Raw genomic sequence first — 57,671 nt, forward strand, 5'->3', positions numbered from 1 at the left:
TTGGATCAATGTCATCTCCAATGACAGATTCGGCTTCCACGTGTCGGCCGAGGGCTCGGGCTTCACCTGGAGCGCCAATTCGCGCGACTATCAGCTGACCTCCTGGTCGAACGATGCCGTGGTCAACCGTTCGGGCGAGGCATTCTATCTCACCGATCTCGACAGCGGTGCTGTCATGACGCCGTTTGCAGCGCTTTCCCGCCGCCCGGACATCCGCTTCGAAGCCCGCCACGGGCTCGGTTATTCCGTCTTCTCCAGCGTTCAACACGAGATTGCGCTCGAGCTGACGCTGACGATCGACCGCGAAAAACCGGTGAAACTGCAGCGCCTGCGCCTGCGCAATACCGGTTCGGCCAGCCGTAAGCTGCGTCTCTACGGTTACGTCGAATGGGTCCTCGGCAGCAATCCGGCCCGCACGGTGCCTTTCATCCTGTCGAGCCACGACGAGGAGACGGGAGCGCTGTTTGCCACCAATCCCTACAGCATCGATTTTTCCAACCGCACCGCCTTCTTCGCGGCGAGCGAGACGCTTTCGAGCTTCTCGGCAAGCCGGCGAGAATTCATCGGCAAGGCGGGAACGATCCAGACGCCGCAGGCCGTCACCTCCGCCGCTGCCCTTTCCGGTACGACAGATCTCGACGGTGATCCGGCCGCGGCTCTTGCGATCGACATCGAGCTCGGCGCCGGCGAGGAGCGTGACTTCACCTTCTTCCTCGGCGATACGCCGACGGAAGAAGAAGCGCGCGCCGTCATCGCCTATATCCGCAAGGCGTCGTTCGACGATGCCGTCGAAGCGAACCGCGCCTTCTGGCGAGACTTCACCGGTAGGCTGCAGATATCGACGCCGGATCGCGGGATGAACAATCTCGTCAATACCTGGCTGCCCTATCAGAGCCTCGGCTGCCGCATCATGGCCCGCACCGCCTTCTACCAGGCAAGCGGCGCCTTCGGCTTCCGCGACCAGCTGCAGGACACGCTGGCCTTCGTGCTGCACGAACCCTCGCTTGCCCGCCGGCAGATCCTGAATGCCGCTTCGCGGCAATTCCGCGAAGGCGATGTACAGCATTGGTGGCTGCCGGGAACGGGTGCCGGCGTGCGTACGCTGATCTCCGACGACGTCGTCTGGCTCAGCTATGCAATCCATCACTATTGCAGTGTCACCGGCGATAAAGACGTGCTCGACGAGGAGATCGCCTTCCTGGAAGGGCCGGCCCTGCTCGAAGGCCAGCACGACTCGTTCTACAAGCCGGAAATTTCCGAGGACAAGGCGAGCGTCTACGAACACGCGGCGCTGGCGCTCGATCTCGCCATCGCCCGCAAGGGGACAAACGGCCTGCCGCTGTTCCTTGGCGGCGACTGGAACGACGGCATGAACCGCGTCGGCATCGGCGGGCGCGGCACCAGCGTCTGGCTCGGCTGGTTCCTGGCGGGTGCATTGCGCTCCTTCATTCCCTATGCCGAAGAGCGCGGCGACACGGCCCGTGCGGAGCGCTGGTCGGCGCATCTTGCCGAGCTGAAGAAGGCCCTCGAAACTGAGGCCTGGGATGGCGGCTACTATCGCCGCGGCACGTTCGACGACGGTACGCTGCTTGGCTCCCTCGAAAGCCCCGAATGCCGGATCGATTCGATCGCGCAGTCCTGGAGCGTTCTGTCCGGCGAAGGCGACCCGGCCCGCGCCGTCAAGGCGATGGATGCCGTGCTCGATCAGCTGGTCGATGAGGATGCCCGCATCATCCGGCTGTTCACGCCGCCTTTCGCCGATTCCGCCAAGGATCCCGGCTATATCAAGGCCTATCCGCCGGGTGTGCGGGAAAACGGCGGGCAATATACTCATGCCGCGACCTGGGTGGTGATGGCGCTGGCGGAGCTGAAGCGGGGCGACGATGCTTTCCGCTGCTTCCAGATCCTCAACCCGATCACCCATGCGTTCGACAAGGCTTCAGCGGAGCAATACCGCGTCGAACCCTATGTCGTAGCGGCCGACGTCTACGGACATGAGCCCTATACGTCGCGCGGCGGCTGGACCTGGTATACCGGGTCAGCCGGCTGGCTCTACCGCGCCGCCGTCGAGGGCATCCTCGGCATCCGGCTGAAGGACGGCCGGCTCTATGTACGCCCGTCGCTCCCGTCGGAATGGGACGGTTTTGCGGCAGAGGTGGAGCAAGGCGGCGGCAAATACCGCATTTCGGTCTCAAAAGCGTCCAATGATAGCGGCTACACTCTGTCGATCAACGGCTGCGAAGTCACCGATCCCGAAGAGGGATATCCGCTCGGATAACAGCGTTCTCCACGCTGAAAAACACGGCGATTCGCGATGGCCAAAAGGGAACCCTTTTGGCCATCGTCGCGTTTGCAAATCGGATAATAAGGAGAGACCCATGGCAAGCACGCCGACCGAAGCCATCGCCACGGGGCGCAGTTCCCTATCCGCAGCTGCGCCAGTGCGTGACACGAGGCTCGACGTCTTGCGCGGCGTGGCCCTCATCATGATCTTCATCAATCATGTTCCCGGCCAGATCTTCGAATATGTAACGACGAAGAATTTCGGTTTCTCCGATGCCGCCGAAGCCTTCGTGCTGATCTCGGGCATTGCCGTCGGCCTTGCCTATGGATCCCGATTCCAGCCGGGCAACCGGCTCACGGTGGCGATCAAGGCGGTAAAGCGCGCCTTCACCCTTTATCTCGCCCATATGATCACCACTTTCATGACGCTCGCGCTCTTCATCTGCGGTGCCTGGCTGTTCCATCGGCCGGGATTGCTGGTAGAAATCAATATCCTGGCGGTTCTGATGAACCTGAAGGAAGGCATTCCGGCACTGCTCCTGCTCGGCCACCAGATCGGCTACAACAATATCCTGCCGATGTACGGCGCGCTAATGCTGATGGTGCCGATCATCCTGCTGTTGAATGCGCGCAGCCCTTGGCTGGCGCTCGGCGTCTCGGCCGCGGTCTGGCTGGTTGCGGGCATCTACCAGGTGGCGCCGCACAACATGCTGATTGAAGACTACTGGTTCCTCAATCCGCTCTCCTGGCAGTTCCTGTTTTCGATCGGCATCGTGTCGATGCTGTATATCAAGCGCGGCGGCACGATCCCGCGGCATCCGCTGCTGCTTGCGGCCGCTGCCGGTTACGTCATGCTATCCTTCATCTGGGTGACCGGCCATCTCTGGATCTGGGGCAATTCGCTTGCGGCACTCGGCCTGCCGACGGTCATCACCGGTTTCGACAAGACCTTCCTGTCGCTGCCGCGGCTGCTGCATGTGCTGGCGCTGACCTATCTGGTCATCAGCATCCCGGCGCTCTCACGCATCCTGCGCCGTCCTGCGGACCATCCGCTGACGATCCTCGGCCGTCATTCGCTGAACATCTTCGTCGCCGGCACCATCCTCGCCATGATCGGCCAGGTGGTGCTCTACATCACCAACAAAGATCAGCTGGCCGGTCCACTCTTCGTGATTGCAGGGATCGCGATACAATTCGCCTATGCCTATTATCTCGAGCGCAAACGCCAGCAGGGCAAGGTCAAGGGGAAACTTGTCGCCGATACCGCCACCATCCCCGTTCCCGTCCGCATTGGCGGGACGGCAAATGCCTTTCGCCGGAACGATCGAAAATAGGGCTTGGATTTTCCCGACATGAAGGAGCCGGTGGCGGATAGCCGCCGGCTCAATTTTTATGAACGAGGATGTTCACCAGCTCGCCGAAGGGATCGCGCACATAAAAGCGCCTGACGCCCCAAGGCTCGTCGGCCGGCCCGTACTCGATCGGGAAACCTGAGGCTGACATCGCCTCGAAAGCGGCATCGAGGTCGTCGACCTCGATGGAGAGGGCGGGCACCTCCGTTCCGGAACCGCCTTCGCTGGCGATGCTGAGCTGAACGTTCAGCGAGCGTGCGGCGCCGAACGTCGTGATCCAGCCGTGATCCATGATGACGTCAAGACCGAGGATATCCTGATAGAAGCGTTTGGCCGGAGTGATATCCGCTGCCCGGATATTGGCGACGATGCGCAGGACCTTCATGGGTTCGCTCCCGAGGTCTCCATGATGGGAAAGGATAGCGGGGATCAGCGCGGCGATCAATCATGTGGACAGTGTGGAGACACCGTATCTTACGGCGATCCTCCTTTGCTCCGCGCGGCATGTCCCCGCAAGGAGGGTGATCGGCAGGAGGCTTGCTCTGACGCAAAGCACCAAACGCCAGGAAGGCTTGACCCGGCCAAATGCTATCGCGGTGGGCAGCCCGCGCGGCATCCCCATCTCCCTCCTTGTTTAAAGTCCGGAGATATAGCTGATGTTCGGAGACATGCCTGGCACTTCTGTGATGATTTCTCGCGCGGTCAGCATCGTTTGGCGGAGAGATGCCAGGCAGGTGCGATACCGTCGCTCGGTTTTCGCCAACGGTTTGAGGGTATGATCCACCTCGGCCTCATCTTCGCGATCGTTGCGCGCAAGGAATTACGATCATACGCTTTATGGCCCAGATGGTATGACCTGTCGGGTTATTGCGAAAAGCGGGTAGCTTGCGTGATGTTGCCGACCTGGCCGGCCGCATGATCAAGCGCAGGGGAGCGCATCGGCTAGCATATGGACCTTGTCGTCAGTCCACCTCTGGAACGCCCCAGCGCCTAATCCTTTGCCCCCTTTCCGCTCGCCGCCGGTGCGCACTATGGCGCTGTCGATCATTGAGTACCGATTGTCCGGTCAGCAGTGATGGCATCAACGGCCCGCTCCCCTACTGCGCGTGCTGGACCGGCGTGGACCGCCTTCCACTCACCTACCATAGCGCTCTGGCAGCTCCTGCGAGTTTGCGCCCGAGCGCAGGATCCACAAACATCCAATCACAAAGGCCCCGTGCTGCAGTACCCTATGAATCAGTGATCAACCTTGGGAATCTTGAATATCGATCTGTCCTCGGTCTGAGAGCAAACAAAAAGGCCGGAAGAGCGTCACCCTTCCGGCCTTTATCTTGAAACCCGAACCGATCAGGCAGCTTCGGTGGTGTGGGCCTTGCGGACCTCTTCGTCCGTCAGGATGCCGCTGGCGCGCAGCAGGGCGGCGAAGCGGCCGTTGCTGTGGCTGAGTTCGTCGAAGCTACCCTGTTCGACGACGCGGCCGTCATCCAGGAAGAGCACCATATCGGCTTCGCGGACCGTCGACAGGCGGTGGGCGATGATGAAGGTGGTGCGGTTCTGGCGCAGATTGTCGATCGCGGCCTTGACACGGGCTTCGGTTTCGACGTCGAGCGCCGAGGTCGCCTCGTCGAGCACCAGGATCGGCGCGTCCTTGAGGATGGCGCGTGCGATCGCGATGCGCTGGCGCTCGCCACCGGAGAGCTTGTTGCCGCGTTCACCGACATGCGTATCGTAGCGATCCTCGCGGGTCTCGATGAAATCGGCAGCGGCGGCGGCTTCGGCCGCACGGCGCATTTCCTCTTCACTGGCGCCCTCGCGGCCAAGGCGGATATTGTCGCTGATCGAACGGTTCAGCAGGCCCGCATCCTGGAAGACGGTGGCGATGTGGCGACGCAGCGACTTGCGGGTCACCTTGGTGATATCGGTGCCGTCGACGAGGATCTTGCCGCCCTGGGCATCGTAGACACGCTGCAGCAAGTTGACGAGCGTCGTTTTGCCGGCGCCGGTCGGGCCGACGATCGCGACCGTCTGGCCTGCCTTCACCGAGAAGGAGACGTTGTGCAGGCCCTGCGAGCTGTTGCCGAAGCCGAAGGACACGTCGCGGAACTCGATCGCACCCTTGACGTCCTTGATCTCGCCGTTGCCGGCAGGCTCTTCACGTTCACGCACCGAGTCTTCCAGCGCATAGAATTCCTCGAGCTTGGAACGGGCCTCGAAAATCTGCGTAGCGAACTGGCGCATCAGGTCGAGACGGCCGATCAACAGGTTGGCAAAGCCGATGAAGGCGATGACGTCGCCGACGCGCAGCTGGCCGGCCTGGACGAGCATGGTGCCGATGATCAGGACCACCATCATCGCGATAGTCGACGCCATGCGGTTCAGTGCGCTGGCGATCGCCCACCAGTCGAGGACCGGATACTGAGCTTCGAGCAGACGGTCGGCGAAGGATTTCAGCGCCCTGGTTTCGGCCTCGATGCGGTTATAGCTGTGCAGGACCGAAACGTTGCTGATCGAGTCGCTGACATGCGAGAAGACGGTGTGATAATGGTTCTCGACCGAAGCCTGGCCGTCCTTGGTGCGGCCCATGACGACGCGGCCGATCAGCCAGTAGGCGATGGCGAGCACCATGAGCACGGCGGAAAGGCGCAGGTCCATCGACATTGCGGTCGGTATCAGAAGAGCAAGCGCAATGACCGTCGACAGGTGGTTGCGCATGAATTCCAGCCAGAGGCCGAACAGCGTCTCGCAGGCGCGCAGCAATGTATGCAGCGCGTTGGAGGTGCCACGCTGATGGTGCCAGCCAAGCGGCATGGAAATGATGCGGCCGAAGGCTTCCGTCAACAGCGTCGCCCGCCGGCCATGGGCCAGCCGGTCGGCCTCGCGGGCCACCAGAACGAAGGCAATGGTGTTGAAGACGGCGAAAGTCGCCCACATGAAGAGGATGGGCTTGACCTCACCCTTGCCCGAAATCGCATCGATGATGCGACCGAACAGGATCGGCTCCGCGATGGTGATCGTCGCAAGAACAATGTTTGCGACAACGACCAGGGATACGCGCAGCTTGTAGGCGCCAAGATAGCGCAGAGCCCTTGCATAGACCTTGAATAGCGTCACGTCGAACCTCTTGTGCATCTGCGAAAAACGGGATGATGCGATGCTACAAAAGGCTACCTGAACGGGCGATTAACGGAGTATTCAGGCTTCAACCGATGTGGTGATTAATACGATCATACTATTGCAGGATGCGACGAGATGGGCATGGCGCCGAAATTGCCGTTCAGCTATATCTCGCAACAATTTGCGCTTGCATTTTATTAAATGTTTAGCGCAGCATTAAATTACAGACTGCATTTATTGAAGACCGTTTCGCGGCCAGTTTGACCAGCCGCCGACGGCCTCATGCGGGCGTCAGGTCCGGGCAAGGGGCATTTTTGTGAATATTAATTCGTTAATTCAATTACTTGTAATTCTGGAAGAATGCTCAAATCCTGAAGCCGTCGTCACCGAGCTGGAGCAGATCCTCCGCGGTTGCGGCTTCGAATATTACGGCCTGCTGCGCCATGTGCCGCAGAACCCGGTGCAGCAGAATCCGGACCCCTGGGCTGCGGCGCTTGCTGGCCGCTGGCCGGAACAATGGCCGCAGATATATACCGCGAAAAAATATGCACTGATCGATCCGATGGTGCGCTATCTGGCTCATGCGCAGCGGCCTTTCCGCTGGCGGGAAGCGATGGCGGCCTTCCACAAGGACGCACACCAGCGCCGCATGGAGCAGATGATGGTCGATGCCTTCGGGCATGGGCTGGAGGATGGCTACATCTTTCCGATCCACGGGCGCAACGGGATTCTCGCCAGCCTCAGTCTCGCCGGCAAGCCGATCGAACTGTCGCCGGTGGAGATCGCATTGTTGGAGGCGGTGGCGCGCAAGGCCTTCTGGCGGTTGCTCGATCTGAAGGGCGAGGCGCAGGCAATGGAAACCGTGCTGCTGGCCGACACGCCGCTGACGAGGCGCGAGATGGAAATCCTGCATTATCTCGCCGAAGGCATGACTTCGATGGAGATCAGCAAGATGCTGAAGATCTCAAACCACACCGTCGACTGGTATATGAACGGCCTGCAGGACAAGCTGAAGGCGAAAAACAGGCAGCAGGCAGTGGCACTTGCCTTCCGTCATGGCCTGATAAGTTAGAGCAATCGCTCTGTTATTTTATTTTTGCGCAACTCCGGACGGAAAACCGTTTCGGAGTTTTCCTGGAGTTGCTTCAGAATGTCGAAAAATTGCATTTCGCAGTCGCAAGATAAATTGAACTTCTTGTGACAAGAAGTTAAGAATTTCCTTCGCGGGTGCAGCATTCCCGCGTCTGAACGTCTGAGGAGACCGTTTTGCCCATTTCCAAGATTCTCGTTGCCAATCGCTCTGAAATTGCCATCCGCGTGTTCCGTGCAGCCAACGAACTTGGAATAAAAACGGTGGCGATCTGGGCGGAAGAGGACAAGCTGGCGCTGCACCGCTTCAAGGCGGACGAGAGTTACCAGGTCGGCCGCGGCCCGCATCTTTCCAAGGACATGGGCCCGATCGAGAGCTATCTGTCGATCGAGGAGGTGATCCGCGTTGCGAAACTCTCCGGCGCCGATGCCATCCATCCCGGCTACGGCCTGCTGTCTGAAAGCCCCGAATTCGTCGATGCCTGTAATAAGGCCGGCATTATCTTCATCGGCCCGAAGGCCGATACGATGCGCCAGCTCGGCAATAAGGTCGCAGCGCGCAACCTGGCGATCTCGGTCGGCGTTCCCGTAGTGCCGGCCACCGGGCCGCTGCCGGAGGACATGGCCGAAGTGGCGAAGATGGCGGAAGGGATCGGCTACCCCGTCATGCTGAAGGCTTCCTGGGGCGGTGGTGGGCGCGGCATGCGCGCGATCCGCGATCCAAAGGATCTTGCCCGCGAGGTGACGGAAGCCAAGCGCGAGGCGATGGCGGCCTTCGGCAAGGACGAGGTCTATCTGGAAAAGCTCGTCGAGCGCGCCCGCCATGTCGAAAGCCAGGTTCTCGGCGATACGCACGGCAATGTCGTGCATCTCTTCGAGCGCGACTGCTCGATCCAGCGCCGCAACCAGAAGGTCGTCGAGCGCGCGCCGGCGCCCTATCTCTCTGAGGCGCAGCGCCAGGAACTCGCCGCCTATTCGCTGAAGATCGCGGCGGCGACCAGTTATATCGGCGCCGGCACCGTCGAATATCTGATGGATGCCGATACCGGGAAATTCTATTTCATCGAAGTCAATCCGCGCATTCAGGTCGAGCATACGGTGACCGAAGTCGTCACCGGCATCGATATCGTCAAGGCGCAGATCCACATCCTCGACGGCTTTGCGATCGGTACACCGGAATCAGGCGTGCCACGCCAGGAGGATATCCGCCTCAACGGCCATGCGCTGCAGTGCCGAATCACCACGGAAGATCCGGAGCATAATTTCATTCCGGATTACGGCCGCATCACCGCCTATCGCTCGGCGTCCGGTTTCGGCATCCGCCTCGATGGCGGCACCTCCTATTCGGGCGCGATCATCACCCGCTTTTATGATCCGCTTCTCGTCAAGGTCACGGCGTGGGCGCCCAATCCTTCCGAAGCGATTTCCCGCATGGACCGGGCGCTGCGCGAATTCCGTATTCGCGGCGTGGCAACCAACCTGACCTTCCTCGAAGCAATCATCGGCCATCCGAAGTTCAGGGATAACAGCTACACGACACGCTTCATCGATACGACGCCGGAACTCTTCCAGCAGGTCAAGCGCCAGGATCGTGCCACGAAGCTCCTGACCTACCTCGCCGACGTCACCGTCAATGGCCATCCCGAGGCCAAGGACAGGCCGAAGCCGCTGGAAAATGCGGCCGAGCCAGTGGTTCCCTACGCCAACGGCAATACGGTCAAGGATGGTACGAAGCAGCTCCTCGACACGCTCGGCCCGAAGAAATTCGGCGAATGGATGCGCAATGAGAAGCGCGTGCTTTTGACTGATACGACGATGCGCGACGGCCACCAGTCGCTGCTCGCCACCCGCATGCGCACCTATGACATCGCCCGCATTGCCGGCACCTATGCGCATGCGCTGCCGAACCTGCTGTCCCTTGAATGCTGGGGCGGTGCCACCTTCGACGTCTCCATGCGTTTCCTCACCGAGGACCCGTGGGAGCGGCTGGCGCTGATCCGCGAGGGCGCGCCGAACCTTCTGCTGCAGATGCTGCTGCGCGGCGCCAACGGCGTCGGCTACACCAATTATCCCGACAATGTCGTCAAATATTTCGTCCGCCAGGCGGCCAGGGGCGGCATCGATCTCTTCCGCGTCTTCGATTGCCTGAACTGGGTCGAGAACATGCGTGTCTCGATGGATGCCATTGCCGAGGAGAACAAGCTCTGCGAGGCGGCGATCTGCTATACCGGCGATATCCTGAATTCGGCCCGTCCGAAATACGATCTGAAATACTACACCGATCTTGCGGTCGAACTCGAGAAGGCCGGCGCGCATATCATCGCGCTCAAGGATATGGCGGGCCTGCTCAAGCCGGCGGCGGCGAAGGTTCTGTTCAAGGCGCTGCGCGAGGCGACCAGCCTGCCGATCCATTTCCACACGCATGATACATCGGGTATTGCGGCCGCGACCGTTCTTGCCGCTGTCGATGCCGGCGTCGATGCCGTCGATGCCGCCATGGATGCGCTTTCCGGCAATACCTCGCAGCCCTGTCTCGGCTCGATCGTCGAGGCGCTGCGCGGTACGGAGCGTGATCCGGGCCTCGATCCGGAATGGATCCGCCGCATCTCCTTCTATTGGGAAGCTGCGCGGAACCAGTATGCCGCCTTCGAAAGCGATCTGAGGGGCCCGGCGTCCGAAGTCTATCTGCATGAAATGCCGGGTGGCCAGTTCACCAACCTCAAGGAACAGGCCCGCTCGCTCGGCCTCGAGACCCGCTGGCATCAGGTGGCGCAGGCCTATGCTGACGCCAACCAAATGTTCGGCGATATCGTCAAGGTGACGCCGTCTTCCAAGGTCGTCGGCGACATGGCGCTGATGATGGTATCGCAGGACCTGACGGTTGCCGACGTCGTCAGCCCCGACAAGGAAGTCTCCTTCCCGGAATCAGTGGTCTCGATGCTGAAGGGCGATCTCGGCCAGCCGCCGTCAGGATGGCCCGAAGCGCTGCAGAAGAAGGCGCTGAAGGGCGACAAACCTTATACGGTGCGTCCAGGATCGCTGCTCAAGGAGGCGGATCTCGATGCCGAGCGTAAAAACATCGAGACGAAACTCGAGCGCGAGGTCAGCGACTTCGAATTCGCCTCCTACCTGATGTATCCGAAGGTCTTCACCGACTTCGCACTCGCATCCGATACCTACGGTCCGGTCTCGGTGCTGCCGACACCCGCCTATTTCTACGGTCTCAAGGACGGGGAGGAACTGTTTGCCGATATCGAGCGCGGCAAGACGCTCGTCATCGTCAACCAGGCAATGAGCGCGACCGACAGCCAGGGCATGGTGACCATCTTCTTCGAGCTCAACGGCCAGCCGCGCCGCATCAAGGTGCCGGACAGGGCTCATGGGGCGACAGGTGCAGCCGTCCGCCGCAAGGCGGAGCCGGGCAATGCCGGTCATGTCGGTGCGCCGATGCCGGGTGTCATCAGCCGCGTCTTCGTCTCGCCCGGGCAGACCATCAACGCGGGTGACGTGCTGGTCTCGATCGAGGCGATGAAGATGGAAACGGCGCTGCATGCGGAAAAGGACGGCACGATTTCCGAGGTGCTGGTTCGGGCCGGCGACCAGATCGACGCCAAGGACCTGCTCGTCGTCTACGCAGGCTGAAGAGCTGTCATCCTTCGCAAAGCGCCTATCAGCCGACTTTGCGAGCGGGCTCCATTCACTCGATTGTGTACGATCGGCCTGTCAAAAAGCTGATTTTCCGAAGCCTTCGCGCCTTGCCCGGCGCGGAGGCTTTCTCATAAACTTGCGCTCTCCGCCCCAAAACCAATCAGGAAATGATATCCATGAGCAAGTTGAAGATTGCCGTCATCGTCGGCAGCACGCGTATTGGCCGTTTTGCCGAGCATCCGGCCAAGTGGATTGCCGCTATCGCCGCAGAGCGCCAGGACATCGAGGTCGAGGTTCTCGACCTGCTCGACTACCCCATGCATTTTTTCGGTGAGCAGCGTGCCACGACCGCTGAAAGTGAGACGGCAGAGCGCTGGAAAAAGAAGCTGCGTGAATTCGACGGCTTCATCCTCACCGTTGCCGAGTACAATCACGCTCCGACAGCCGTTCTGAAGAACGCCATCGACCTCGGCGAATTCATCCATAAGCCGGTTGGTTTCGTCGGTTACGGCGGTGTCGGCGGCGCACGTGCGGTCGAACATCTCCGGCTGATCTTCGTGGAAATGGGGGCGGCTTCGGTGAAAACCGGCGTGCATATCGCGCTTGGCGAATATCTCGGCGTCCTCAAGGAAGGCAAGAGCCTCAGCGATTACGCGCATCTCAACGAAGCGGCGAAGAACCAGCTCGACCAGATCACCTGGTGGGGCAACGCGCTGAAGGCGGCGCGCTCGGTCGTCACGGCCTCCTGATTGGAGTTCCAGCTATGCCGGGATGTTCGCATCCCGGCATTAGATCCGGATGATTTTAGGCCAGGTCGGCCTAAAATCATCCGGATCTAAATCAAAGAAATAGAGCATGATGTCGTCCGAAAACCGCTCACACTTTTCGGCATCATGCTCTAGCTCAGATATCGTAAGTATGGGCGGCGTTGATCGTTGAGATGAAGCGCTTGGTGCGTTCGCGTTCCGGCGCGCTGAAGATTGCTCTGGCGCTACCCGTTTCCACCACGCTCCCGGCTTCCAGGAAAACGACGTCGTTGGCGATCTTCGAAGCGAGCCGGAGATCGTGGGTCGCCATCACCATCGTCGTGCCTTCGCTGGCAAGCTGACCCAGCACATCCACCACTTCGGCCGAAAGCTCGGGATCGAGGGCGGATGTCGGCTCGTCACACAAAAGCACACGCGGCGACGGCGCCAGAGCGCGGGCGATCGCCACGCGCTGCTGCTGACCGCCCGATAGTGTCGAAGGCCAGGCGTCGGCCTTGTGGGTCATGCCGACCTTGGTCAGCAGCTCCATCGCGCGTTCACGGGCCTTTTCCCTCGGCCATCTCAGCACCGTCACCAGGCCTTCCATGACATTCTCGATCGCGGTCTGATGCGGAAAGAGCTGGAAGTTCTGGAAGACCATGCCGGTCTGGCGGCGGATCTTCTGGATCGCCGGCCAGCTTGTTCGTTTTCCCGGTGCAAAGGCCAGCGTTTCCTCTCCGAGGCGGATGGAGCCGGCGGTCGGAATTTCGAGCAGGTTGATGCAGCGCAGCAGCGTGCTCTTGCCGCCGCCGGACGGTCCGACCAGCGCGGTGACGCTGCCTTCAGGAATACGGATGCTGATATCCTTGAGGATGACGGCGTCGCCGAAGCGCTTTTCGATGTTGGAAAGCTCGATCATGCATTTGCCTCCAGCATGCCGCCGTACCGGGCGAAACGACGTTCCAGCCGCACCTGCAGCTGCGAGAGGACGGAGCTCAGGACGAGATAGACCAGCGCCGCTTCGATATAGAGGATCAACGGCTCATAGGTGGTGGCGACGATGCGCTGTGCCGCCTGGAAGAGCTCGGGCACGGTGATGGCGGCGGCAAGCGAGGTATCCTTGACCAGCGAGATGAAGGTGTTCGAGAGCGGCGGCACGGCGACGCGGGCCGCCTGCGGCAGGATGGTGCGGCTCATCGCCTGGCGCCAGCTCATGCCGATCGAATAGGCGGCTTCCCACTGGCCCTTCGGCACCGAGGAAATGACGGCGCGGATGATCTCGGAGCTATAGGCGCCGATATTCAGGGTGAAGCCGATGAGGGCGGCCGGAAAGGCGTCGAGCAGGATGCCGATGCTCGGCAGGCCATAGAAGATGACGAAGAGCTGGACGAGCAGCGGCGTGCCGCGGATGACCCAAACATAAAAGCGGGCAATGGCTGCAACTGGCTCCGGGCAGAAGAGACGTCCGATTGCGGTGGCCAAGCCCAAGATCAGGCCGAACGCGAAGGAAAGCAGGGTCAAGGGGATGGTGAAGATCAGCCCTGCCCAGAGGAGCGAGGGAAGCGATTCCGCCATCAGTTGGAGCCAGTGCGGCAAGGGCGTTTCCTCAAGAAAAGACGCGTCCGGCGAGGTTTCGCCGAACGCTTTTCCATGCAGCTATAAATGATATGACGGCAGTGGGAAACCGCTGGTGTCAGGGCTTACTTCGAAACGTCCTGGCCGAAATATTTGTCGGCGATCTTCTTGTAAGTGCCGTCGGCCTTGATGTCGGCAAGCGCCTTGTTGATTTCGGCCAGAAGCTCCGGTTCGTTCTTGCGGATGATGACGCCGGAATAGTCGGCGTTTTCCTGCTCGGCGACGATCTTCACCGGCGCGTCCGGCTTGTGCTTCTTAAAATCGAGGAAGGAGAGGCTGTCGTTGATCGTGGCGTCGGCGCGCTTGGTCAGCACCAGCTGGATCGACTGATCGAAACCGTCGGTGCCGACCAGTTCGGCACCGGCTTCGGTCGCGAGCTTGCCGAAGTTGCTGGTCAGCGACTGGGCGGCCTTCTTGCCCTTCAGATCGGCGAAGGACTTGATGCTGTCGTCGCCGTCGCGGGCGATCAACACGGCCTTGGAGGCGATATAGGGCTCGGAGAAATCGTATTTCTGCTTGCGGGTTTCGGTGATGCCGACCTGGTTGATGACGGTATCGTAGCGCTTGGCGTCGAGGCCGGCGATCAGGCCATCCCACTTGCCTTCGACGAACTCGGCCTTGACGCCGAGCTTGGCGGCGATCGCTTCGCCGATCTCGACGTCGAAGCCGACGAGCTTGCCGCTTTCGTCATGATAGGTGAAGGGCGCATAGGTGCCTTCGGTACCTATCTTGAAGACGCCAGCCGATTTGATGGCGGCGAGGTTTTCACCGGCATGCGCAGGTAGGAGGGCCGCAGCCTGAATGAGGGCAGCGGCGGCGACGGTTTTCAGCCAGTTCATTGTTGTATCCATCCTTGGGAGGTTGTCATCGGATGAGGGATAGTTCGCAGAAAATTAGGGCGCGGGAAGCGTAAAAAACTGCGAATAAAAGCAGCAACTGCAAATATTTTTCTCAAGCGGCCGTTTGAACCATGAATCCTGCAGAAACAGGCATCAGGCCGTGATGCGGTGGCGCAGCTTTTCGCTGACGATGATGATCAATCCGGCGCCGAGAATCATGGCCGCGCCAACGACCACATTGGGCGTGGGGATATCGGCCCAGATCAGATAACCCAGGAGGAAGGCCCAGATGAGAGAGCTGTATTCGAATGGCGCAAGCACGGAGACGGGCGCCTGGCGCATACCTTCAAAAAGGGCGAACTGCGCGCAGCCGGCAACGATGCCGGTGGCGATGAGAAGCGCGAGCTGCGCCATATCGGGTGTCCGCCAAGTGTAGAGAACGGCAACGCCGGTCATGGCAAGGAAAAAGACGTTGGAAACGGCGAGCTGGATAATCGTCTTCTCATGCAGCGAGGTCTTGCGCAGCAGCACCATGGCGCAGGCCCAGAGCACAGCCGCCTGCAGCGCCAGGTAGACCGGCCAGGAAATGGTGAGGCCGATCGGATTGCAGGCAATGAGGACGCCGACGAAGCCGACCCCGACGGCCAGCCAACGCGCCGGCGTGACTTTTTCCTTCAGGATGAACCAGGCAAGCAAGGTGCCGACGACAGGTGCGGCGTAATAAAGCGTGGTTACTTCGGCAAGTTGCAGGCGGCTTGCGGCGGAATAATAGGAAAGCCAGGCGCAGAGCAGAAGCACGCTGCGCGCAATCATCGGCTTGATGATCGGCGACCTCAGCGTCTGTTGGAGGAGCTTGCCGCGACCATAGGCGAGACAACCGACGAGGATCGTGAGACTGCGGAAAAACAGAATCTGCCAGACGGGAATGGTTGAAGCCAGGACCTTGATGATCGCGTCATGGAAGGTGAACGCCATATAGGCGAGGGTCGTGAGCAGGATGCCCAGGCTGACGGAGTTTTTCACGGGGAGAACGCACCAGATGGCGGATATGCAGGCAGGATCGGGAACGATCAATCGATATTCCCGCCTCTCGGACCGGTCAATAGGGCATATTTTGCTATGGCGGTGGAGCTTTGTTTCCGAACGTCAGAAAACGTGTGACCGTGCATATTGCCTGCATGATCATAAGCGGTTATGCACGTTTTCGGTTTTATGAGATCTCGATCCGGTAGAAACATGCAGGATTTTCTGTTGCGAGAGCGCCAGGGGGTGATTTCCGAGAGGCTGCGGCTGAATGGCCGCGTGCTGGCGGCGGAACTCGCGCTGGAATTCGGTGTCTCCGAGGATACGGTGCGGCGCGACCTGCGCGAGATGGCCGCGGCCGGGCTCTGCGAGCGGGTCTATGGCGGCGCCTTGCCGGTTTCGCCGGCGCATGGAAGCCTGACGCAGCGCATCGGTTTTGCCGCCGATCGGAAACAGGCGCTGGCGCGCGCCGCGGCAACGCAGATTGCTGCCGGTGCGTGTGTTTTCTTCGATGCCGGCAGCACCAATCTGGCAATCGCCAACGCACTGCCGGCCGAACTCGAGCTGACGGCCGCGACCAATGCGCCGGCGATCGCCGCTGCGCTGATCGACAAGCCTGCCGTCAACGTCATCCTCATCGGCGGAATGGTGGACCGGCAGACGGGCGGGGCGCTCGGCGCCAAGGCTCTCCGGGACATGGAGCAAATTTCGCCCGATCTCTGCATTCTCGGCGCCTGCGGCGTCGATCTCGAGGCCGGCATCACGGTGTTCGGCTTCGAGGATGCGGAGTTCAAGCGGTTTGCGACGTCCAGGAGCAGAAAAGTGCTGGTGGCGGTCACCTCGGAGAAATTCGGCACTGCGGCCCCCCATAGCATCCTGCCGGTTGCCCGTTGCGAATGCCTGGTCGTCGAGCATGATGCCGATCCGGCCGTTCTCGCCCGTTACCGCGAGCGCGGATGCTGGACCGTGATCGCCGAGAAAACGAACTGAGGCTGCGGCCACAGACTTTAGGGAAATCGGGCGCTTGCAAGCCCGGCAATGAGGAAAGACCGAAAATGGACAGTCGTGTGAGTGCGCCGCCGGGAGCTCGGAGCGGGTTCGTTACCAGAAGCAGGGCGGCTGTTTCGCTGCTTTTTCTCATGAACGGCTTCGTCGTCGGCTGCTGGGCGCCGAAGATCCCGGATTTTGCCGAGCGGCTGGCGCTGAGCAAGTTCGAGCTCGGGCTGATGATCCTGGTCTTCGGCGTCGGCTCGCTGGTCATGATGCCGATCGCCGGTGCGCAGATCGCCAAACACGGCTCGCGCATCGTCGTTCAGGTCCTGGCCGTCTGTGTGCTGCCGCTGCTGCTGGCATTGACGCTCGCGCCAAATGTGATCACCGGGGCGATCTCGCTCTTCCTGTTCGGCGGCTTCATCGGCGCAATGGATGTGGCGATGAATGCCAATGCGGTGTCGGTCGAGAAATCCATGCGCCGCGCCATCATGTCGTCCTGCCACGCTTTCTGGAGCCTTGGCGGACTGATCGGCTCAGGTCTCGGCGGCATCGTGATCTCCAAGCTCGGCATTCTCGGCCATGCGCAACTGGCGACGGTGCTGGCGGCGATCTTCCTTGCCGTCGCCTGGCCGATGATCCTTGCGGATCCGCCGCATCCCGACACCAAGAAGGAAAAGACGAGGCTGCCGATGGTGCCGCTGCCGTGGCTGCTCGGATTGATGGCGCTGTTCAGCATGGTGCCGGAAGGTGCTGTTCTCGACTGGGGCGCGCTCTATCTTCGGCAGGAAATGGATGCGTCCGTGGCACTTTCCGGTCTTGGTTTCGCAGCTTTTTCGGCCACCATGGCAATCATGCGCTTTGCCGGCGACCTGGTGCGTGACCGTCTGGGCGGCGTCAAGACACTGCGGATCTGCACTTTGTTTGCTATTGTCGGCATGCTGCTTGCAGGCTTGGCGCCCAATGCCGAGCTTGCCATCCTGGGCTTTGCCTTTTGCGGTATCGGCATTTCCAACATGGTGCCGATCGCCTTCTCGGCGGCGGGCAATATTCCCGGCCTCAAGCCCGGCATCGGTATTTCGGTGGTCACGACCATGGGCTATTCCGGGATGCTGGTGGCACCATCGTTGATCGGCTTCGTCGCCGAGCATATCGGTTTTGCCGTCGTTTTCATGGCGCTGCCGGTGCTGCTGCTCGTCGTTCTGCTGCTTTCCAAGCTGGCCCATTATGCCGATGAGACCTCCGGAGGCGGTCACTAAGCCGCCTCCCAACAAAAGTGATATCAGGGGCGGTTGACAAGAAAGCGGTCATGATCCACCTGAAAGGCACTGTTTTTAGGGGTGAAAAAGCGCTTCATGTCCTCAGCCGCCGATTTTGATCCGAAACCGCGCCGCGCTTCCGTTGCCGTCGATGTCGGCGGCGTCATCGTCGGCGGCGGGGCGCCGGTCGTCGTGCAGTCCATGACGAACACCGATACGGCCGATATCGATTCCACCGTCGCGCAGGTCGCCGCCCTCCACCGGGCGGGCTCGGAGCTGGTGCGCATCACCGTCGACCGCGACGAGAGTGCGGCCGCCGTGCCGAAGATCCGCGAGCGGCTGCTGCGCCTCGGCATGGACGTGCCCTTGATCGGCGACTTCCATTATATCGGCCACAAGCTGCTCGCCGATCATCCTGCTTGTGCCGAAGCGCTGGCGAAATACCGCATCAACCCCGGCAATGTCGGCTTCAAGGACAAGAAGGACAAGCAGTTCGCCGAGATCATCGAGATGGCGATCCGCTATGACAAGCCGGTGCGCATCGGCGTCAACTGGGGTTCGCTCGATCAGGATCTGCTGACGGCGCTGATGGACCGGAACGCCGAGGCCGGGTCGCCGCTTTCGGCCCGGCAGGTAACGCGCGAGGCGATCGTGCAGTCGGCGCTGCTGTCGGCAGCCCTTGCCGAAGAGATCGGCCTGCCGCGCAACCGCATCATCCTGTCGGCCAAAGTCAGCCAGGTTCAGGACCTGATCGCCGTCAATTCCATGCTCGCCGAACGCTCCAATCATGCGCTGCATCTCGGCCTGACCGAAGCCGGCATGGGCACTAAGGGCATCGTCGCCTCGTCGGCGGCGATGGGCTTCGTGCTGCAGCACGGCATCGGCGATACGATCCGCGTGTCGCTGACACCCGAGCCGAACGGCGACCGCACGCGCGAAGTCCAGGTGGCGCAGGAAATCCTGCAGGTCATGGGCTTTCGTCAGTTCATACCGGTCGTTGCGGCCTGTCCCGGCTGTGGACGCACGACGTCGACGGTGTTCCAGGAGCTTGCCCAGAACATCCAGAACGACATCCGCAAGAACATGCCGGTCTGGCGCGAGAAATATCCTGGCGTCGAGGCACTGAATGTCGCCGTCATGGGCTGCATCGTCAACGGGCCGGGCGAAAGCAAACATGCCGATATAGGCATTTCGCTTCCGGGCACTGGCGAAACGCCGGCCGCCCCCGTCTTCATCGATGGCCGGAAAGCGCTGACGCTGCGCGGTCCCAATATCGCCGCCGATTTCGAGGCGCTTGTCGTCGACTATATCGAGAAGCGGTTCGGCCAGCGGACGGCGGCGGAATGACCGCCCGCAAGTTCGGATGAGCCGGTACTGGTCGCCAATCGTCAGCAAGCTTCGGCCCTATGTCGCGGGCGAGCAGCTGCGTATCGCGAACATGGTCAAGCTCAATACCAACGAAAATCCTTACGGGCCGTCTCCGAAGGCGCTCGAGGCGATTCGGGAAGCGGCGGACGATCGTCTGCGGCTCTATCCCGATCCCACTGCCACGGAATTGCGCGAGACAATCGCGGCTCGTTTCGGCCTGACGGCTGAGGAAGTATTCGTCGGCAACGGCTCCGACGAGGTTCTTGCGCATGCGTTCCAGGCGCTGCTGAAACATGAGCGGCCGCTTCTCTACCCCGATGTGACCTACGCCTTTTATTCGACCTATAGCCTGCTATACGGCGTCGAAGCGATCGAAGTGCCTGTCGATGACAGGTTCCGGATCCGACTGGCGGATTACGACAGGCCATGCGGCGCGATCATCATCCCCAATCCGAATGCACCCACCGGGATCGGCCTGCCGCTTGCCGACATAGAGGCGCTTGTCGCCGCCCACCTGGATGCGGTGGTCGTGATCGACGAGGCCTATGTCGACTTCGGCGGTGAAAGCGCCATCCCGCTCATTTCAAAATATCCCAATCTGCTTGTCATTCAGACCCTGTCGAAATCCCGCTCGTTTGCAGGCCTGCGCGTCGGCTTCGCGCTGGGGCAGCGGGAACTGATCGAGGCGCTGGTGCGCGTCAAGGACAGCTTCAATTCCTATCCGCTCGATCGCCTGGCGCAGCTTGCCGCGACGGCAGCGATCAGGGACGAGGCGTGGTTCGAGACATCCAGAAGGAAAATCATTGCCAACCGGCAAAGCCTTGTTGGGGAACTAGAAGCGTTGGATTTCGAGGTTCTGCCGTCCCAGGCGAATTTCGTTTTTGCTAGGCACCAAAGCCAGTCGGGCGCGGCGCTTCTCGCCGCTCTGCGCGAGCGGAACATTCTCGTCCGGCATTTTGCCAAGCCGCGTATTTCGGACTTCCTGCGGATCAGCATCGGTACGGATGAAGAGTGTGCCCGTCTGGTTTCCGCTCTCAAGGAGATACTGGCAGCCTGACCTGCCGCTTCAGCTCTTCCGGTCGGCGATGAAATGCGCCGCAGCAATGAGGATCGAAGCACGGGCGCCGTAGGGGGCAAGCAGCGCCTCGGCATCGCGGACGTGCTCACGGAGCTGGGTCTCGGCCCATTCCATGCCGCGCAGGGCGACGAGTGTTCCCTTGCCGCGGGCCGCATCCTTGCCGGTCGCCTTGCCCATGGTCGCCGCATCCGAGGTCAGGTCGAGAATGTCGTCGGCCAGCTGGAAGGCAAGGCCGATCTTTTCGCCGAAGGCGCGCAGGCGGCGGCGATCTTCCGGCGGGCTTGCCGAGATGACGGCGCCGGCTTCGCAGGCGAAGCGGATCAGCGCGCCTGTTTTCATCGCCTGCAGGCGGATGATGCCGGCCGCGTCGGGCGCCTGCTTTTCCGCCGCGAGATCAAGCGCCTGGCCTCCGGCCATGCCGCCGAGACCGGCTGCGCGGGCAAGGGCCAGCACCAGCGATGCCTTGCTCGTATCGGGAAGGGTCGTTTCCGGCGCGGCTATGATGTCGAAGGCGTAGGTCAGCAGGCTGTCGCCGGCGAGGATCGCCGTCGCTTCGTCGAACTTGATGTGGACCGTCGGTTTGCCGCGGCGCAGGTCGTCATCGTCCATGGCAGGCAGATCGTCATGCACGAGCGAATAGCAGTGGACGCATTCGAGGGCTGCGCCGACACGAAGGGCCGCCTCGGCGTCCCCGCCGAGAAGAGCGGCACTTTCGACGACGAGAAACGGGCGTAGCCGCTTGCCGCCGTTCAGCACGGCATAATGCATGGCATCGCGCAGCGTCTCGGGCCTGGCGATTTCATCGGAAAGGGCACTCGGCGAAAGCAATAGGTCGAGCAGCGCCTCGATGTCGCGGGCGTTGTTCTTCAGCCTTGTCTCGAAAGTGTCCGGGTTCGCGTCCATGGGCGCTGTTTGGCATGAGCGCCCCCGGGCTTGCAACGGAATTGTCGATGGCGGCGGCAAGATTCGCCGCGCACTCTGGCATAAGCTCCGCACAGGCGTTATGAGAACGACAGGAGCGAAATCGGACTGGGGACATTGGATATAGCGCCGGAGAGAGAGGACAGCGTCGACATGCCGGCTCGTCGGCTATGGTTCGGAGACCGGCGTATATTGAAACGCATTGTTCTTGCCGTGCTGATCGTGCTGATCCTTCCCTATGCGCTGATCTTTTTCTATCTGCTGCCCTTCATTCACCCCGTCTCGACGCTGATGCTGCGCGATCTCGTGCTGCTGCGTGGTTACGACAGGCAATGGGTGTCGCTGGACAAGATCGCCCCGGTTGTGGTGCAGTCGGTGATGATGTCCGAGGACGGGCAATATTGCTTCCATGGCGGTGTCGACTGGGTGGAAATGCGCATGCTGGTCGAGGATACGCTGAAGGGTCAGGCGACACGTGGCGGCAGCACGATCCCGATGCAGACGGCGAAGAACCTGTTTCTCTGGAACGGCCGCTCCTTCGTGCGCAAGGCGCTGGAACTTCCGCTCGCGGTGACCACGGACTTCGTCCTGTCGAAACGGCGGCTGATGGAAATCTATCTCAATATCGCCGAATGGGGTCCCGGCATCTACGGCATCGAGGCGGCGGCCCAACACCACTTCAAGGTGCCGGCCTCGAAGCTGACGCGGCGCCAGGCATCGCTGCTTGCCGTCTCGCTCCCGAACCCGATCGACCGCAATGCCGGCAAGCCCGGACGAGGTCTTCGCCGGCTCGCCGGCGTGATCGAGAGACGCGCACAAGGTTCGGGCGATTACATCAAGTGCATCTATGATTGACATCAGAACTTGTCGTTGGAAGCGGTAAGCGTCATCTGACATTCGTGGTTCTGCCATATGGGCGAATGCAGTCCAACCAGAGCCCCCGAGTCGCCCATGACTATCACGACATTTTCGCCCGAACTTCTCTCCTACTCGAAGACGCACAATCCGAACCCGCCCACGCATCTCGGCAGCCGCTATCGCAAGGTCGGCGGCTTTCTGCCGGAAGCCGGCAACACCATCGTCTGCCATATCGAGAAGGGCTCGCAGACGCAGGCAGTGCTGATCGAGGCGCGTGAGACATATCTGGCGATGCCCGAGGCCTCGCAGTTCCTCTTCACGCCGATATCAAGCATTCACATGACGCTTTTCGAAGGCGTGATCGAAACCAGGCGCCGGCAGGATTGCTGGCCGGGCGATCTGCCGCTCGATACACCGATCGAAGACATGACCGAGTTGATGGCGGCCCGGCTCGAAGGTTTCTCGGTGTTCGATCCCTTCAAGGTCGCCGTCGTCGAAGCGCGTCCCTCGGGTCTGCTCGTCGACGGGGTGACCGAGAACGACCGCAAGGTCATGCGCGCCTGGCGCAATGCGCTGGCCGAGCTTCTGGGCTATCGCCAGCCGAACCATCAGGATTACAAGTTCCACATGACCTTCGCCTATGCGATCGAACGGCTGGAGGACGAAGCCTTGCCACGCTGGCAGGCAATGCTCGATGACGTGGCCGGGGATATCCGCCGCAAAGCCCCTGTTCTCGAGCTGACCCCGCCGGCATTCTGCGTGTTCGAGGACATGAACCATTTTCACGAATTGCTGATCTTCGATTTCGAAGCCTAAACGGGAGAGGCCACCATGGATACACCGACCCTCTATATCGCCAACAAGAACTATTCCTCCTGGTCGTTCCGGCCCTGGATGGCGATGACGGCCATCGGCATCGATTTCGAGGAAGTCCTCATCCCCTTCGACGATGCGGCCGGTAATCCCAGCATAAAGGCGGTTTCGCCGACGGGACGGGTGCCGTTTCTCAAGCATGGCGCATTGACGATCTGGGAATCGCTGGCGATCATCGAATATGTCGCCGAGCTTTATCCGGACGCCGGCCTTCTGCCGAGGGATCGCGCCGAGCGGGCGCTGGCCCGTTCGGTTTCGATGGAAATGCTCTCGAGCTTCCGGGTGCTGCGCAGTGCCTGCCCGATGAATATCCGCCGGCCGAAGGGCAGGATCGCGTTGCCGGATGGTGTCGACGCCGATATCAGCCGCATCGAGACGATCTGGCGCGATCTCCTGCAGCAATCCGGCGGACCGTTTCTGTTTGGCGCGTTCAGCGGGGCGGATGCGATGTTTGCGCCTGTCGTCAACCGGTTCGACATTTATGATCTCGTCAGCCAAAACGATACGCTGGCCTATATGGAAACCATGAAGGCGCATCGGGCCTGGCGGAAATGGGAAGAGGCGGCCCGCGCCGAGCCTTGGATCGTGCCGGAAGACGAAGTCTGAGCCCGGAATCATCGGCTTCGCAAAAAATACGCATGGGGACTGGTCAAGGTCACCCCTTGCATGTATAAGCGCGCCAAATTCCGAAATCGCGACATGTCCGTTTCGGCCGCCAGTCTGGCCGTGGGAATGTTTTGCCCGCAAGTGGAGTAAGAGAAATGGCTGTACCGAAGAGAAAAACAAGCCCGTCCAAGCGCGGTATGCGCCGTTCGGCAGACGCCCTGAAGGCGCCGACCTACGTTGAAGACAAGAACTCCGGCGAACTGCGCCGTCCGCATCATATCGATCTGAAGACCGGTATGTATCGCGGCCGCCAGGTTCTGACGCCGAAGGAAAGCGCATAATTTCCCGATCCGGCTTGTCCGATCGAAGTTTCAAGGCCGGCGTCATGCCGGCCTTTTGCATTTCGACAATATAATATTTGCAATGACTTGCGGTGGGGCAAGGGTTTGCGGCAGTATTCTTCCATGATGCTCTGGGAGATTGCCGATGATAGCCGCCATGCCCTTAATGATTATCCCGTTCATTCTTTACAATCTTGCGATGCTGGGCCTGATGGGCGATGGCGGCATTCCGGCACTGCAACATGACATCATCGTGCTGTCGATGATCTCGGGCGCGATCTGGAGCATGGCGCTCGGCGATCTTTTCATCGTCATCGCGCTTGTCGTGCTGTTCTTCGAAATCCTCAAAGCGACCAGAACCGGTCCCGGCAATCTCGTCAACCACATGCTGTCGATGCTGGTGTTCATCGCCTTCCTGGTCGAGTTTTTGCTCGTCCGGGATGCTGCGACGCAGGTCTTCTTCATTTTGATGACGATCGCTCTGATCGATGTCATCGGCGGTTTTGCCGTGTCGATCCGGAGCGCCGGGCGGGATGTCTCGATCGGATTATAGGTTGTCGAGTTTGTTCTGAAGGGCGCGGAGCTGTTCCTTCAGCTCATCGATATCCTTGGCCTCGGCCTTGCGGCTTTCCTTGGCAGGCGGCGTCATGAACGGTGAGAACATCTGCATCGCCTGCTGAAACAGCTCGGTGTTGCGGCGAACCTGATCCTCGACCATCTGCATCGGCAACTGCAGGTTCTTGCCGAGCGGCGTTTCGCCGAAGGCGCGGTTTACCTGCTCGCGCATCTGGGCCTGTTGTGCGGTGAAGGAGCGCATCGAATGTTCGAGAAAGCTCGGCACGACCATCTGCATCTGGTCGCCGTAATAGGTGATGAGCTGGCGCAGGAAGGAGATCGGGAGCAAGGTGTTGCCGGTCTTCGATTCCTGTTCGAAGATGATCTGGGTCAGCACCGAATGGGTGATGTCATCTCCGCTTTTTGCATCCTGTACGGTAAATTCTTCGCCCTTCTTCACCATCTCCGCCAAGTCTTCCAGCGTCACGTAGGTGCTGGTGCCCGTGTTGTATAGGCGGCGATTGGCGTATTTCTTGATAACGATCTGACCCTCATGCTTCGCCATATCAGTCTCCTGAACCCCCGTCTGATTTATGGATATTCCTCCACTTGAGACTGTAAACGCAAAAGAAGCCCGGTGACAATCTCTTTGTGCGATGCGGCAAACCTTTAACAGAGCAGATAAATCGGGCTTTGACGGGCTTTGGCTAAAAATGACGGCGGCCGGTCTTCGCGTTTGACTTGTGCTCCAAGCTTTGCCAGTTTCCACTTATGTAAGTGAGACGAAAACGAGGAGCGTCCCCATGAGCAATTCATCCATCGTCATCGCCAGCGCAGGGCGAACAGCAGTCGGCGCCTTCAACGGAGCTTTCGCGACAGTTCTCGCGCATGAGCTCGGGGCGACCGTCATCAAGGGCGCGCTCGAGCGCGCCGGCGTCGATGCCGGCGAGGTGGATGAGGTGATCCTCGGCCAGGTGCTTGCCGCCGGCGAGGGCCAGAACCCGGCTCGCCAGGCGGCGATGAAGGCCGGCATTCCGCAGGAAGCGACAGCCTGGGGCGTCAACCAGCTCTGCGGCTCGGGCCTGCGCGCGGTCGCGCTCGGCATGCAGCAGATCGCCACCGGCGATGCGAAGATCATCGTTGCCGGCGGCCAGGAATCCATGTCGATGGCGCCGCATGCCGCGCACTTACGCGGCGGCGTCAAGATGGGCGACATGAAGATGATCGACACGATGATCAAGGACGGCTTGACCGACGCCTTCCATGGCTACCACATGGGCATCACCGCCGAGAATATCGCGCGCCAGTGGCAGCTTTCGCGCGACGAGCAGGATCAGTTCGCGGTCAGCTCGCAGAACAAGGCGGAGGCGGCGCAGAAAGCCGGCCGCTTTACCGACGAGATCATTCCTTACGTCATCAAGACACGTAAGGGCGACGTTACAGTCGATGCCGACGAATATATCCGTCACGGCGCGACGATAGAGGCGATGGGGAAGCTGCGCCCAGCCTTCGACAAGGACGGCACGGTCACGGCCGCGAACGCGTCCGGCCTTAACGACGGTGCTGCTGCCGCGGTGCTGATGAGCGAAGCCGAGGCAGTCCGGCGCGGCATCCAGCCGCTCGCCCGCATCGTTTCCTGGGCAACGGCGGGTGTCGATCCGCAGATCATGGGCACCGGACCGATCCCGGCTTCGCGCAAGGCGCTCGAAAAGGCCGGCTGGTCGGTCAACGATCTCGACCTCGTCGAAGCCAACGAGGCCTTCGCGGCGCAAGCCTGCGCCGTCACCAAGGATCTCGGGTGGGATCCGTCGATCGTCAACGTCAATGGCGGAGCGATCGCGATCGGCCATCCGATCGGCGCCTCGGGTGCGCGCGTTCTCAACACGCTGCTGTTCGAAATGAAGCGCCGCGGCGCCAAGAAGGGTCTCGCCACGCTTTGCATCGGCGGCGGCATGGGTGTGGCCATGTGCTTTGAAGCGCTTTAAATAGCATACAATCCATAATTGATTGAAGATCCCGCCGCGGGGCAGGGCGAAAAACAAAAGGGGAGCGGAACATGAGCAGAGTGGCTGTGGTCACCGGGGGTACGCGTGGCATCGGCGCGGCAATATCCATGGCATTGAAAAATGCCGGATACAGGGTCGCCGCCAACTATGCCGGCAACGACGAGAAGGCCAAAGCCTTCCACGACGTTACCGGCGTTCCGGTGTTCAAATGGGATGTTTCGGATTACCTTGCCTGCGGCGAGGGAATTACCAGGGTCGAACGCGAAATCGGGCCGGTCGAAATCCTCGTCAACAACGCCGGCATCACCCGCGACGCGATGTTTCACAAGATGACGCAGCAGCAATGGCACGAGGTGATCAATACCAACCTCACCGGCCTGTTCAACATGACCCATCAGGTCTGGACCGGCATGCGTGACCGCAGCTTCGGACGTATCGTCAATATCTCGTCGATCAACGGGCAGAAGGGCCAGATGGGCCAGGTCAACTATTCGGCGGCCAAGGCGGGCGATCTCGGCTTCACCAAGGCGCTGGCTCAGGAAGGCGCGAACAAAAACATTACCGTCAACGCCATTTGCCCCGGTTACATCGGAACGGAAATGGTGCTTGCCGTGCCGGAGAAAGTGCTGAACGAACGCATCATTCCGCAGATCCCCGTCGGCCGTCTCGGCGAACCGGAAGAGATCGCGCGCTGCGTCACCTTCCTCGTCTCCGACGATGCAGGCTTCATCACCGGTTCGACGCTGACAGCCAATGGCGGGCAGTTCTTCGCATAAAAACAAAAGGCTAGGGCGGTCCTGCGTTTCCGTTGAAAGCTGAACCGCTCTAGACATTTCCGTCTTCGAGTCGACAGCAGAGATTAGATTCAAAGCGATTGGCGCGTCCGGCAGGACGCGCCAATCGCAGTTTATGGACGTCGCTATGGCCGAACTCTGGCCGGCACTTTACGCAGCGAAGGATCATCGGTGCTGACGGCTGATATCGCGGTCGCCAGGAAAGCCGACGCGATGAGCACGACGACGAGGGAATTCAGCAAAATCTGAATCATGGAAGCGTTTCCTTTCCGGTGCGCTGGGCGGTTCTGCCCGTCCGTTGCGCTCGTGAAGGAAATATGTGCCTGCCCGTTGGGCGGTGATAGGTTTGACTTTCGTAACCGATTGTCAACGTCTCGTTGACGGATGCGACCGGCAAAAGAAAACGGACGCCGAAGCGCCCGTTGGGAGTCCGATATGCTTTGCCGATCAGTAGCGGCAACGGGCCTCGTAGCGGCGGCCGTAGCGGTCGCGATAGACGCAGTAGCCGCGGCGTTCGACCGACTGGCCGATCAGAGCACCGGTCAGACCGCCGGCAACGGCGCCGACGGCGGCGCCACCCCAGCTGTTGGTGACGGCACCGCCGATGACCGCACCGGTGCCGGCGCCGATCGCCGTACCTTGCTCGGTCGCTGTGCAGGATGCCAGGGCGCCGACGAGGGCACCAATAAGAACGATCTTCTTCATCATGTCGTAACTCCCCAGGTTAGTTGGCCTTTAGATGCGGCCCATTAGTACAAGGATAATGATAATCACGAGAACTAGCCCCAAACCGCCCGAAGGTCCATAGCCCCAGCCACGGCTATAACCCCAATTCGGCAAGGCTCCGATCAAGAGCAGAATGAGGATAATAAGAAGTATCGTGCCAAGCATGGTGTGTTTCCTTCATTTCATCCGCAATTTGGATGGACGAGAAACACGCATTGGCGATTTTTGTTCCCGGTTAAGCTCCGGAAATGTGACGAAGCCTGATTCACGGTTTAATTTCCGTCATCTCGGAAAATTGTCACTATGGTTAAAAAGACATTTAAATACAATATGTTGCGGTGAACAAAGCTGGAAAACGGCGATGTCGCCGATTCGTCAGCGATTCGTTCCGTTTGTGATCGGTGCGCCGAGATCGGCCGCCTTGACTTAATGTTGTCTGAATCCGGCGCCTGAAAGATTAATGCTGATACGACGAGGCGGGGCGAGGCGATCTGCCGCCAATGCGTATCTAGGGCCTGAACCTGATAACGCTACCAGATGTGGCCGTGAACGAAAGGCGAAAATGGCAGCGTCAGCGATTCGTCTCCGATTCGTTCCGGCTTTGGTCAAGAGGTTAATTTCGGGCGGATTTTCGCCTGTTCGAGATCGGGCGAAGATCGTCGCTCACCATGGCGAAAATACGAACAGGAGAGAGTCTCGCGATTCAGCATCTAGTGGGAAAAAGTGATTCAAAATCAATACTTAGCCGTGAACAAAAGCTGAATCAGCCGGAGTCATCGATTCGTCGCTGATTCGTTCTCACGCTGTTCCGAATCGGAAATTCGGGCGTTCCCGGCGACTCGCAAAGGTCGTAATCCCCGAGGCATTTTGAAATCTGCCCTTGCGTTTGCGGCGGCAGCTGTCCATGTGTTGTCCAGCTTCCATCGAGGAGCCGAGATTTTCCTGGGGCCACCCCGCCTCATTTGCATGGACCCATGACTCTGACTTCGCAGCCGATGATTCTGAGTGGGCGCGGTGTGACCGCGGTGCTCGGCCCGACCAATACCGGCAAGACCCATTATGCCATCGAGCGCATGGTCGCGCACGGGACGGGCGTGATCGGCCTGCCGCTCCGGCTGCTGGCGCGCGAGGTCTATACGCGGGTGGTGGAGAAGGTCGGCGCGCAGAATGTGGCGTTGGTCACCGGCGAGGAAAAGATTTCGCCGCCCAATGCGCGTTTTTCCGTCTGCACCGTCGAAGCGATGCCGCGCGAGACCAGAGCCGCCTTCGTCGCGATCGACGAGGTGCAACTCGCCGGCGATCTCGAGCGCGGCCATATCTTCACCGACCGCATCCTGCATCTTCGCGGCCGCGAGGAAACGCTGCTGCTCGGTGCGGCGACGATGCGGCCGATCCTGCTGCAGCTCCTGCCTGGCATCAATATCGTCGAGCGGCCGCGGCTTTCGCATCTTTTCTACGCCGGGCAGAAGAAGATCACCCGGCTGCCGCAGCGCTCGGCCATCGTCGCCTTCTCCGCCGACGAGGTCTATGCCATCGCCGAGCTCATCCGCCGGCAGCGCGGCGGTGCGGCGGTCGTGCTCGGCGCGCTCAGCCCGCGCACCCGCAATGCGCAGGTGGCGCTCTATCAGGCAGGCGACGTCGAATATCTGGTGGCGACCGATGCGATCGGCATGGGCCTCAACCTCGATGTCGATCACGTCGCCTTCGCCCAGGACCGGAAATTCGACGGTTACCAGTTCCGCAATCTCAATCCGGGCGAACTCGGCCAGGTCGCCGGGCGCGCCGGGCGGCATGTGCGGGACGGAACCTTCGGCGTCACCGGGCAAGTCTCGCCCTTCGACGAGGAGCTGGTGCAGCGCATCGAGGGACACGAGTTCGACAACGTCAAGGTTTTGCAGTGGCGCACGACCGTGATGGACTTCTCCTCAATCGCATCGCTGCGCGCCAGCCTTGAGGCGGGACCGCGCGTACCGGGGCTGACGCGGGCGCTGCCTGCGGTCGACCAGCAGGCGCTGGAACAGCTTTCGCGTTATCCTGAGGTCATCGATCTCGCCGACAGGCCGGCGCGCGTCGAAAAACTTTGGGAGGCTTGCGCGCTTCCCGACTATCGGCGTATCACCCCAGCACAACATGCCGATCTTATCTCGACCCTCTTTTCCGATCTCGTCCGCTATGGCACGGTGAATGAGCAGTTTCTTGCGGAGCAGGTTCATCGCTCCGATCGAACAGATGGCGAAATTGACACGCTTTCGGCGCGAATCGCGCAGATAAGGACCTGGACCTACGTTTCGAATCGGCCCGGTTGGCTTGCCGATCCGACACACTGGCAGGAAAAGACGCGGGAAATCGAAGATCGATTGTCCGACGCGTTACATGAAAGGTTGACGAAACGCTTTGTTGATCGCAGGACATCTGTGCTCATGAAGCGCCTGAGAGAGAATGCGATGCTGGAAGCTGAAATCAGTGTGAATGGCGATGTCTTCGTTGAAGGACATCATGTAGGGCAGTTGAGCGGATTCCGTTTCACGCCGGTGGCGGGAACGGACGGACCGGATGCCAAGGCGGTTCAGGCTGCGTCGCAGAAGGCGCTCGGGCTCGAGTTCGAAGCCCGCGCGGCCCGGATGCATGCCGCCGGCAACAGCGATCTGCTGATCGGTTCGGATGGGCTGATCCGTTGGCTGGGCGACCCGGTGGCGCGGCTTTCGGGCAGCGATCATATCATGCGTCCGCGCGTGATTCTGCTGGCGGACGAGCAACTGACGGGCAATGCCCGCGATCACGTTGCCGCCCGCATCGAGCGCTTCGTCAATCATCATATCAGCACGGTGCTGAAGCCGCTCGACGACCTGTCGCGCGCCGAGGACCTGCAGGGTCTCGCCAAGGGGCTTGCCTTCCAGCTCGTCGAGAATGTCGGGGTACTGTTCCGCCGCGACGTGACCGAGGAGGTGAAGTCGCTGGACCAGGAGGCCCGTGCCTCCATGCGCCGCTACGGCGTGCGTTTCGGCGCCTATCATATCTTCGTTCCCGCACTTCTGAAGCCGGCGCCGGCCGAGCTCATCACGCTGCTATGGGCGCTGAAGAACGACGGTCTCGACAAGCCGGGCTACGGCGATCTCATTCCAGTGCTTGCCGCCGGCCGCACCTCGGTCGTCACCGATCCGAGCTTCGAGCGGATGTTCTACAAGCTCGCCGGCTTCCGTTTCCTCGGCAAGCGTGCGGTGCGCATCGACATCCTGGAACGGCTTGCCGATATCATCCGTCCGCTGCTGCAATGGAAGCCCGGTCAGAACAACCGTCCGGAGGGCGCCTATGACGGCCGCCGCTTCACGACGACGACCGCGATGCTGTCGATCCTCGGTGCGACGCTCGAGGACATGGAAGAAATCCTCAAGGGTCTCGGCTATCGTGCCGATGCCGTGAAGGCGGAAGAAGCATCGCTCCATCTTGCGGCGCAGGATGCGGCCTCAGTGCCTGCCGCCAGCGTGCAAACGCCTGCGGAAGAGACAGCCGAGAAGGCTGATCACGACGATGCCGATGGCGCCGCGGAAGAGACTGCTGCCGAGCCATCCGTAACCGACGCGCCCGTGGCGGAAGCGGTTGAAAGCCCCGCTCCGGCCGAAGCGATCGAGGCATCCGCTCCGGCGGAAGCCTCTGCTTCCGGCGAAACCTCTGCTCCTGTGGAAGCGATATCGGCTTCCGGGGAAGCAGGATCTGCTCCTGGGGAAGCCGGCGAGCCGGCGGAACCGAAGCCGGTGCTTCTGTGGCGTCTTGGCGGTCGCAACGACAATCAGCGCCAGGGGCGCGGCGGGCATGGCGAACGCCGTGGCGGCCAGGGCGAGCAGCGCGGTCAAAACCAGGAGCGCGGCGACCGCAATCGCCGGCCGGGCGGCGGTGAAGGCGGCGAGGGCAATCGCGGCGGCGACGGCCGCGACAACAATCGCCAGAACCGTGGCAAGGAAGGCAGCGGTCGCGATGGTGGCCGGCCGCAGCAGGCAAGAGGCGACCGCAACAATCAACCACGGGGCGACCAGCCGCGCGGCGACCGGCAGGACCGTGGCGATCGCAAGGATCGCGGCGAGCGCAACGACCGAAACAACAATCGTGGCGGCTCGCAGCCGTTGCGCTTCGAGGCCAAGCCGCCGCGCAAGGAGAAGCCGATCGATCCGGATTCGCCCTTCGCCAAGCTCGCAGCTCTCAAGGAGCAGATGAAGAAGTAATCATGAGCGGGGAGACACAGCCGACAAGCGGTTCGCGCCAGCGCATCGACAAGTGGCTGTTCTTCGCGCGCATGGTGAAGTCGCGCTCGCTGGCGCAGAGCCATATCCAATCAGGCCATGTGCGCATCAACGGCGAGCGCTGCAACCATCCAAGCCAGATGGTCAAGCCGGGCGACCGTATCGAGTTGACGCTGGAGCGGCGCGATGTCGTTCTCGTCATGCGCCTTGCCGGCGAACGGCGGGGGCCTTACGAGGAGGCGCGCCTGCTCTACGACGACCAATCCCCGCCGCCCGATGAGGCAAAACGTCTCACTCCCTACGAGCAGGCGATCCGAGCCACCGGCACCGGCCGTCCGACTAAAAAGGAAAGACGTGCAATCGACAGGCTGATGTCGGACGAGGATTAGAAAACTCTGTCTGCGGCGGCGGCTTTTGCAGATCGTTTATCCTTGAAATCCGACGCCAAAGCCGATACGTCACTGACAACCTGCCGGAAGCGTGCTTGCCTCCCAAGCCTGCTCACGCTTTTCCTCCGGCACGGGGATAGGCGCGACGTTCCAGGTTGCCCGGCCCCATCCGCATGGAAATCCTGGAGTTCTTCATGACCTATGTCGTGACCGACAATTGCATCAAGTGCAAATATACCGATTGCGTGGAAGTCTGCCCTGTCGACTGCTTCTATGAGGGCGAGAATTTCCTCGTCATCCATCCCGACGAATGCATCGATTGCGGCGTCTGCGAACCTGAATGTCCCGCCGAGGCGATCAAGCCCGATACCGAGCCGGGCCTCGACAAATGGCTGAAGATCAATACCGAATATGCCACGATCTGGCCGAATATCACGGTCAAGAAGGACCCGTTGCCCGAGGCCAAGGAAATGGATGGCGAAACCGGAAAATTCGAGAAGTATTTTTCGGAGAAGCCCGGTTCCGGCGATTGAGACAGCGCCCACATGCGGCCTCCGGATTCGGGCGACCGCAGGGCGAAACGTTTTAAAAGCTGCGTGAGGCATATGGGTGACATGTGTTGCCCGCATGACTCAAGCGAAGCAAATTATTGATTTCCTCATATTTTTATGATAGGTTTCGTCTACTGTTCCATTTGTGGCATAACGCATGCCCAAAACCATCACGAAAGCAAAACAAATCCGTACACGGTTTCCGTGACATATCAACGCTTTGAGCGCCGGGTCCCAAGATCGTGCGCAAGAAGTCTTTGCTTTTGCCCGATGGGACCAGAGTGAAGTCACCCGACGGATACTACCGTCTCACCCGGGCCTGACTGACCCGGCTCCGGCCGCCGCCGGAAGCGTAACAGGGAGTTTTTGAATAGAATGACGACTCAGCAGAAAAAGCCTTCTACAGCACGTCACGGCTTCAAGACCGGTGAATCGATCGTCTACCCCGCTCATGGCGTCGGTACCATCACCGCTATCGAAGAGCAAGAAGTTGCCGGCATGAAGCTCGAACTTTTCGTTATCGATTTCGAGAAGGACAAGATGCGTCTGAAGGTTCCGGTCGCGAAGGCGATGAGCATTGGTATGCGCAAGCTTTCGGAAACGGATTTCGTCGAGCGTGCTTTGAAGGTCGTGCAGGGCAAGGCGCGCGTCAAGCGCACCATGTGGTCGCGCCGCGCCCAGGAATATGATGCCAAGATCAATTCCGGCGATCTGATTTCCATCGCTGAGGTCGTGCGCGATCTGTATCGTGCCGAGAATCAGCCTGAACAGTCCTATTCCGAGCGCCAGCTTTATGAGGCTGCGCTCGACCGCATGGCGCGCGAAATCGCCGCCGTCAACAAGATGTCTGAAACCGAAGCCGTTCGCCTCGTCGAGACCAATCTCAACAAGGGTCCGAAGCGTGGCAAGGCAATCGAAGAAGACGATTCACAGGACGAAGCCGCGTAAAAGCGACCCCTGTTTTCTATCAAAAAACCCGGCCTGTGAGCCGGGTTTTTTATTGGAACTTTTTCCTGACTGCCGCGTTTCTCACACGTAATTGCGGACTGCTCGTCGGGCAACGGCCTCAACGGGCGAACTGCTATTCCGTCAATGTTCGATGAGGAGCGGATCATGCCTTTTCTAGATTGCCCATCCGGCAAAGTGAAGAAACAGGTCCAGCCCGGCCGTCTTACCGGCACATGATGAGAAATAGGGCCTCCCCCTGAAAAGTCCAGGGCGAGGCTTTTATGCATTCATAACCCATTCAATCCGGACAGCGATGTTCCGGAAGATGAGTTTTATTGTTCATTTCAGGGCGAGAGGCCTGTTTCCGGGAGATCGAAATGAAGAACATGTCTGCAGATCGGCGCATGATCAAAATCGCGATGGCCGCTCCTTATCTCGCCCGCCAGGAAGAGCACGATCTCGCCACCCGCTGGAAGGATCACGACGACCGCGGCGCCCGCAACCAGATCGCCATGGCGCATATGCGCCTCGTCATATCCATGGCCGGCAAGTTCCGCAATTTCGGGCTGCCGATGAGCGATCTGGTGCAGGAAGGCTATGTCGGCCTGCTCGAGGCCGCCGCCCGCTTCGAGCCGGAACGCGACGTGCGCTTTTCCACCTATGCAAGCTGGTGGATCAGGGCGTCGATCCAGGATTATATCCTGCGCAACTGGTCGATCGTGCGGGGCGGCACGAGTTCGGCGCAAAAAGCGCTGTTCTTCAATCTGCGCCGTCTGCGCGCCAAGCTCGCCAAGGGCGACACCCAGCTGACGCTGCAATCCATTCACCAGGAAATCGCCGCCGCTCTCGGCGTCAGCCTCTCGGATGTGCAGACGATGGATGCCAGGCTTTCCGGCAACGACGCCTCGCTGCAGGCGCCTTCGGTCTCTGGCGATGCAGAGAGTGCGGAGAAGATGGATTTCCTCGTCAGCGACGATCCCCTGCCGGACGAGCAGGTGTCCAACATGATCGACGGCGAGCGCCGCCGCGTCTGGCTCGCCTCGGCACTGAAACATCTCAACGAACGCGAGATGAAGATCATCAGCGCCCGGCGTCTGGCGGAAGATGGCGCCACGCTCGAAGAGCTCGGTGCCGATCTCGGAATTTCCAAGGAGCGCGTGCGTCAGATCGAAAGCCGGGCGATGGAGAAGCTTCGCAGCGCGCTCGTCAGCGCCGATCCGCATATGGCGGCCTACGCCTGAACTTAAAGTGCGTCGCGATTTAGGTCATTGTCGCAAGACCGCCGCCCAGTTTTGCGTGAGATGTTTTCTCCCCTCCAGCAGCACAGACTGGCCCGGCGCAAGCCGGGCCTTTTTTATTCGGCGATGATCTTGACGCGATCGCCTGTTGAAACGGCTGCGCCCGTGGGCAGGGCGTTGATGAGCTTGAAGAGATCGAGCTTGCGGTCTGTGCCCATCATGCGGGCGGCGAGTGTCGAGATGTTCTCACCCGGCCGGACGGTGACCACGCGGATGCGCAGCGGCTTCAGCGAGGCGGCCTCTGCCGGCGTCATGCGGCGGAAACTCGCGCGCAGCACATTGGCCGTTGGCTCAAGGGCGCCGCTGCCTTTCGGCACGGCAGTCAGGAAACGGAAGATCTGCGAATTGTTGCGGATCACGGTCACATCGAAATCCCAGCGGTCGGCGCTGGCGCGCGCGGTGGCTGCTTCCATGCCGTTGATGGTGATCGGCTGGATGGTCGATGGGTCGAGGCCGGTCACCCAGCCGCTGGAGATATAGTTGGTAAGGCTCTGGTTCTGATTGTCGGCGACGCCGTCGAAGCGGACGGCAATGTCGTTCGGGCCGGTGGCCATCACCGCTTCGACCTTGTTGTCGATGTGGAAATCCGGCGGCACGTCGAAGCGGATGCCGAGACCGCCATGCAGGAAGGTCTGGCCGCGCACATAGCCTTCTTCCGGGCTGTCGCCGTAGAGCAGTCCGTCTATGCCGTCGAGATAATAATTGCGACCCTTGTCGCCGACCGAGCCTTCCTGGCCGAAGGCGCGGGCGTGGGTGCGGGCAAGCTCTATGCGCTGGGCCGAATTCGGATGGCTCGACAGGAAGTCGAGACTCTGGTCGGCCTCGGGATCAACCGACATGAAGCGACTGTAAGCGGCCATCGAATCGAGGAACCGGGCGGCGGCATAAGGGTCGTAGCCGGCTTCGCCGAGCATGCGCACGCCGATGACATCGGCCTGCAGCTCCTGCTGGCGGGAGAAGGCGGCGAGCCGCAGCTTGCCGCGGGCAAGCGCCTGCTTGCCGGCAATGTCGCTGGAGAGGACCTCGGCGACGACACGGCTGGCGATGACCTCAGCCTCTTCGCGCTTCTGCCGCTCGATGCCGTGGTTCGCCGTCACATGGCCCATTTCGTGCGACAGCACGGCGGCGACTTCCGAGGCGTCGTTGGCAAGGGCGAGCAGGCCTCGGGTGACGTAGAGATAACCGCCCGGCAGCGCGAAGGCGTTGATCGCCGGCGAATTCAGGATGGTGATGCGGTAGGACTGGCTCGGATTTTCCGACACAGCCGTCAGCGCGCCGGCGATGCGGGCGACGAGGCGCTCGGTTTTGGCGTCCTTATATTCACCGCCGTAGCTTGCCACGATGCGCGGATGCTCACGGGCGCCCATCGCCGCACGCGGATCGTTCTTCTGCACCTCATCGACGATCTGAGGATTTGAAGAAGGCGAAACACTGGGCTGATAGGATTGGTCGATCAGCGATTGACAGCCATTCAGCGCTATTGCGAGGGCCGAAAGCAGCATCAGGCGACGCGCGAAGCGCCGCGGCGCGGAGATGGCATCACTGGAAAGCGCGGGCGATTTCCACGTCGTCAAGCTGTCCAGTCTGATTCTCCGCATCATGTCGCTGTTTTGCCGGTTTGCCGCAGATTCGGACCGACCGTGGCATGGGGAACTCAACAGGTGCGCACCCCTGGTCTCGCGCTGCACAATCGGCCGATACAAGTCGTTGCTGTAGCTGATTTACGCATCGGTTGCATAGCGAGACTCTGTTTAAATGTGGCGCCGTTGCATTTTAGCAAGCCTCAGGCATTAAGGCTTCCCTTCGCTCGGATGAAATTATGGCGAAAGTTCCGTCACAAAGCGGAGATTCGTCGCCGGCGCGGAAAAAGAACGGCCCGATTGAAGCAACTGGCTCGACAGCGACAGTCCTGCGAGAAAATTGCAACCCTTGATACAGGCATCGAGAGGGAACGCGTCCTGATGAAGCATTCTCTCGCAGTAACGAGTCGACTATTCGGCAGCTTCCGCGGTCGCCGGTTGCGGCTTCGTCGTCTCGCCGGCGCGGGGCAGTTGCACGGGTTTCAGCATGATGGCGGCGGCAAGGCCGATCAACGCAATGGCGCAGGAGGTCATGAAGAGCGGCGAGAAGGCGGCGGCATAGGTATCGGCGACGGCCTGGCGGCTCGCTTCGGGAAGGGCGGCCATCATTTTCGGCGTCAGCTGTTCGATATCGGCGACGCCGGGAATGGAGACGCCGACCTTGCCGAGCTCGGAGGCGATGATGGCGCCGTAGATGGAAATAGCGATCGAGGCGCCGCCCATGCGCGACAGCGTCACCGAGCCGGTGGCGGCGCCGACGTCGCGGGCCGGTGCTGCATTCTGTACGCCGATGACGGGAACCTGCTGGGCAAGGCCGATGCCGATGCCGTGCAGCATCATGACCGCGCCGATAAAGGCGATCGGCGTTCCCGCGTGGATCTGCGACATCAGGGCAAAGGCGATGGCGCTGCAGGTGAGGCTTGCGATGGCAAAGGGCTTGTAGCGCCCCGTCTTCGAGATGATGCGGCCTGCGGAAAGCGACCCGCAGACGAGGCCGCCGGTCAGAAGGATGAAGAGCAGACCGGCGGCCGACGGCGAAAGGCCGGTCGTGGTCTGCAGGAAGAGGGCGAGATAATTGACCATGCCGATGGCAATGGCGCCGCCCATGATCGAGATCACCAGGAGCAGGCTGAAGGTCGAATTGCGAAACAGCTGCAAGGGAACGATCGGTTCGGACGCGCGGCGCTCGACGAACACCCAGGTGACGGCACAGACGACGCCGAAGACGACGATGCCGATGCTCTCAGGCGAAATCAATGCACCGAACAGCTCGCTGCTGTCGGTGGCAAGCACGATGCTTGTCGTCGTCATGGCAAGCAGAAGCGCACCGGCATAATCGATCTTGGGGCGGCGATGCGGTTTGCGGTACGGCAGCATGAAGGCAAGGCCGGTGAGCACGATGAAGCCGATCGGCACGTTGACGAGGAAGATCGAACGCCAGCCGAAGAGATCGCTCATCGTACCGCCGAGTACCGGGCCGATCGCGCCCGATGCCATCAGCACGAGGCTGGAATAGCTTTGGTAGCGCGCCCGCTCGCGCGGCTCGAACAGGTCGGCGTTGACGGCGAAGATCGATACCATGATGCCGCCGCCGCCAAGGCCCTGCAACACACGGGCGGCGATCAGCGTATTCATCGAGACCGCAAGACCGCAGACTGTCGATCCGACAGTGAAGATCATGATCGCCGTCATCATCACGTATTTGCGGCCGAAGAGATCGCCGAGCTTGCCGTAGAGTGGCATGACGGCGCTCAGCGACAGGAGATAGGCCGAACCGATCCAGCCGAAGCGCTCGAGATGGCCGAATTCCCCGACGATCGTCGGCAGCGCCGTGGAGACGATCTGATTATCAAGCGTCGCCATGAACATGGCGGTCATCAGGAAGAAGAAGAGGATAAGCCGGCGACGAGGATCCGTCACGAGCGGCGCAGGCGCGAGTTGCATGTCCATGGGAGGCATCGTTCCGGGTTGACGTGCTTTTATGTGCTAACAGCATATAAATGTCAATGGCACATTAATGACATCAGCATATTCAATTTTTGAATCGGCTCTGTTATGGTCCTGTGATGAGCGACGTCCTGACCAAGACCCCTTCTGCGGAGCCGGCCGAGCCGGATCGTGAAAACGTGCCGCGTATCGGCCGGAGCATGGCGCGCATGCGGCTGATGACCGGGCGGCGGCTGATCGGCCGGCTGGCGATCCAGAGTGCTGCACCGGGCCTTGAGCTTTCGCATCTCGACGTGCTCGATGCCGTGCGGAGGGCGCGGCCTGCCGGCGAGGTGACGGTCGGCATGATCGCAGAGATGCTGCGCATCGATCCGTCACGGGCAAGCCGGGTGGTGGCCGACATGGTCGGGCGCAACGTATTGCGCCGCGAGGCCTCGCAGGCCGATGCGCGGCGGATCGTCGTCGTCATGACCGAGGTCGGCCAGGACTTGCTTGCCGAGATCGTCGCGCAGAAGCTTGCGATCATTTCCGAGATCGTTTCCGACTGGCCGCAGGAGGATGTCGAGCGTTTCGCAGCGCTTTTCGAGCGCTTCATCGGCGGCTACGAGGCGGTTTTCCTGTCGCGCGACAAGGATACGCCGGGCTGAGGCAGACGCTGGCGTTCGCCGGCCCTTCCCCTCGACCCCTCGTTTGCGCTAAGGGCAATGCCCATGAGCCAATCCACCTTCACCATTCTCCTTGGCGGCGAACTCAGCCTGACGGAGCGCCTGCGCGATGCCATCGAAGACAGCCGCTTTATTGCGGCCGATGGCGGCATGCGGCATGCGGCAGCACTCGGTATTACGCCGGAACTCTGGGTCGGCGATTTCGATTCGACGCCTGATGATCTCGCGGGTGCATTTCCCGATGTGCCGAAACAGCCTTATCCGGCCGCAAAGGCGGCGACGGACGGCGAAATCGCAGTGGCCGAAGCAATCGCGCGCGGTGCGCGGCGGCTGATCCTGGCCGGTGCGCTCGGCGGTGAACGTTCCGACCACGCGCTTCAGCATCTGCTGTCGGCCGTCAGCCTGGCGGAAGAGGGTTTCGACCTGCTGCTGACCTCGGGCAAGGAAGAGGCCGTGCCGCTGGTGGCCGGTACGATCGAACTGGACCTTCCCAAAGGCTGCCTGTTTTCCGTGCCCGGATTCAGCGAGCTGAGAGGGCTTTCCATCGAGAATGCGCGTTATCCGCTGGTGGATTTTCATCTACCTTTCGGCTCGTCGCGCACCATTTCCAACGTCGCGGAAGGCAAGGTTCGCTTTTCGCTCCGCAGTGGCCGAGCGTTCGTGCTCGCCCGGCCTTATGATCTTACCGGAGTCTGATTTTTGGCCCCTCCCATTCTGAAACTCGACGATATCTTCCTGAGCTTTGGCGGTGCACCGCTTCTGGCGGGTGCTGGCCTGCAGATCGAGCCCGGTGACAAAATCTGTCTCGTCGGGCGCAACGGCTCGGGAAAATCGACGCTGCTGAAGATTGCCGCCGGCCTGGTCGAGGCGCAGTCCGGCGAGGTCTTCCGCCATCCGTCCTCGACGGTGCGTTATCTCGAACAGGCGCCGGATTTTGCCGACTTCACCACGGTGCAGGCCTATGCAGAGGCCGGCCTCGGGCCGGGCGATGACCCCTATCGTGTCACCTATCTCCTCTCCCATCTCGGGCTGACTGGCGATGAAGACCCCAGAATGCTGTCCGGTGGCGAATCGCGGCGCGCAGCCCTTGCCCGGGTTATGGCACCGGAGCCGGACATTCTGCTGCTCGACGAACCGACCAACCATCTCGACCTGCCGACCATCGAATGGCTGGAAGGCGAGCTGCAAAAGACGTGCAGCGCCTTGGTGCTGATTTCGCACGACCGGCGTTTCCTCGAAAAGGTCTCGACGGCAACCGTCTGGCTCGACCGCGGTACCTCACGCCGGCTTGACAGAGGCTTTGCGCATTTCGAAGCCTGGCGCGACCAGGTGCTGGAGGCCGAGGAGCTGGAACAGCACAAGCTCGGCAAGTCGATCGAGCGCGAGGAGCATTGGCTGCGCTACGGCGTCACGGCGCGGCGCAAGCGCAACATGCGCCGTCTTGGCGAGTTGCAGACGATGCGCTCGAACTATCGCGGCCACAAGGGGCCGCAGGGCACGGTGCAGGCGACGGTTTCGGACGCCCAGGAATCCGGCAAGCTGGTGATCGAGGCCGATAAGATCACCAAGAGCTTCGGCAAGCGTGCAATCGTCACGCCGTTTTCGATCCGCGTGCATCGCGGCGACTGCATCGGTCTGGTCGGGCCGAACGGCGCCGGCAAGACGACGCTGCTGAAGATGCTGACCGGGCAGCTTTCGCCTGATAGCGGCACGGTGAAGCTCGGCACCAATTTGGAGATCGCGACGCTCGACCAGAAGCGCGAGGATCTAGACCCCGAGGATACGCTTGCCAATTATCTGACGGACGGGCGCGGCGAAAACCTGCTCGTCAACGGCGAGCAGCGCCATGTTACCGGCTATATGAAGGAATTTCTATTCCAGCCGGAACAGGCGCGTACGCCGATCAGAAACCTCTCCGGCGGCGAACGCGCCCGGCTGATGCTGGCGCGCATCCTTTCGCGCCCGACGAACCTCTTGATCCTCGACGAGCCGACCAACGATCTCGATATCGAAACGCTCGATCTCCTGCAGGAGATTGTCGCCGGCTTTCCCGGCACCGTCATTCTCGTCAGCCATGACCGCGATTTCCTCGACCGCACCGTGACCTCGACGATCGCACCCGCCGTGCCGGATGCGCCTGATGGCCGCTGGATCGAATATGCCGGCGGCTACTCGGATATGCTTGTGCAACGCAAGGGCGCGCTCGAGGAGCGCAGAAAAGCCGAGAAGGCGGCGGAGAAGCCGAAGGCGCAGGAGGCAACAGCGTCGGGCAGCTCGAAGGTCAAGCTCTCCTTCAAGCAGAAATTCGCACTGGAAAACCTGCCAAAGGAAATGGCGAAGGCCGAAGCCGAAATCGCCAAGCGCGAACAGGTGATGGCAGATCCCAATCTTTTCACGCGCGATCCTGCAGCCTTCAACCGGCTTGCCAGCGAGATGGAAAAATTGCGTGCCGGCCTGACAAAGATGGAAGAGGAGTGGCTGGAGCTCGAAATGCTGCGGGAAGAGCTGGAAGGCTGAGATTTTCTCGAGGCTGAAGGCTCACTTTTCCTTGATTCGTCAGTGTGCCGTCCTGCGGCATAAGGTGCCGTCCGGCAGCTGGGGATATTGCCGATCGCAATGGCGACAAGGAAAAGTCATATGTCTCACAAGCCTCATTCCGGAATTTTCACGGCGGTTATCGCCGGCAGCCTCGTGGCGCTTGCCCTGTCGCAAGCCGCTCAGGCGCAGGATGCCCAGCGCATTCGTGTTCGCGGCGCAATCGAAAGCCTCAGCGGCGATACGCTCGTCGTCAAGACGCGCGAGGGCAACGATGCGACGGTCGCGCTGAAAGCTGGCTGGAAGGTCGGCGGTATCAGACAAGCTTCGGTCGAGGATATCAAACCTGGGGATTTCGTCGGTGTGGCCTCACTTCCGAAGGGCACCGGCCCGGACGGGGCGATCGAGGTGCTGATCTTTCCGGCGTCGATGAAGGGAACCGGCGAGGGCAACCGTCCCTGGGATGCGCAGCCGAATAGCCAGATGACCAATGCGACTGTCAGCAACGCCGTCAAATCCGTCGACGGCCACACGGTCACGCTGACCTATCAGGGCAAGGAAAAGACCATCTCGATTGCCGATGGCACGCCGATCGTGACGTTGGCGCCTGCGACCAAAGATGATCTGAAGCCCGGCGCCGGCGTCGTCGTCACCGGCGAGAAGGCGGCGGATGGCAGCATCTCGGCCAGCCAGATCGCCGTCGGCCTCAACGGCGTCATACCGCCGATGTGACCAGCGGCTTAAATCCTCATCTTATGCATGCCGTTATACCAAAACCGCTCCACACTTTTGGGCGGCATGCATTAAAGCGCCGGCGCAGGCACGGCGGCAGCGCCCGCACTGGCGCTGGCCCCGGTCTGGACGACAGGCGGCTCCTCGGATTTTGACGGCAGCGCTTGTAGATGCAGCACGCGCGGCTTCAGCGCCTCGAGATATGCCTCGGAGCGGCCGATATAGATCATGCCGCTTTCGGGCATCGAGGTGAGCAGTTTGGCCATCGTTTCCTGCAATTCCGGCTCCATGCCTTCCAGCACTTCGTCGAAGATGATCCAGCGCGGGCGCACAAGAAGCAGCCGGGCGAAGCCGATCGCTTTCTGCTGGTCGCTGTCGAGCAGCTTGTCCCAGCGGGCACGGGTCTCGAGCCTTGCGATCAGCGAATGGAGACCAACCTTGTCGAGGGCCGCCTCGACGTCGGCTTTCTCGTAGGCTTCGGGACGTTCGGGAAAGGCCAGCGCCTCGCGCAGTGAGCCGCCGGGGACATAGGCGAGCTGCGGAACGAAGAGCATGTCGTCGATTGGCGGCAGGCCCATCGTGCCGCTGCCGCACGGCCAGAGGCCAGCCATCGCCTGGAAGAGCAGCTTGCGATTGACGCTGTGATCGCCGTTGATCATGACTTTTTCGCCGGCCTTGATCACGACATTGGTTTCACGCAGACGGAAACCGCCGCATTCCTCGATGTCTTCGCCGACCTTGGCGACGATCACCACGTCCTTCAGCGTCAGCGTGTCGGGCGCGGCGTTTTCATAGGCGATGCTGTCCTTGAGGTCGAAGTCGTCTTCCATGTCGACCAGCGCCTGGCGGAAATCGGTGACGCGCATCAGCGTGGCGCGCCATTCGGCGATCGGGCCGAAATTGGACACATACCAGCGCAGCGCGGTGTTGACCTGGTTGAAGGCACCAACGGACATCATCAGCTGGCCGAGGGTGAGACCGCCGGAGAAATAGGCGGGGGCGGCAACGATGATCGGGATGACGATCACCAGCCAGCCATAACCGGCAGAAACCCAAGTGAGATTGGTATTGGCCATGGCAAGCCGCTTGACGACTGTCAGGACCGAACTGATGTCGGTGTTAATGCGCCGGCGCTCGTTCTCCTCGCCGCGGGCAACGGTAATTGCCGGCATGTTCTCATTGGCATGCATCAGTGTGAAGCGAAGCTCGGCTTCTTTTGAAAAACGGTCGGCATTGAGCTTTACCAGCTTGCGACCGACGACCTGGCTCAGCACCGAGGCAGAAGCGGCATAGAAAATCGCCGCCCAGACCATGTAACCCGGAATGGAGAAGCTATGGCCGCTGATGCGGAAGATGAAGCCGCTCGAAAGCTCCCAGAGAACGCCGATGAAGCTCACCAGAAGAATGGTCGACTGCAGCAGGCCGAGAACCAGCCCTGTCGTGCTTTCGGCGAGGTTGCGGGAATCCTCGTGCAGGCGCTGGTCCGGATTGACGCCGATCAGGCCGCTGGAGGCAAGCCGTAGCGCCCGCTTGCGCTTCAGCCACTGGTCAACCAGATCGCGTGACAGGCCTTCGCGCATATAGAGCGCAGTCATCTGGTTCAGCCAGGCCTGCAGCACGTTGAGCAGCAGCAGTGTGCCGGCGATCATCGCGAAGATTTCGAGTTGGTGGAAGAATTCGCCGAGGTCGCGGCGCTCCAGCGAGTCGTAGAAGGGAGCATTCCACTCGTTCAAAATGACCTGGCCGTAGGACGTCGCCAGGATAACGAGGATCAGCACGGTCGCCAGAAACAGCACCTTGCCACGCACTTCCGAATTCCAGAATGCCGAGAACATGACGCCGAGGCGATATGTCAGGCTGAAATCATACCCTACCCTATCCTGCCTCCGGATGCCCGGCCTCCCCTCGATCTTATCTGCCATTACGCTTTTCCAAATCGCCCATGCCCTATAAATAACATGGTGGCGTTACGGGTCTATCAACAGATTCTATCAGTCATTAAACTGTGATGATGCTTGCATGAGTCTCTCCTGCATGCATTCGCCAGTTGATTCGCAATCAGACTGGGTCTAATTAAGGCCTCCGTGGTGATTTGGCCGGCCGGCTTGCAGCCACGTTAAAAAAGTCGCTAAAGGGCCGCGTGCGGACCGGTAGCGATTTTTGTCGCCGCCGGTTTTTGTTTTTGATCGAGTGACCGCAATGCCCATCAAGATCCCCGATACGCTGCCCGCCTTCGAAACCCTGGTTCAGGAGGGTGTGCGGGTGATGACCGAGACGTTGGCGATCCGTCAGGATATCCGACCGTTGCAGATCGGGCTGCTCAACCTCATGCCGAACAAGATCAAGACCGAGCTGCAGATGGCCCGTCTCGTCGGCGCCTCGCCACTGCAGGTGGAGCTGTCGCTCATTCGCATCGGCGGCCACAAAGCGAAGAATACGTCCGAGGATCATTTGCTTGCCTTCTACCAGACCTGGGAGGAGGTAAAGCACCGCAAGTTCGACGGCTTCATCATCACTGGGGCTCCGATCGAGCTTTTACCCTATGAGGACGTCACCTATTGGCCGGAGATGCAGGAGATTCTCGACTGGACGGAGACAAATGTCCATTCGACGATGAACGTCTGCTGGGGCGCGATGGCGGCGGTCTATCATTTTCACGGCGTTCCGAAATACGAGCTGAAAGAGAAGGCCTTCGGCGTCTACCGCCACCGGAACCTGAAGCCTTCCTCGATCTATCTCAACGGCTTTTCCGACAATTTCGAAGTGCCGGTGTCGCGCTGGACCGAAGTGCGCCGCGCCGATATCGAGAAATCCGAAAGCCTGGAGATCCTGATGGAGTCCAGCGAAATGGGCGTCTGCCTCGTGCACGAGAAGAGGGGCCGGCGGCTCTACATGTTCAACCATGTCGAATATGATTCCACCTCGCTTTCCGACGAGTATTTCCGCGACGTCAATGCCGGCGTGCCGATCAAGATGCCGCACAATTACTTCCCGCATAACGATCCGGCGCTTGCGCCGCAGAACCGCTGGCGCAGCCATGCGCATCTCTTGTTCGGCAACTGGATCAACGAAATCTACCAGACGACGCCCTTTGATGTGGAAGAGATCGGCACCGATCTCTGACCGTTGCCGATCGCGCCGCGAGCCGATGCCGCTGCACCATTGCTGCGGTCTTTCTTTCTGATCTGCCGGTTGCGGATCGAAGCAAATGCGGGCAGGTTCCTGTCCCGAAGCCTACCACACCGCGCGTCTTCGTCGGACGTGCAATGCACACTTTGAATCGCTGCAAATTCCTCAAATCGATTCCGAATTGAGGAATTTGCAGCAGAGATAGAATGGACGGTCGATCATGTCGGATAAGTTGGAGCGGGACGTTTTCGGGCAGACGAAGGCGGGCGAGACCGTCTATCGCGTCGAGATCAAGGGCGGCGGGCTGACGGCCAAGATCATCAGCTGGGGCGCAGTCATCCAGGACCTGCGTCTCGAGGGACATGATGCGCCGCTGCAGCTCGGCTTTGACGATTTCGACAGCTACCTTCTCTATTCGTCCTACTTCGGCGCAACGCCCGGCCGCTGCGCCAACCGCGTCGGCGGCGGCAGGTTCACGCTTGACGACAAGGACTATCAGCTCGAGCTGAATGAAAACGGCGTGACGCATCTGCATGGCGGCAGCGACAATATCGCCAAACGCAATTGGACGATTGTCGAACATGACGTCGACCGCGTGGTGCTGAAGATCGTCGATCCCGATGGCCGCGCCGGGTATCCCGGCAATTGCACCATCCAGGCGACTTTCCGGGTGCATGGCAATGGTGAACTGTCGATCACCTACGAATCGACCAGCGACCAGCCGACGCTCGCCAATGTCTGCCAGCACGCCTATTTCAATCTCGACGGCCGTGAAGATGCACTTGGCCATGACATTATGATAGCCGCCGATCACTATCTGCCGACCGATGAGAAGCAGGTGCCGACCGGTGAGATCCGTCCCGTCGAGGGCACGGTATTCGATTTTCGCGAGATGGCGCCGATGAAGCGTTTCGTCGGCAATGAACAAGCGTTATACGACCATAATTTCTGCCTGTCAGGCGAGCGTACCGCCAAGCGGAGCGTCGCGCTTGCCCGCAGCCTGTATTCCGGCGTGTCGCTGGAAGTGCGCAGCACGGAGCCAGGTGTGCAGTTCTATGCCGGCTTCAAGCTCGATGTCGGGGCTCCCGGCATCGGCGGTCGCAAATACGGCCCATTCGCCGGGTTCTGCCTGGAGACGCAGGTCTGGCCGGATGCCATCAATCACCAAGGTTTTCCGAATGCGGTCCTGCGCCCCGGCGAAGTGTTGCGCCAGGAGACGGATTATATCTTCTCCAAGAACTGAGCGCCTGCGGACGCACGACTGTCAAATTTGATCGCTATGAAACCCTTGCCAGTCTGCCGGCGAGGGTTTTTTCTTTCGGAACTCGATTTCTGTCTTGCCGATTGGTTCTATATAGGTTCTATTGTGCGCCCATGGATAGAACCAGTCTGATAGCGGAACTGAACAGCCGCGGCCTGCGCAGCGAGGCGCTGACCGGGCCGCTCTACAAGCGGCTGGCGCAGACGCTGACCGGCCTCATTCAGGAAGGACTGCTGAAGCCCGGCACCGCGCTGCCGGGTGAGCGCGACCTTGCCGAGGCTCTGAAGCTCGGCCGTGTCACCGTGCGCACCGCCTATCGAGATTTGATGGCATCCGGCGCACTGGAATCGCGCCACGGAAGCGGTACTTTCGTATCGAGCAGGGTGGAACGCATGGAACAGTCGCTGTGGCGGCTTTCCTCCTTCTCCGCCGACATGCGCTCGCGCGGGCGTCTGCCGGCCGCACGGATATTGTCGCGGGCGGTCAACACGCCGTCGCCGGAGGAATCCTTCCTGCTCGGCCTCGGCGGCGACGAGCCGGTGCTGAGACTCGACCGCTTGCGCCTTGCCGACGGCCTGCCGCTGGCGATCGAACGCGCCGTGGTGCCGATCAAGTTCCTGGGGCACGATGCCGGCGGCGAGGGATCGCTCTACGATGCACTGACGGCCAGTGGCCACAGGCCTGTGCGCGCGCTGCAGCGGCTGACGGCGGTCACGCTCGATCCGTCCTCCGCCGCGATCCTGAACGTCAAGGCCGGCGCGCCGGCGCTTCTGATCGAACGTGTCTCGCGCCTGGAAGACCAGCGCGTGGTCGAATACACCCGCTCGCATTACCGCGGCGATGCCTATGATTTCGTTGCCGAATTGAGAATCGGAGATGACCTATGAATGACAACCAGTCGCTGATGCTGCAGGAAGCCGGCCAATCGCCAGAGGTGGTCGCCACGCTGCTCGAAAAGGAAAAACCGGTCTTTGCCGAGATTGCCCGGCTGTTTTCGTCCGCCCGCCCAAGTGTGGTGACGACGGCGGCGCGCGGCTCCTCGGACCACGCCGCCACCTTCTTCAAATATCTCTTCGAGATCACCTGCGGCGTTCCGGTCGCCTCGGTCGGCCCCTCGATCGCTTCGGTCTATGGTGCGGCGCTGCATCTGAACGGCGGCGTCCATTTCACCGTCTCGCAGTCGGGTGCCAGCCCAGATATCGTCGCGCTGCAGGATGCGGCGAAGAAGGGCGGGGCAACGACGATCGCCGTCGTCAACGTCACCGACAGCCCGCTTGCGAAACAGGCCGATATCGTTCTCGGTCTCAATGCCGGTGCTGAAAAGAGTGTCGCGGCGACAAAATCCTTCATCGCCTCGGTTGCAGCCCTTTCCGGCGTGACGGCTGCGATCAGCGGCGCGTCCGATCTGCAGGCCGCGCTCGTCAAACTGCCGGAGGCACTGTCGGCGACCGCGGGGATCGATACGGCGGCAGCCGAGGAGGTGCTCTTCAACGCGACCTCGCTCTATACGGCCGGCCGCGGCCCAGCCTTCGCGATCGCCCTCGAAGCGGCGCTGAAGGCCAAGGAAACCTCCGGCCTGCATGCCGAGGCCTTCTCGCTGGCAGAACTGATGCATGGTCCGATGCGCCTGGTGCAACCGGGCTTCCCGATCGTCGCTTTTGCGCCGGACGATGCGGCCTTCGCCAACAATGTGCAGGCGCTGGAACGTCTGCAGAAACTCGGCGCGACCACAGTCGGCTTCTCGACGCAGCCGCTTTCCGGCGTCCATCTGCGCGTGCCGACGACGGGCAACGGCCTCGTCGATCCGCTGGTGTCGCTGCTCGTCTATTACCGGCTGATCGAGTCGGTGACGCGTCGCAAGGGCTTCGATCCCGACAAGCCGGCAAACCTGCTCAAGGTGACGGAGACGGTCTGATGGCCCGCAAGATCTTCCTCGGCGCCCGCATCTTCGATGGCGAACGTTTCCATGACGACAAGGCACTCATCGTTGCCGATGGCCGCGTCGAAGCGATCGTCGCGAGAAACGACCTGCCGGATGGCGAGGTCGTGACGCTTGCCGGCGGCGTTCTGTCGGCCGGCTTCATCGATGCGCAAGTCAATGGCGGCGCCGGGCGGATGCTGAACGACGAGCCTTCCGCCGCCTCGATGGACATTATTGCCGGCGGGCACCGGCCCTATGGCACAACGTCGCTGTTGCCGACGCTGATTACCGATACATCAGAAGCATCCGCTGCCGCGATCGAGGCGGCCAAGGAGGCCGTGAAGGCGAACCGCGGGGTTGCCGGCCTGCATCTCGAAGGCCCGCATCTGGCGCCTGCGAGGAAGGGCGCGCATCTGGCCGAATTGATGCGGCCGGTGGGAGATCGCGACGTCAAGGCTTTCATCCGGGCGCGCGAGGCGATCGGCACGCTGCTCGTCACCATGGCCGCCGAGCAGGTCACGGTTGCCCAGGTGCGGGAGCTTGCAGAGGCCGGCGTCACCGTCAGCATCGGTCATTCCGATTGTTCGAGCGAGGCGGCGGAGGAACGTTTCGATGCCGGGGCGCGCGGCGTCACGCATCTCTTCAACGCCATGAGCCAGCTCGGACACCGCACGCCCGGCCTCGTCGGCGCGGCGATCGATCATCCTTCGACCTGGTGCGGCATCATCGCCGACGGCCATCATGTCGATCCGAAGGCCCTGCGCACGGCGCTGCGCGCCAAGCGCGGCGAAGGCAAGCTGTTCTTCGTCACCGACGCGATGTCGCTCGTCGGGTCGGAGAGGGACTCGTTCACGCTGAACGGGCGTACCGTCCGGCGCGAAAGGGGCGGCTTCTGCTCGAAGCTGGTGCTTTCCGACGGCACGCTGGCCGGTTCCGATGTCGACATGATCTCGACGATCCGTTACGGCGTCACCTATCTCGACCTGACGCTCGCCGAGGCGTTGCGCATGGCGACGCTTTATCCGGCCCGGTTCCTCAGGCTTGCCGATCGCGGCCATCTCTCGCCGGGTACGCGTGCCGATCTCGTGCATCTCACCGATGCGCTTGCCGTCACCGCCACCTGGCTCAGCGGCGAAGCGGCCTGAAATCAAGGATAAGCCGGATGACCGACATTACCGATGCCTATTTCTCCAATCTGATTGGCCGGCTGGAGGAACTGAAGCAGACGCTTGCCCAGCCGATGGCGCAGGCAGCAGCCGTCATCCTCGATGCCGCCCGCGGCGACAAGCGCGTCTATGTCTTCGGCACCGGCCATTCGCATATGCTGGCGGAAGAGGTGCACTATCGTGCCGGCGGGCTCGCCTTCACCGTGCCGGTGCTCGTCGGCTCGGCGATGCTGCACGAGGGTGCGGTCATCAGTTCGGTCTATGAGCGCACGCAAGGCCTGGTGCGGCCGATGCTGGAGCGCTACGGCATGCAGCCGGGCGATGTCATCATCATCGCCTCCAATTCCGGCGTGAACGCCGCGCCGATCGAGGCCGCCGACTATGCGCGCGAAATCGGCGCAAAGGTGATTGCCATCACGTCGATCGCCTATTCCTCAGCGATCGCCAATGGCCGCCGGCGGCTCGCCGACGTGGCCGATGTAGTGCTCGACAACGGGCTGCCACCGGGTGACGCCGTTGTCGATCTCGAAGGCACGGGGCTTCGGGTTGGGCCAGTCTCGACGGCGGTCGGGGTGACCGTGATCAATGCGATCTTCGCCGAAGTCGCCTCGGAGCTTTCGAAATCCGGCGATGCACCGGTCTATCTCAGCGCCAACATGCCGGGTGCCGCCGAGATCAACCAGAAGCTCGTGCGGAAATACCGGCCGCGCAACCCGCATCTTTGAAGGTGGCGGACACAAAAAAAGGCCGGGATGAGCCGGCCTCTTCGATAGGCTGAAACCAGGGATCAATCCTTGGCGCGTTCGACGTAGGAATTGTCTTCCGTGGCGATGACGACGCGGGTGCCGGCATTGATGTGCGGCGGCACCATGGTGCGCACGCCGTTTGACAACATGGCCGGCTTGTAGGAGGACGATGCCGTCTGGCCCTTGACGACCGGTTCCGTCTCGGTGATTTCGAGCGTGACATGGCGCGGCATCTGGATCGCCAGCGCAATGCCTTCATGCATTGACAGAACGCAGGTCATGCCTTCCTGCAGATAAGCCTTGTCGTCCCCCATCGTGTCGACATCGACGACGACCTGATCGTAGTTTTCAGGGTTCATGAAGTGAAAGCCTTCGCCGTCCTCGTAGAGGAATTGATGGTTCACGTCCTCGACGAAGGCGCGCTCGACTTGTTCGGTGGTGCGCCAACGCTCGGAAACCTTCACGCCGTCGACGATGCGACGCATGTCGACCTGTGTGACCGGCGTGCCCTTGCCCGGATGAAAGTTCTGGGCGGTGAGAACGACGTAGAGCTTGCCGTCGACATCGAGAACGTTGCCCTTGCGGACCGAAGAGGCGATGACCTTGACCATAAGACTTCCTTGTAACTCGGCTTTCGGCGTCGTAGATGACTGTCGAGACGCCCGAAGACGCAAATGTTTTTCTTTGGGGCGCAACTAACCTAAAATCCGGGAAATAGCCACCCCCCATACCGGCTTCTCCGGCGAAGAAAGCTTGGAATGAACTCTTCGGCGAAAGCATCCCCCTGGTGGACCCCGTCCGTGCATGCCGACCGCCGCCCGTTCCTGATCGGGCGCAATGCGATCCAGGCGGCGTTGCGGGGGTTTTTCGCGCGCGAGGATTTTATCGAGGTGGATACGGCGGTGCTGCAGATCTCTCCCGGCAATGAGGCGCATCTGCATGCCTTCGCCACCGAAGCAATGACGACGGATGGGCGAAAGGCGCCGTTTTACCTGCACACCTCGCCGGAGTTTGCCTGCAAGAAGCTGCTTGCGGCGGGCGAGGAGCGCATCTCGTGTTTTGCCCATGTCTATCGCAACCGCGAGCGCGGGCCGCTGCATCATCCTGAGTTCACCATGCTCGAATGGTATCGGGCCGGCGAAAGCTACGAGAGCCTGATGATGGATTGCGTGCGGCTTCTGGCGCTTGCGACTGAGACGGCAAAGACCGGCAAGCTTGTCTATCGCGGCGCCGAGAGCGATCCCTTCGCCGGGCCGGAGCGGATCAGTGTTGCCGAAGCGTTCGAGCGTCATGCCGGCATCGATCTTCTCGCCTCCGTGGCCGCCGACGGTTCGACTGACCGCGGCCATCTGGCGGCCGAGACGAAGCGCGTCGGCATGCGTGTTGCCGATGACGACGGCTGGGCCGATCTCTTCAGCCGGGTGCTTGTGGAAAAGATCGAGCCGCGTCTCGGTTTCGGCAGCATCACCATCCTCGACGAATATCCGATCTCGGAGGCAGCCCTTGCGCGTCCCTCGGCACGCGACCCGAGGGTTGCCGAGCGTTTCGAACTCTATGCCTGCGGCGTCGAGCTTGCGAACGGCTTCGGCGAGCTCACCAATGCTGCCGAACAGCGGCGGCGGTTCGAGATCGAGATGGCCGAGAAGGCGCGGGTCTACGGCGAGACCTATCCGATCGACGAGGATTTCCTCGCTGCGCTGCCGCTGATGCCTGATGCAAGCGGCGTCGCGCTCGGCTTCGACCGGCTGGTGATGCTGGCGACGGGCGCATCGCGTATCGATCAGGTGCTCTGGGCGCCGGTTGCGGAGTACGGAAGATGAATGCCGTCAAGCCGATCAAGAGTGTCGACGACCTAGTGAAGGCGGGGCTTGCCGCGCCGGCCGACCGCGCGGCGCTCGAGGCGGTTGCCGCACGTTACGCGATTGCCCTGACGCCTGTCGTCACCAGGCTGATCGATCGAGCCGATCCTGACGATCCGATCGCACGGCAATTCGTGCCCGATGCAGCTGAACTCACGATCGCCCCGGAAGAACGCGCCGATCCGATCGGCGATCATTCCCACAGCCCTGTCGAAGGAATCGTTCACCGCTATCCCGATCGTGTCTTGCTCAAGGCCGTGCATGTCTGCCCGGTCTATTGCCGCTTCTGCTTCCGACGCGAAATGGTGGGGCCGCAGGGCCTCGGCACGCTCGATGCCGCGGCGATGCAGGCCGCTTTCGATTATATCAGCGGTCACGAGGAGATCTGGGAGGTCATCCTCACCGGCGGCGATCCGCTGGTGCTTTCCTCGCGCCGGCTCGGCGAGATCATGGAGGCGCTTGCCGGCATCGCGCATGTGAAGATCGTGCGGTTCCACACACGTGTTCCGGTCGTCGATCCCGAGAAGATCGATGCGGCGCTGATCGACGCGCTGAGGGCCAGCGGCAAGACAGTGTATGTGGCGCTGCACGCCAACCATGTCAGCGAACTGACGCCGGAAGCGCGGGCTGCCTGCGGCCGCCTCGTCGATGCCGGCATCGCCATGGTCAGCCAGTCGGTGCTGCTCAAGGGTGTCAACGACGATCCCGACGTGCTGGCGAAGCTGATGAAGGCCTTCGTCGAAATCCGCGTCAAACCCTATTACCTCCATCATCCGGATCTGGCGCCCGGCACCAGTCATTTCAGAGTGACGATCGAGGAGGGTCAGGAGATCGTCGCGGCGCTGCGCGGCCGGATTTCCGGTCTCTGCCAGCCGGCCTACATCCTCGATATCCCAGGCGGTCACGGCAAGGCCGTCATCAGTGGAAGCGCGATCCGAGCGACCGGCGACGGATGTTATTCCGTCACCGATTATCGCGGCGGCGAGCATTCCTATCCCCCGGCCGATTGAGACATAACGCGGCGTTTTGCGTGTCATTTCTGTACTCGCCACGCCACAAACCAGACTGTGTCGCAGTATCGAAATTACCTTAAGTCATTGATTTAACGTGGTTGTTTACGACGGTGCGGGAATGATCGCTAAAATCCTAACTATGAGCCTCAGTCATATTTAACTCAATAAATTAGCGGAATGTTCTGTTTTCCGCACTAAAAGAACGCTCATGACAAGGCGATGAACGCCGGTTCGGGATCATGGGAATCTTGGAGTGATGGGATGAATAAGGCAATCCGCGACCTCGTAGCCAAATTCGGCAAGCTTCCTGGGTCGATCGACCAGGTCGCCGACGACGCCGATCTTTATGCGGCAGGTTTGACGTCCTTTGCTTCCGTGCAGTTGATGCTCGGCCTCGAAGAGGCCTTCGACATCGAATTTCCCGACAATCTCCTGAACCGCAAGTCCTTCGCGAGCATCTCGGCCATCGCCAGGACCGTCGATCTCATCCGGGACGGCCGGAAGGTCGCCTGATGAATTTCCCCGTCAAGATCATGCAGGACGGTCTTGTCACAAGGGTGGCCCGTGTCGCCGAAATTGCGGCGAAACACGCGGATACCGTTGATGCCGAGGCCCGTTTCCCTCGGGAAGCCGTCGATGCGATGAAGGCCGAAAGGCTGCTCGGCATCCAGGTGCCGCGCCATCTCGGCGGCGAATCCGCCTCGATCACCGAGATCGCCGAATTGTGCTCGATGCTCGGCCAGGCCTGCGCCGCAAGCGCCATGGTCTTCGCCATGCACCACATCAAGCTGTCGAGCCTCGTTGAACATGGCGCCGACAGCGAATGGCATCGAGGTTTCATGCGCCGCATCGCCGCCGAGCAGTTGCTGATCGCATCGGCCACCACAGAAGGCGGTATCGGCGGAAACCTGCGCAACAGCATCTGCGCGGTCGAGGTCGATGGCGACACGTGCCGCCTCGAAAAGGATGCGACCGTCATTTCCTACGGCTCGCACGCCGACGCCATCCTTATCACCTCGCGTGCCCACGCGCAGGCGGCTTCCTCCGATCAGGTGCTGACGGCCTTCCTCAACGACCAGTACACGCTCGAGAAAACGCATGTCTGGAATACGCTCGGCATGCGCGGCACCTGCTCCGACGGCTTCCTGTTCAAGGGCGAAGCGCCGGCTTGCCAGATCCTGCCGAAGCCTTTCGCTGAGATCGCGGCGCAGTCCATGCTTGCCTCCTCGCACCTCTTGTGGAGCGGCGTCTGGTACGGCATCGCCGTCGACGCCGTTGTGCGGGCTCAGGCTTTCGTGCGCGCCGCAGCCCGCAAGGCGCCGGATGCCCAGCCGCCGGGCGCGCTACGCCTCGCCGAGGTTTCGAACCTGCTGCAGATGGTGAAATCCAACGTGGTTGCCGGCCTCAAGGCCTATGAGGATGCCAAGGCCGATGCCGACAGGCTATCTTCGATGGGATTCGCGGTGGCGATGAATAATGTCAAGATCGCCTCGTCCGAGACGATCCTGGAGATCGTCAACCATGCCATGCTGATCTGCGGCATCATGGGCTACAAGAACGGCACGCCCTTCAGCCTCGGACGCCATCTGCGCGACGCGCATTCCGCACAGCTCATGATTTCGAATGACCGCATCCTCGGCAACACGTCGAGCATGCTTCTTGTCCATAAGCAGGACACTAGCCTACTGGGGTGACAGTCATGGATATGCAGACCTCGTTTCTGGACCGGCTTTTCGAATCCGGTCTGCTGATCGATACCGGCATCGACGGGCTCTACGGCCGCAGCGGCCAGTTCGAAGATGTGATCGCTGCCTTCGAGCGCCTGATCGACGTGTTCGGCGGCGCCGATGGTGCCGAAGCCATGCGCTTTCCGCCCGGCATGAACCGCGCCTTCTTCGAGAAGAGCGGCTATATGAAGAGCTTTCCGCAGCTCGCCGGCACGGTGCACAGCTTCTGTGGCAGCGAGCTCGATCATGTCAGCCTGCTGCAATGCATGGAAGTCGGCGAAGACTGGACCAAGGGACAGGAGGCGACCGACATCGTGCTGACGCCGGCGGCCTGCTATCCGCTCTATCCGACGATCGCCAAGCGCGGCAACCTGCCGAAGACGGGCGGCCTCTTCGACCTGCAATCCTATTGCTTCCGCCATGAGCCGTCGAAAGATCCGGCCCGCCAGCAGCTGTTCCGCATGCGTGAATATGTCTGCATGGGCACCGAACAGCACGTCACCGATTTCCGCCAGCGCTGGATGGATCGCGGTGTCGAGATGATGAAGGCGGTCGGCCTCGAGGTGACGATCGACGTTGCCAATGATCCGTTCTTCGGCCGCGCCGGCAAGATGCTCGCCAATAATCAGCGCGACCAGAACCTGAAGTTCGAGCTTCTGATCCCGATCACCTCGGCCGCCAATCCGACGGCCTGCATGAGCTTCAACTACCATCAGGATGCCTTCGGCACGAAGTGGGGTCTCAATCTCGAGGACGGCAGCGTCGCGCACACCGCCTGCGTCGGCTTCGGACTGGAGCGCATCGCCCTTGCCCTCTTCCATCATCACGGACTCGATGTGAAGCAATGGCCGTCCAGCGTACGGAAAGCGCTGTGGGGCTGAGCAAATCGATGACATCGGTCTTTTCGGGAATCGACCCGGAAACCTACCGGCCGCATGCGCTGCATTCCGGTGAGCGCGCCTGGCCGGAAACCAATTGCTATGTCGATCTCTGGATCGAGGTACTGTCGACATCAGGCGTTGCGCCGGAGGCAATGCTTGGTTTTACCCTGACGCAGGATTTCGAGGGCGACCAGTTCACCTTCTTCAAAGTGCCGCTTGAGGATCTCGAAGCCCTCTACGGCATTCGTGCGACCGAGCTTGCCATCTACGACCGCGTCGAACGCCATGTCGAGGTTCAGATCGCTCGCGCCCGTCTCTGCCTGATCGAAATGGATTCCTTCTACATGCCGGATACGCGCGGCACCGCCTACCGGCAGGAGCATGGCAAGACGACGGTTGCGATCAATCGGCTGGATGTTGCGGCCAAGCGCGTCGATTATTTCCACAATGCCGGTTATTTCCGTCTCGAAGGCGAGGATTTCGACGGACTGTTCCAGCTGCATCTGACGGAAAACGACCCGCCGTTCCTGCCCTATACGGAATTTGCACGATTCCCGGAAAGGCCGGCAGACGAAGCGCATCTGCGCGCGACCGCGCGGCGGCTTGCCGGTTTTCATTTTGCCCGGCGTCCCCGCGAAAACCCGATCCGCGCCTTTGCAAGCGTCTTTCCGCAACAGGTCGAAGCGGTGGCGGAACAGCCGTTCGGCTTCTTCCACAAATACGCCTTCAACACGCTTCGCCAGGTCGGCGCCAATTTCGAGCTGGCGGCCGATCATCTCACCTGGCTTTCCCCTGGTGAATTCGCGGCTGCCGCAGAGCATGCCGGGCGCATTTCGGAGGTGGCGAAGTCGGTGCAGTTCCAGCTTGCCCGCGCCGTCACCCGCAGGAAATTCGAGCCGTTGCAGGCAGCACTTGATCCGGCCGCCGATGCATGGGATTCCATGATGGCGTCGCTTGCGGGGCGAATCTGAGGCCGGAGATCTG

Annotated in this window: 52 protein-coding genes and 1 riboswitch (1 of these 53 only partly in view); of the genes, 37 read left to right on the plus strand and 15 right to left on the minus strand. The window is 61.1% G+C overall.

What is annotated here, in order from left to right; all coding sequences use genetic code 11:
• Positions 1-2,278: the final stretch of a glycoside hydrolase family 94 protein gene (locus G9X64_RS33080; RefSeq protein WP_171378235.1), read on the plus strand. 6,242 nt of this gene lie to the left of the window's left edge; the window shows 2,278 of its 8,520 coding nt (coding positions 6,243-8,520); its start codon lies beyond the left edge, outside the window; the stop codon is at positions 2,276-2,278.
• A 100-nt stretch (positions 2,279-2,378) separates the two neighbouring features.
• Positions 2,379-3,617, plus strand: coding sequence for an OpgC family protein (locus G9X64_RS33085; protein ID WP_168314900.1), 1,239 nt, complete (start codon positions 2,379-2,381; stop codon positions 3,615-3,617).
• Positions 3,618-3,666: 49 nt separating this feature from the next.
• Here G9X64_RS33085 and G9X64_RS33090 read toward each other — a convergent pair whose 3' ends face one another.
• Together G9X64_RS33090 and G9X64_RS33095 are read right to left on the minus strand one after the other, a co-directional pair.
• The gene (locus G9X64_RS33090; RefSeq protein WP_171378236.1) at positions 3,667-4,020 is read right to left on the minus strand and encodes a VOC family protein; all 354 of its coding nucleotides are present in this window, start codon (positions 4,018-4,020) and stop codon (positions 3,667-3,669) included.
• 962 nt (positions 4,021-4,982) lie between these two features.
• On the minus strand, positions 4,983-6,746 hold the full coding sequence (locus G9X64_RS33095; protein WP_168309168.1) for a glucan ABC transporter ATP-binding protein/ permease: 1,764 nt from the start codon (positions 6,744-6,746) through the stop codon (positions 4,983-4,985).
• A gap of 319 nt (positions 6,747-7,065) precedes the next feature.
• On the opposite strand from G9X64_RS33095, the gene G9X64_RS33100 reads away from it, so the two are divergent.
• The 3 genes from G9X64_RS33100 to G9X64_RS33110 all read left to right on the plus strand — a co-directional run bounded on the left by G9X64_RS33100 (position 7,066) and on the right by G9X64_RS33110 (position 12,235).
• Positions 7,066-7,821, plus strand: coding sequence for a helix-turn-helix transcriptional regulator (locus G9X64_RS33100; RefSeq protein WP_168314897.1), 756 nt, complete (start codon positions 7,066-7,068; stop codon positions 7,819-7,821).
• Positions 7,822-8,015: 194 nt separating this feature from the next.
• The gene (gene pyc / locus G9X64_RS33105; protein WP_168314896.1) at positions 8,016-11,480 is read left to right on the plus strand and encodes a pyruvate carboxylase; all 3,465 of its coding nucleotides are present in this window, start codon (positions 8,016-8,018) and stop codon (positions 11,478-11,480) included.
• 182 nt (positions 11,481-11,662) lie between these two features.
• Positions 11,663-12,235, plus strand: coding sequence for an NADPH-dependent FMN reductase (locus tag G9X64_RS33110; RefSeq protein ID WP_168309165.1), 573 nt, complete (start codon positions 11,663-11,665; stop codon positions 12,233-12,235).
• Between the two features lie 154 nt (positions 12,236-12,389).
• Here the strand turns inward: G9X64_RS33110 and G9X64_RS33115 are convergent, their stop codons facing one another.
• From G9X64_RS33115 to G9X64_RS33130, 4 genes are all read right to left on the minus strand, one after another.
• Entirely contained in the window at positions 12,390-13,151 is a 762-nt protein-coding gene (locus tag G9X64_RS33115) for an amino acid ABC transporter ATP-binding protein (protein WP_168309164.1), read from the minus strand.
• On the minus strand, positions 13,148-13,828 hold the full coding sequence (locus G9X64_RS33120; protein WP_171378237.1) for an amino acid ABC transporter permease: 681 nt from the start codon (positions 13,826-13,828) through the stop codon (positions 13,148-13,150). Before G9X64_RS33120 ends, G9X64_RS33115 begins: the two co-directional genes overlap by 4 nt.
• Positions 13,829-13,932: 104 nt before the next feature.
• A complete protein-coding gene (locus G9X64_RS33125; protein WP_017995516.1) occupies positions 13,933-14,706 on the minus strand; it encodes an amino acid ABC transporter substrate-binding protein in 774 nt (257 codons plus the stop codon).
• Positions 14,707-14,859: 153 nt separating this feature from the next.
• Positions 14,860-15,729 carry a DMT family transporter gene (locus G9X64_RS33130; protein WP_171378238.1) on the minus strand — a complete coding sequence of 290 codons (870 nt, stop codon included), beginning with the start codon at positions 15,727-15,729 and terminating at the stop codon, positions 14,860-14,862.
• 213 nt (positions 15,730-15,942) lie between these two features.
• On the opposite strand from G9X64_RS33130, the gene G9X64_RS33135 reads away from it, so the two are divergent.
• The 4 genes from G9X64_RS33135 (at position 15,943) to hisC (ending at position 20,403) form a co-directional block, all read left to right on the plus strand.
• Positions 15,943-16,719, plus strand: coding sequence for a DeoR/GlpR family DNA-binding transcription regulator (locus G9X64_RS33135; RefSeq protein WP_171378239.1), 777 nt, complete (start codon positions 15,943-15,945; stop codon positions 16,717-16,719).
• A gap of 65 nt (positions 16,720-16,784) precedes the next feature.
• A complete protein-coding gene (locus G9X64_RS33140; RefSeq protein WP_168309160.1) occupies positions 16,785-17,978 on the plus strand; it encodes an MFS transporter in 1,194 nt (397 codons plus the stop codon).
• A gap of 96 nt (positions 17,979-18,074) precedes the next feature.
• Positions 18,075-19,325: a flavodoxin-dependent (E)-4-hydroxy-3-methylbut-2-enyl-diphosphate synthase gene (gene ispG, locus G9X64_RS33145; protein ID WP_171378240.1), complete on the plus strand. Its 1,251-nt coding sequence runs from the start codon at positions 18,075-18,077 to the stop codon at positions 19,323-19,325.
• Between the two features lie 16 nt (positions 19,326-19,341).
• On the plus strand, positions 19,342-20,403 hold the full coding sequence (gene hisC / locus G9X64_RS33150; protein ID WP_171378241.1) for a histidinol-phosphate transaminase: 1,062 nt from the start codon (positions 19,342-19,344) through the stop codon (positions 20,401-20,403).
• A gap of 9 nt (positions 20,404-20,412) precedes the next feature.
• Here the strand turns inward: hisC and G9X64_RS33155 are convergent, their stop codons facing one another.
• Positions 20,413-21,327: a polyprenyl synthetase family protein gene (locus G9X64_RS33155; RefSeq protein WP_168314888.1), complete on the minus strand. Its 915-nt coding sequence runs from the start codon at positions 21,325-21,327 to the stop codon at positions 20,413-20,415.
• A gap of 135 nt (positions 21,328-21,462) precedes the next feature.
• On the opposite strand from G9X64_RS33155, the gene mtgA reads away from it, so the two are divergent.
• The 5 genes from mtgA (at position 21,463) to G9X64_RS33180 (ending at position 24,576) form a co-directional block, all read left to right on the plus strand.
• Entirely contained in the window at positions 21,463-22,200 is a 738-nt protein-coding gene (gene mtgA, locus G9X64_RS33160) for a monofunctional biosynthetic peptidoglycan transglycosylase (RefSeq protein WP_168309156.1), read from the plus strand.
• 96 nt (positions 22,201-22,296) lie between these two features.
• Positions 22,297-23,019, plus strand: coding sequence for a DUF1868 domain-containing protein (locus tag G9X64_RS33165; RefSeq protein WP_168314887.1), 723 nt, complete (start codon positions 22,297-22,299; stop codon positions 23,017-23,019).
• Between the two features lie 15 nt (positions 23,020-23,034).
• Positions 23,035-23,682 (plus strand): glutathione S-transferase family protein, encoded by a 648-nt coding sequence (locus tag G9X64_RS33170; RefSeq protein ID WP_168309154.1) that lies wholly within the window; start codon positions 23,035-23,037, stop codon positions 23,680-23,682.
• A 155-nt stretch (positions 23,683-23,837) separates the two neighbouring features.
• On the plus strand, positions 23,838-24,023 hold the full coding sequence (gene rpmF / locus G9X64_RS33175) for a 50S ribosomal protein L32 (protein WP_003543812.1): 186 nt from the start codon (positions 23,838-23,840) through the stop codon (positions 24,021-24,023).
• Between the two features lie 145 nt (positions 24,024-24,168).
• Positions 24,169-24,576: a hypothetical protein gene (locus tag G9X64_RS33180; protein ID WP_003543801.1), complete on the plus strand. Its 408-nt coding sequence runs from the start codon at positions 24,169-24,171 to the stop codon at positions 24,574-24,576.
• On the opposite strand, the gene phaR is transcribed toward G9X64_RS33180, so the two are convergent.
• A complete protein-coding gene (gene phaR, locus G9X64_RS33185) occupies positions 24,571-25,143 on the minus strand; it encodes a polyhydroxyalkanoate synthesis repressor PhaR (protein WP_171378242.1) in 573 nt (190 codons plus the stop codon). The genes G9X64_RS33180 and phaR overlap by 6 nt on opposite strands.
• A 238-nt stretch (positions 25,144-25,381) precedes the next feature.
• On the opposite strand from phaR, the gene G9X64_RS33190 reads away from it, so the two are divergent.
• A complete protein-coding gene (locus tag G9X64_RS33190; RefSeq protein ID WP_171378243.1) occupies positions 25,382-26,563 on the plus strand; it encodes an acetyl-CoA C-acetyltransferase in 1,182 nt (393 codons plus the stop codon).
• 71 nt (positions 26,564-26,634) lie between these two features.
• On the plus strand, positions 26,635-27,360 hold the full coding sequence (locus G9X64_RS33195; protein WP_168309152.1) for a beta-ketoacyl-ACP reductase: 726 nt from the start codon (positions 26,635-26,637) through the stop codon (positions 27,358-27,360).
• 143 nt (positions 27,361-27,503) lie between these two features.
• On the opposite strand, the gene G9X64_RS37050 is transcribed toward G9X64_RS33195, so the two are convergent.
• From G9X64_RS37050 to G9X64_RS33205, 3 genes are all read right to left on the minus strand, one after another.
• The gene (locus G9X64_RS37050; RefSeq protein ID WP_281360303.1) at positions 27,504-27,632 is read right to left on the minus strand and encodes a hypothetical protein; all 129 of its coding nucleotides are present in this window, start codon (positions 27,630-27,632) and stop codon (positions 27,504-27,506) included.
• 193 nt (positions 27,633-27,825) lie between these two features.
• Entirely contained in the window at positions 27,826-28,086 is a 261-nt protein-coding gene (locus G9X64_RS33200; RefSeq protein WP_003543792.1) for a YMGG-like glycine zipper-containing protein, read from the minus strand.
• Between the two features lie 27 nt (positions 28,087-28,113).
• Entirely contained in the window at positions 28,114-28,269 is a 156-nt protein-coding gene (locus G9X64_RS33205) for a DUF3309 family protein (RefSeq protein WP_017962528.1), read from the minus strand.
• A gap of 809 nt (positions 28,270-29,078) precedes the next feature.
• On the opposite strand from G9X64_RS33205, the gene G9X64_RS33210 reads away from it, so the two are divergent.
• The 5 genes from G9X64_RS33210 to G9X64_RS33230 all read left to right on the plus strand — a co-directional run bounded on the left by G9X64_RS33210 (position 29,079) and on the right by G9X64_RS33230 (position 35,468).
• On the plus strand, positions 29,079-32,321 hold the full coding sequence (locus G9X64_RS33210) for a helicase-related protein (protein ID WP_171378244.1): 3,243 nt from the start codon (positions 29,079-29,081) through the stop codon (positions 32,319-32,321).
• Positions 32,322-32,323: 2 nt separating this feature from the next.
• Complete coding sequence (locus G9X64_RS33215; protein ID WP_168309149.1) at positions 32,324-32,728, plus strand: Hsp15 family ribosome-associated heat shock protein; 405 nt, start codon at positions 32,324-32,326, stop codon at positions 32,726-32,728.
• A gap of 194 nt (positions 32,729-32,922) precedes the next feature.
• Positions 32,923-33,261, plus strand: coding sequence for a ferredoxin FdxA (gene fdxA, locus G9X64_RS33220; protein ID WP_003567552.1), 339 nt, complete (start codon positions 32,923-32,925; stop codon positions 33,259-33,261).
• A gap of 393 nt (positions 33,262-33,654) precedes the next feature.
• Positions 33,655-34,227 (plus strand): CarD family transcriptional regulator, encoded by a 573-nt coding sequence (locus tag G9X64_RS33225; protein WP_003543775.1) that lies wholly within the window; start codon positions 33,655-33,657, stop codon positions 34,225-34,227.
• A 377-nt stretch (positions 34,228-34,604) separates the two neighbouring features.
• Positions 34,605-35,468, plus strand: coding sequence for an RNA polymerase factor sigma-32 (locus tag G9X64_RS33230; RefSeq protein ID WP_012759432.1), 864 nt, complete (start codon positions 34,605-34,607; stop codon positions 35,466-35,468).
• Between the two features lie 113 nt (positions 35,469-35,581).
• On the opposite strand, the gene G9X64_RS33235 is transcribed toward G9X64_RS33230, so the two are convergent.
• Positions 35,582-37,126, minus strand: coding sequence for a M48 family metalloprotease (locus G9X64_RS33235; protein WP_171378245.1), 1,545 nt, complete (start codon positions 37,124-37,126; stop codon positions 35,582-35,584).
• Between the two features lie 390 nt (positions 37,127-37,516).
• Entirely contained in the window at positions 37,517-39,055 is a 1,539-nt protein-coding gene (locus tag G9X64_RS33240; protein ID WP_171378246.1) for an MDR family MFS transporter, read from the minus strand.
• Positions 39,056-39,171: 116 nt separating this feature from the next.
• Between G9X64_RS33240 and G9X64_RS33245 the strand changes: the two genes are divergently transcribed.
• From G9X64_RS33245 to G9X64_RS33260, 4 genes are all read left to right on the plus strand, one after another.
• On the plus strand, positions 39,172-39,699 hold the full coding sequence (locus tag G9X64_RS33245; RefSeq protein WP_171378247.1) for a MarR family winged helix-turn-helix transcriptional regulator: 528 nt from the start codon (positions 39,172-39,174) through the stop codon (positions 39,697-39,699).
• A 57-nt stretch (positions 39,700-39,756) separates the two neighbouring features.
• The gene (locus G9X64_RS33250; RefSeq protein ID WP_171378248.1) at positions 39,757-40,413 is read left to right on the plus strand and encodes a thiamine diphosphokinase; all 657 of its coding nucleotides are present in this window, start codon (positions 39,757-39,759) and stop codon (positions 40,411-40,413) included.
• Positions 40,414-40,416: 3 nt separating this feature from the next.
• Positions 40,417-42,234, plus strand: coding sequence for an ABC-F family ATP-binding cassette domain-containing protein (locus G9X64_RS33255; RefSeq protein WP_171378249.1), 1,818 nt, complete (start codon positions 40,417-40,419; stop codon positions 42,232-42,234).
• 120 nt (positions 42,235-42,354) lie between these two features.
• Positions 42,355-42,984, plus strand: a complete 630-nt coding sequence (locus tag G9X64_RS33260; RefSeq protein ID WP_171378250.1) for a DUF5666 domain-containing protein — start codon at positions 42,355-42,357, stop codon at positions 42,982-42,984.
• 71 nt (positions 42,985-43,055) lie between these two features.
• On the opposite strand, the gene G9X64_RS33265 is transcribed toward G9X64_RS33260, so the two are convergent.
• Positions 43,056-44,906, minus strand: coding sequence for an ABC transporter ATP-binding protein/permease (locus G9X64_RS33265; RefSeq protein WP_168309143.1), 1,851 nt, complete (start codon positions 44,904-44,906; stop codon positions 43,056-43,058).
• Between the two features lie 152 nt (positions 44,907-45,058).
• A riboswitch (SAM riboswitch) is annotated at positions 45,059-45,136 on the plus strand.
• A 47-nt stretch (positions 45,137-45,183) separates the two neighbouring features.
• Here G9X64_RS33265 and metA point away from each other — a divergent pair.
• The 6 genes from metA (at position 45,184) to G9X64_RS33295 (ending at position 51,186) form a co-directional block, all read left to right on the plus strand.
• Positions 45,184-46,107, plus strand: coding sequence for a homoserine O-acetyltransferase MetA (gene metA, locus G9X64_RS33270; RefSeq protein WP_003543755.1), 924 nt, complete (start codon positions 45,184-45,186; stop codon positions 46,105-46,107).
• 226 nt (positions 46,108-46,333) lie between these two features.
• Entirely contained in the window at positions 46,334-47,356 is a 1,023-nt protein-coding gene (locus G9X64_RS33275) for an aldose epimerase family protein (RefSeq protein WP_171378251.1), read from the plus strand.
• 131 nt (positions 47,357-47,487) lie between these two features.
• A complete protein-coding gene (locus G9X64_RS33280; protein WP_168314882.1) occupies positions 47,488-48,261 on the plus strand; it encodes a GntR family transcriptional regulator in 774 nt (257 codons plus the stop codon).
• Positions 48,258-49,289, plus strand: a complete 1,032-nt coding sequence (locus tag G9X64_RS33285) for an SIS domain-containing protein (protein WP_171378252.1) — start codon at positions 48,258-48,260, stop codon at positions 49,287-49,289. Before G9X64_RS33280 ends, G9X64_RS33285 begins: the two co-directional genes overlap by 4 nt.
• Positions 49,289-50,440, plus strand: coding sequence for an N-acetylglucosamine-6-phosphate deacetylase (gene nagA, locus G9X64_RS33290; protein ID WP_171378253.1), 1,152 nt, complete (start codon positions 49,289-49,291; stop codon positions 50,438-50,440). The genes G9X64_RS33285 and nagA overlap by 1 nt, the downstream gene beginning before the upstream one ends.
• A 17-nt stretch (positions 50,441-50,457) precedes the next feature.
• Positions 50,458-51,186: an SIS domain-containing protein gene (locus tag G9X64_RS33295; protein ID WP_168314879.1), complete on the plus strand. Its 729-nt coding sequence runs from the start codon at positions 50,458-50,460 to the stop codon at positions 51,184-51,186.
• A 62-nt stretch (positions 51,187-51,248) separates the two neighbouring features.
• On the opposite strand, the gene efp is transcribed toward G9X64_RS33295, so the two are convergent.
• Complete coding sequence (efp, locus tag G9X64_RS33300; RefSeq protein ID WP_168309137.1) at positions 51,249-51,818, minus strand: elongation factor P; 570 nt, start codon at positions 51,816-51,818, stop codon at positions 51,249-51,251.
• 147 nt (positions 51,819-51,965) lie between these two features.
• Here efp and epmA point away from each other — a divergent pair, with 147 nt between their 5' ends.
• From epmA to G9X64_RS33330, 6 genes are all read left to right on the plus strand, one after another.
• Entirely contained in the window at positions 51,966-53,027 is a 1,062-nt protein-coding gene (epmA, locus tag G9X64_RS33305; protein ID WP_168309136.1) for an EF-P lysine aminoacylase EpmA, read from the plus strand.
• Positions 53,024-54,076 (plus strand): lysine-2,3-aminomutase-like protein, encoded by a 1,053-nt coding sequence (locus tag G9X64_RS33310; protein WP_171378254.1) that lies wholly within the window; start codon positions 53,024-53,026, stop codon positions 54,074-54,076. The genes epmA and G9X64_RS33310 overlap by 4 nt, the downstream gene beginning before the upstream one ends.
• A gap of 264 nt (positions 54,077-54,340) precedes the next feature.
• Positions 54,341-54,592: an acyl carrier protein gene (locus G9X64_RS33315; RefSeq protein WP_017962508.1), complete on the plus strand. Its 252-nt coding sequence runs from the start codon at positions 54,341-54,343 to the stop codon at positions 54,590-54,592.
• Positions 54,592-55,773 carry an acyl-CoA dehydrogenase family protein gene (locus tag G9X64_RS33320; protein ID WP_168314876.1) on the plus strand — a complete coding sequence of 394 codons (1,182 nt, stop codon included), beginning with the start codon at positions 54,592-54,594 and terminating at the stop codon, positions 55,771-55,773. The genes G9X64_RS33315 and G9X64_RS33320 overlap by 1 nt, the downstream gene beginning before the upstream one ends.
• 5 nt (positions 55,774-55,778) lie before the next feature.
• Entirely contained in the window at positions 55,779-56,687 is a 909-nt protein-coding gene (locus tag G9X64_RS33325; protein ID WP_168309133.1) for an amino acid--[acyl-carrier-protein] ligase, read from the plus strand.
• Positions 56,678-57,658, plus strand: a complete 981-nt coding sequence (locus G9X64_RS33330) for a DUF1839 family protein (protein ID WP_171378301.1) — start codon at positions 56,678-56,680, stop codon at positions 57,656-57,658. Before G9X64_RS33325 ends, G9X64_RS33330 begins: the two co-directional genes overlap by 10 nt.
• The last annotated feature ends 13 nt before the right edge of the window (positions 57,659-57,671 follow it).

The sequence above is a fragment of the Rhizobium sophorae genome, from assembly GCF_013087515.1.
Lineage (GTDB): Bacteria > Pseudomonadota > Alphaproteobacteria > Rhizobiales > Rhizobiaceae > Rhizobium > Rhizobium sophorae.

Bases quoted from the DNA above. Each gene is read 5' to 3' on its own strand.
- G9X64_RS33090 (WP_171378236.1), bottom strand. From the start codon at position 4,020: ATGAAGGTCCTGCGCATCGTCGCCAATATCCGGGCAGCGGATATCACT.
- G9X64_RS33110 (WP_168309165.1), top strand. From the start codon at position 11,663: ATGAGCAAGTTGAAGATTGCCGTCATCGTCGGCAGCACGCGTATTGGC.
- nagA (WP_171378253.1), top strand. From the start codon at position 49,289: ATGGCCCGCAAGATCTTCCTCGGCGCCCGCATCTTCGATGGCGAACGT.
- G9X64_RS33315 (WP_017962508.1), top strand. From the start codon at position 54,341: ATGAATAAGGCAATCCGCGACCTCGTAGCCAAATTCGGCAAGCTTCCT.
- G9X64_RS33265 (WP_168309143.1), bottom strand. From the start codon at position 44,906: ATGGCAGATAAGATCGAGGGGAGGCCGGGCATCCGGAGGCAGGATAGG.
- G9X64_RS33235 (WP_171378245.1), bottom strand. From the start codon at position 37,126: ATGATGCGGAGAATCAGACTGGACAGCTTGACGACGTGGAAATCGCCC.
- G9X64_RS33180 (WP_003543801.1), top strand. From the start codon at position 24,169: ATGATAGCCGCCATGCCCTTAATGATTATCCCGTTCATTCTTTACAAT.
- epmA (WP_168309136.1), top strand. From the start codon at position 51,966: ATGAACTCTTCGGCGAAAGCATCCCCCTGGTGGACCCCGTCCGTGCAT.
- G9X64_RS33200 (WP_003543792.1), bottom strand. From the start codon at position 28,086: ATGATGAAGAAGATCGTTCTTATTGGTGCCCTCGTCGGCGCCCTGGCA.
- G9X64_RS33225 (WP_003543775.1), top strand. From the start codon at position 33,655: ATGACGACTCAGCAGAAAAAGCCTTCTACAGCACGTCACGGCTTCAAG.
- G9X64_RS33325 (WP_168309133.1), top strand. From the start codon at position 55,779: ATGGATATGCAGACCTCGTTTCTGGACCGGCTTTTCGAATCCGGTCTG.
- G9X64_RS33170 (WP_168309154.1), top strand. From the start codon at position 23,035: ATGGATACACCGACCCTCTATATCGCCAACAAGAACTATTCCTCCTGG.
- G9X64_RS33250 (WP_171378248.1), top strand. From the start codon at position 39,757: ATGCCCATGAGCCAATCCACCTTCACCATTCTCCTTGGCGGCGAACTC.
- G9X64_RS33195 (WP_168309152.1), top strand. From the start codon at position 26,635: ATGAGCAGAGTGGCTGTGGTCACCGGGGGTACGCGTGGCATCGGCGCG.
- G9X64_RS33165 (WP_168314887.1), top strand. From the start codon at position 22,297: ATGACTATCACGACATTTTCGCCCGAACTTCTCTCCTACTCGAAGACG.
- G9X64_RS33260 (WP_171378250.1), top strand. From the start codon at position 42,355: ATGTCTCACAAGCCTCATTCCGGAATTTTCACGGCGGTTATCGCCGGC.
- efp (WP_168309137.1), bottom strand. From the start codon at position 51,818: ATGGTCAAGGTCATCGCCTCTTCGGTCCGCAAGGGCAACGTTCTCGAT.
- G9X64_RS33190 (WP_171378243.1), top strand. From the start codon at position 25,382: ATGAGCAATTCATCCATCGTCATCGCCAGCGCAGGGCGAACAGCAGTC.
- ispG (WP_171378240.1), top strand. From the start codon at position 18,075: ATGTCCTCAGCCGCCGATTTTGATCCGAAACCGCGCCGCGCTTCCGTT.
- G9X64_RS33210 (WP_171378244.1), top strand. From the start codon at position 29,079: ATGACTCTGACTTCGCAGCCGATGATTCTGAGTGGGCGCGGTGTGACC.
- G9X64_RS33310 (WP_171378254.1), top strand. From the start codon at position 53,024: ATGAATGCCGTCAAGCCGATCAAGAGTGTCGACGACCTAGTGAAGGCG.
- phaR (WP_171378242.1), bottom strand. From the start codon at position 25,143: ATGGCGAAGCATGAGGGTCAGATCGTTATCAAGAAATACGCCAATCGC.
- hisC (WP_171378241.1), top strand. From the start codon at position 19,342: ATGAGCCGGTACTGGTCGCCAATCGTCAGCAAGCTTCGGCCCTATGTC.
- G9X64_RS33085 (WP_168314900.1), top strand. From the start codon at position 2,379: ATGGCAAGCACGCCGACCGAAGCCATCGCCACGGGGCGCAGTTCCCTA.
- G9X64_RS33285 (WP_171378252.1), top strand. From the start codon at position 48,258: ATGAATGACAACCAGTCGCTGATGCTGCAGGAAGCCGGCCAATCGCCA.
- rpmF (WP_003543812.1), top strand. From the start codon at position 23,838: ATGGCTGTACCGAAGAGAAAAACAAGCCCGTCCAAGCGCGGTATGCGC.
- G9X64_RS33280 (WP_168314882.1), top strand. From the start codon at position 47,488: ATGGATAGAACCAGTCTGATAGCGGAACTGAACAGCCGCGGCCTGCGC.
- G9X64_RS33155 (WP_168314888.1), bottom strand. From the start codon at position 21,327: ATGGACGCGAACCCGGACACTTTCGAGACAAGGCTGAAGAACAACGCC.
- G9X64_RS33245 (WP_171378247.1), top strand. From the start codon at position 39,172: ATGAGCGACGTCCTGACCAAGACCCCTTCTGCGGAGCCGGCCGAGCCG.
- fdxA (WP_003567552.1), top strand. From the start codon at position 32,923: ATGACCTATGTCGTGACCGACAATTGCATCAAGTGCAAATATACCGAT.
- metA (WP_003543755.1), top strand. From the start codon at position 45,184: ATGCCCATCAAGATCCCCGATACGCTGCCCGCCTTCGAAACCCTGGTT.
- G9X64_RS33240 (WP_171378246.1), bottom strand. From the start codon at position 39,055: ATGGACATGCAACTCGCGCCTGCGCCGCTCGTGACGGATCCTCGTCGC.
- G9X64_RS33295 (WP_168314879.1), top strand. From the start codon at position 50,458: ATGACCGACATTACCGATGCCTATTTCTCCAATCTGATTGGCCGGCTG.
- G9X64_RS33135 (WP_171378239.1), top strand. From the start codon at position 15,943: ATGCAGGATTTTCTGTTGCGAGAGCGCCAGGGGGTGATTTCCGAGAGG.
- G9X64_RS33275 (WP_171378251.1), top strand. From the start codon at position 46,334: ATGTCGGATAAGTTGGAGCGGGACGTTTTCGGGCAGACGAAGGCGGGC.
- G9X64_RS33230 (WP_012759432.1), top strand. From the start codon at position 34,605: ATGAAGAACATGTCTGCAGATCGGCGCATGATCAAAATCGCGATGGCC.
- G9X64_RS33115 (WP_168309164.1), bottom strand. From the start codon at position 13,151: ATGATCGAGCTTTCCAACATCGAAAAGCGCTTCGGCGACGCCGTCATC.
- G9X64_RS33140 (WP_168309160.1), top strand. From the start codon at position 16,785: ATGGACAGTCGTGTGAGTGCGCCGCCGGGAGCTCGGAGCGGGTTCGTT.
- G9X64_RS33205 (WP_017962528.1), bottom strand. From the start codon at position 28,269: ATGCTTGGCACGATACTTCTTATTATCCTCATTCTGCTCTTGATCGGA.
- G9X64_RS37050 (WP_281360303.1), bottom strand. From the start codon at position 27,632: ATGATTCAGATTTTGCTGAATTCCCTCGTCGTCGTGCTCATCGCGTCG.
- G9X64_RS33320 (WP_168314876.1), top strand. From the start codon at position 54,592: ATGAATTTCCCCGTCAAGATCATGCAGGACGGTCTTGTCACAAGGGTG.
- G9X64_RS33215 (WP_168309149.1), top strand. From the start codon at position 32,324: ATGAGCGGGGAGACACAGCCGACAAGCGGTTCGCGCCAGCGCATCGAC.
- G9X64_RS33125 (WP_017995516.1), bottom strand. From the start codon at position 14,706: ATGAACTGGCTGAAAACCGTCGCCGCCGCTGCCCTCATTCAGGCTGCG.